At 53.8% G+C, this 54166-nt stretch carries 69 protein-coding genes and 2 tRNA genes (1 of these 71 cut by a window edge); 46 read left to right on the forward strand and 25 right to left on the reverse strand.

Going from position 1 to position 54166, the window contains the following annotated elements; all coding sequences use genetic code 11:
- Window positions 1–230 precede the first annotated feature (230 nt).
- Complete coding sequence (locus FZX09_RS08445; RefSeq protein WP_226402196.1) at window positions 231–1688, forward strand: glycoside hydrolase 100 family protein; 1458 nt, start codon at window positions 231–233, stop codon at window positions 1686–1688.
- Between the two features lie 75 nt (window positions 1689–1763).
- On the opposite strand, the gene petD is transcribed toward FZX09_RS08445, so the two are convergent.
- Together petD and petB are read right to left on the reverse strand one after the other, a co-directional pair.
- Complete coding sequence (gene petD / locus FZX09_RS08450) at window positions 1764–2246, reverse strand: cytochrome b6-f complex subunit IV (protein ID WP_006851144.1); 483 nt, start codon at window positions 2244–2246, stop codon at window positions 1764–1766.
- Window positions 2247–2285: 39 nt separating this feature from the next.
- On the reverse strand, window positions 2286–2942 hold the full coding sequence (gene petB, locus FZX09_RS08455; RefSeq protein ID WP_011363493.1) for a cytochrome b6: 657 nt from the start codon (window positions 2940–2942) through the stop codon (window positions 2286–2288).
- 67 nt (window positions 2943–3009) lie between these two features.
- On the opposite strand from petB, the gene ctpZ reads away from it, so the two are divergent.
- The 7 genes from ctpZ (at window position 3010) to FZX09_RS08490 (ending at window position 7690) form a co-directional block, all read left to right on the forward strand.
- Entirely contained in the window at window positions 3010–4287 is a 1278-nt protein-coding gene (gene ctpZ / locus FZX09_RS08460; protein ID WP_226401988.1) for a carboxyl-terminal processing protease CtpZ, read from the forward strand.
- Window positions 4284–5549: an HD domain-containing protein gene (locus tag FZX09_RS08465; protein WP_226401989.1), complete on the forward strand. Its 1266-nt coding sequence runs from the start codon at window positions 4284–4286 to the stop codon at window positions 5547–5549. Before ctpZ ends, FZX09_RS08465 begins: the two co-directional genes overlap by 4 nt.
- A 7-nt stretch (window positions 5550–5556) precedes the next feature.
- Window positions 5557–6195 (forward strand): septum site-determining protein MinC, encoded by a 639-nt coding sequence (minC, locus tag FZX09_RS08470; protein ID WP_226402198.1) that lies wholly within the window; start codon window positions 5557–5559, stop codon window positions 6193–6195.
- A gap of 56 nt (window positions 6196–6251) precedes the next feature.
- The gene (minD, locus tag FZX09_RS08475; protein ID WP_006849989.1) at window positions 6252–7064 is read left to right on the forward strand and encodes a septum site-determining protein MinD; all 813 of its coding nucleotides are present in this window, start codon (window positions 6252–6254) and stop codon (window positions 7062–7064) included.
- Between the two features lie 4 nt (window positions 7065–7068).
- The gene (gene minE / locus FZX09_RS08480) at window positions 7069–7377 is read left to right on the forward strand and encodes a cell division topological specificity factor MinE (RefSeq protein WP_226401990.1); all 309 of its coding nucleotides are present in this window, start codon (window positions 7069–7071) and stop codon (window positions 7375–7377) included.
- Window positions 7374–7628 (forward strand): helix-turn-helix transcriptional regulator, encoded by a 255-nt coding sequence (locus FZX09_RS08485; RefSeq protein WP_226401991.1) that lies wholly within the window; start codon window positions 7374–7376, stop codon window positions 7626–7628. Before minE ends, FZX09_RS08485 begins: the two co-directional genes overlap by 4 nt.
- Window positions 7619–7690: transfer RNA gene (locus FZX09_RS08490), tRNA-Thr, on the forward strand. The genes FZX09_RS08485 and FZX09_RS08490 overlap by 10 nt, the downstream gene beginning before the upstream one ends.
- A 9-nt stretch (window positions 7691–7699) precedes the next feature.
- Here the strand turns inward: FZX09_RS08490 and FZX09_RS08495 are convergent.
- The 7 genes from FZX09_RS08495 to FZX09_RS08515 all read right to left on the reverse strand — a co-directional run bounded on the left by FZX09_RS08495 (window position 7700) and on the right by FZX09_RS08515 (window position 10912).
- Window positions 7700–7840: a hypothetical protein gene (locus FZX09_RS08495; protein WP_226401992.1), complete on the reverse strand. Its 141-nt coding sequence runs from the start codon at window positions 7838–7840 to the stop codon at window positions 7700–7702.
- Between the two features lie 29 nt (window positions 7841–7869).
- Window positions 7870–8484 carry an L-threonylcarbamoyladenylate synthase gene (locus FZX09_RS08500; RefSeq protein WP_226401993.1) on the reverse strand — a complete coding sequence of 205 codons (615 nt, stop codon included), beginning with the start codon at window positions 8482–8484 and terminating at the stop codon, window positions 7870–7872.
- A 13-nt stretch (window positions 8485–8497) separates the two neighbouring features.
- Window positions 8498–9403, reverse strand: coding sequence for a peptide chain release factor N(5)-glutamine methyltransferase (prmC, locus tag FZX09_RS08505; protein ID WP_226401994.1), 906 nt, complete (start codon window positions 9401–9403; stop codon window positions 8498–8500).
- Complete coding sequence (locus tag FZX09_RS12075; RefSeq protein ID WP_370624220.1) at window positions 9382–9708, reverse strand: hypothetical protein; 327 nt, start codon at window positions 9706–9708, stop codon at window positions 9382–9384. The genes prmC and FZX09_RS12075 overlap by 22 nt, the downstream gene beginning before the upstream one ends.
- 171 nt (window positions 9709–9879) lie before the next feature.
- The gene (locus FZX09_RS12080) at window positions 9880–10218 is read right to left on the reverse strand and encodes a DNA-processing protein DprA (protein WP_370624227.1); all 339 of its coding nucleotides are present in this window, start codon (window positions 10216–10218) and stop codon (window positions 9880–9882) included.
- A 30-nt stretch (window positions 10219–10248) separates the two neighbouring features.
- A complete protein-coding gene (locus FZX09_RS12085) occupies window positions 10249–10413 on the reverse strand; it encodes a hypothetical protein (RefSeq protein ID WP_370624221.1) in 165 nt (54 codons plus the stop codon).
- A 94-nt stretch (window positions 10414–10507) separates the two neighbouring features.
- A complete protein-coding gene (locus tag FZX09_RS08515) occupies window positions 10508–10912 on the reverse strand; it encodes a thioesterase family protein (protein WP_226401995.1) in 405 nt (134 codons plus the stop codon).
- Between the two features lie 82 nt (window positions 10913–10994).
- On the opposite strand from FZX09_RS08515, the gene FZX09_RS08520 reads away from it, so the two are divergent.
- Window positions 10995–11843 (forward strand): universal stress protein, encoded by an 849-nt coding sequence (locus tag FZX09_RS08520; protein WP_226401996.1) that lies wholly within the window; start codon window positions 10995–10997, stop codon window positions 11841–11843.
- A 1-nt stretch (window position 11844) separates the two neighbouring features.
- On the opposite strand, the gene psbM is transcribed toward FZX09_RS08520, so the two are convergent.
- Together psbM and FZX09_RS08530 are read right to left on the reverse strand one after the other, a co-directional pair.
- Complete coding sequence (gene psbM, locus FZX09_RS08525; protein WP_226401997.1) at window positions 11845–11949, reverse strand: photosystem II reaction center protein PsbM; 105 nt, start codon at window positions 11947–11949, stop codon at window positions 11845–11847.
- Window positions 11950–12008: 59 nt separating this feature from the next.
- Window positions 12009–12485: a 2Fe-2S iron-sulfur cluster-binding protein gene (locus FZX09_RS08530; protein WP_226401999.1), complete on the reverse strand. Its 477-nt coding sequence runs from the start codon at window positions 12483–12485 to the stop codon at window positions 12009–12011.
- Between the two features lie 182 nt (window positions 12486–12667).
- On the opposite strand from FZX09_RS08530, the gene psbB reads away from it, so the two are divergent.
- The 10 genes from psbB to FZX09_RS08580 all read left to right on the forward strand — a co-directional run bounded on the left by psbB (window position 12668) and on the right by FZX09_RS08580 (window position 20822).
- Window positions 12668–14227, forward strand: a complete 1560-nt coding sequence (psbB, locus tag FZX09_RS08535) for a photosystem II chlorophyll-binding protein CP47 (protein ID WP_226402001.1) — start codon at window positions 12668–12670, stop codon at window positions 14225–14227.
- Window positions 14228–14248: 21 nt separating this feature from the next.
- The gene (locus FZX09_RS08540; protein WP_011128841.1) at window positions 14249–14344 is read left to right on the forward strand and encodes a photosystem II reaction center protein T; all 96 of its coding nucleotides are present in this window, start codon (window positions 14249–14251) and stop codon (window positions 14342–14344) included.
- 213 nt (window positions 14345–14557) lie between these two features.
- Complete coding sequence (gene nrdR, locus FZX09_RS08545; RefSeq protein WP_226402201.1) at window positions 14558–15040, forward strand: transcriptional regulator NrdR; 483 nt, start codon at window positions 14558–14560, stop codon at window positions 15038–15040.
- 157 nt (window positions 15041–15197) lie between these two features.
- Window positions 15198–16289, forward strand: coding sequence for a 30S ribosomal protein S1 (locus FZX09_RS08550; RefSeq protein WP_226402003.1), 1092 nt, complete (start codon window positions 15198–15200; stop codon window positions 16287–16289).
- 5 nt (window positions 16290–16294) lie between these two features.
- Complete coding sequence (locus FZX09_RS08555) at window positions 16295–17068, forward strand: HAD family hydrolase (RefSeq protein ID WP_226402005.1); 774 nt, start codon at window positions 16295–16297, stop codon at window positions 17066–17068.
- A gap of 23 nt (window positions 17069–17091) precedes the next feature.
- Window positions 17092–18327 carry a methionine adenosyltransferase gene (gene metK / locus FZX09_RS08560; RefSeq protein ID WP_226402007.1) on the forward strand — a complete coding sequence of 412 codons (1236 nt, stop codon included), beginning with the start codon at window positions 17092–17094 and terminating at the stop codon, window positions 18325–18327.
- 4 nt (window positions 18328–18331) lie between these two features.
- Entirely contained in the window at window positions 18332–19570 is a 1239-nt protein-coding gene (locus FZX09_RS08565; RefSeq protein WP_226402009.1) for an FGGY-family carbohydrate kinase, read from the forward strand.
- A gap of 180 nt (window positions 19571–19750) precedes the next feature.
- A complete protein-coding gene (locus FZX09_RS08570) occupies window positions 19751–20026 on the forward strand; it encodes a DUF2470 domain-containing protein (protein ID WP_226402011.1) in 276 nt (91 codons plus the stop codon).
- 54 nt (window positions 20027–20080) lie between these two features.
- Complete coding sequence (locus FZX09_RS08575; RefSeq protein ID WP_226402012.1) at window positions 20081–20719, forward strand: ComF family protein; 639 nt, start codon at window positions 20081–20083, stop codon at window positions 20717–20719.
- Between the two features lie 30 nt (window positions 20720–20749).
- A tRNA-Phe gene (locus FZX09_RS08580) sits at window positions 20750–20822 on the forward strand.
- A gap of 689 nt (window positions 20823–21511) precedes the next feature.
- Here FZX09_RS08580 and FZX09_RS08585 read toward each other — a convergent pair.
- On the reverse strand, window positions 21512–21757 hold the full coding sequence (locus tag FZX09_RS08585) for a hypothetical protein (protein WP_226402013.1): 246 nt from the start codon (window positions 21755–21757) through the stop codon (window positions 21512–21514).
- Between the two features lie 1386 nt (window positions 21758–23143).
- Window positions 23144–23449 (reverse strand): DUF1651 domain-containing protein, encoded by a 306-nt coding sequence (locus tag FZX09_RS08590; protein ID WP_370624222.1) that lies wholly within the window; start codon window positions 23447–23449, stop codon window positions 23144–23146.
- Between the two features lie 255 nt (window positions 23450–23704).
- On the opposite strand from FZX09_RS08590, the gene FZX09_RS08600 reads away from it, so the two are divergent.
- Window positions 23705–24541, forward strand: coding sequence for an ion transporter (locus FZX09_RS08600; RefSeq protein ID WP_370624223.1), 837 nt, complete (start codon window positions 23705–23707; stop codon window positions 24539–24541).
- A 114-nt stretch (window positions 24542–24655) separates the two neighbouring features.
- On the opposite strand, the gene FZX09_RS08605 is transcribed toward FZX09_RS08600, so the two are convergent.
- Window positions 24656–25633: a DUF4236 domain-containing protein gene (locus FZX09_RS08605; RefSeq protein WP_226402017.1), complete on the reverse strand. Its 978-nt coding sequence runs from the start codon at window positions 25631–25633 to the stop codon at window positions 24656–24658.
- A 161-nt stretch (window positions 25634–25794) separates the two neighbouring features.
- Between FZX09_RS08605 and FZX09_RS08610 the strand changes: the two genes are divergently transcribed.
- Window positions 25795–26370: a recombinase family protein gene (locus FZX09_RS08610; protein WP_226402019.1), complete on the forward strand. Its 576-nt coding sequence runs from the start codon at window positions 25795–25797 to the stop codon at window positions 26368–26370.
- Entirely contained in the window at window positions 26370–26684 is a 315-nt protein-coding gene (locus FZX09_RS08615; protein ID WP_226402020.1) for a lysozyme inhibitor LprI family protein, read from the forward strand. The genes FZX09_RS08610 and FZX09_RS08615 overlap by 1 nt, the downstream gene beginning before the upstream one ends.
- A gap of 213 nt (window positions 26685–26897) precedes the next feature.
- Here FZX09_RS08615 and FZX09_RS08620 read toward each other — a convergent pair whose 3' ends face one another.
- Window positions 26898–27077: a hypothetical protein gene (locus tag FZX09_RS08620; protein WP_226402021.1), complete on the reverse strand. Its 180-nt coding sequence runs from the start codon at window positions 27075–27077 to the stop codon at window positions 26898–26900.
- A 641-nt stretch (window positions 27078–27718) separates the two neighbouring features.
- On the opposite strand from FZX09_RS08620, the gene FZX09_RS08625 reads away from it, so the two are divergent.
- From FZX09_RS08625 to FZX09_RS08640, 4 genes are all read left to right on the forward strand, one after another.
- On the forward strand, window positions 27719–27886 hold the full coding sequence (locus tag FZX09_RS08625) for a hypothetical protein (RefSeq protein ID WP_226402022.1): 168 nt from the start codon (window positions 27719–27721) through the stop codon (window positions 27884–27886).
- 4 nt (window positions 27887–27890) lie between these two features.
- Complete coding sequence (locus FZX09_RS08630) at window positions 27891–28070, forward strand: hypothetical protein (RefSeq protein ID WP_226402023.1); 180 nt, start codon at window positions 27891–27893, stop codon at window positions 28068–28070.
- Between the two features lie 58 nt (window positions 28071–28128).
- A complete protein-coding gene (locus FZX09_RS08635; RefSeq protein WP_226402024.1) occupies window positions 28129–28560 on the forward strand; it encodes a hypothetical protein in 432 nt (143 codons plus the stop codon).
- 322 nt (window positions 28561–28882) lie between these two features.
- Window positions 28883–29137, forward strand: a complete 255-nt coding sequence (locus FZX09_RS08640) for a hypothetical protein (RefSeq protein ID WP_226402025.1) — start codon at window positions 28883–28885, stop codon at window positions 29135–29137.
- A gap of 759 nt (window positions 29138–29896) precedes the next feature.
- Here the strand turns inward: FZX09_RS08640 and FZX09_RS08645 are convergent.
- Entirely contained in the window at window positions 29897–31324 is a 1428-nt protein-coding gene (locus FZX09_RS08645) for a hypothetical protein (RefSeq protein ID WP_226402026.1), read from the reverse strand.
- Window positions 31325–31538: 214 nt separating this feature from the next.
- On the opposite strand from FZX09_RS08645, the gene FZX09_RS08650 reads away from it, so the two are divergent.
- Window positions 31539–31778, forward strand: a complete 240-nt coding sequence (locus FZX09_RS08650) for a hypothetical protein (RefSeq protein WP_226402205.1) — start codon at window positions 31539–31541, stop codon at window positions 31776–31778.
- Here FZX09_RS08650 and FZX09_RS08655 read toward each other — a convergent pair whose 3' ends face one another.
- The gene (locus FZX09_RS08655; protein WP_226402027.1) at window positions 31779–32261 is read right to left on the reverse strand and encodes a hypothetical protein; all 483 of its coding nucleotides are present in this window, start codon (window positions 32259–32261) and stop codon (window positions 31779–31781) included. It lies immediately after the preceding gene.
- 64 nt (window positions 32262–32325) lie between these two features.
- Between FZX09_RS08655 and FZX09_RS08660 the strand changes: the two genes are divergently transcribed.
- From FZX09_RS08660 to FZX09_RS08710, 11 genes are all read left to right on the forward strand, one after another.
- Window positions 32326–32982: a TVP38/TMEM64 family protein gene (locus FZX09_RS08660; RefSeq protein WP_226402028.1), complete on the forward strand. Its 657-nt coding sequence runs from the start codon at window positions 32326–32328 to the stop codon at window positions 32980–32982.
- A gap of 110 nt (window positions 32983–33092) precedes the next feature.
- Window positions 33093–33518, forward strand: coding sequence for a hypothetical protein (locus FZX09_RS08665; RefSeq protein ID WP_226402029.1), 426 nt, complete (start codon window positions 33093–33095; stop codon window positions 33516–33518).
- Window positions 33452–34090, forward strand: a complete 639-nt coding sequence (locus FZX09_RS08670; protein ID WP_226402031.1) for a phycobilisome polypeptide — start codon at window positions 33452–33454, stop codon at window positions 34088–34090. The genes FZX09_RS08665 and FZX09_RS08670 overlap by 67 nt, the downstream gene beginning before the upstream one ends.
- A 71-nt stretch (window positions 34091–34161) precedes the next feature.
- Window positions 34162–34920, forward strand: a complete 759-nt coding sequence (locus FZX09_RS08675; RefSeq protein ID WP_226402033.1) for a phycobilisome rod-core linker polypeptide — start codon at window positions 34162–34164, stop codon at window positions 34918–34920.
- A gap of 1 nt (window position 34921) precedes the next feature.
- Window positions 34922–35641, forward strand: a complete 720-nt coding sequence (locus tag FZX09_RS08680; protein WP_226402035.1) for a pentapeptide repeat-containing protein — start codon at window positions 34922–34924, stop codon at window positions 35639–35641.
- Between the two features lie 172 nt (window positions 35642–35813).
- Complete coding sequence (locus tag FZX09_RS08685) at window positions 35814–36698, forward strand: phycobilisome linker polypeptide (protein ID WP_115080295.1); 885 nt, start codon at window positions 35814–35816, stop codon at window positions 36696–36698.
- 54 nt (window positions 36699–36752) lie between these two features.
- Complete coding sequence (locus tag FZX09_RS08690; protein WP_226402037.1) at window positions 36753–38399, forward strand: phycobilisome rod-core linker polypeptide; 1647 nt, start codon at window positions 36753–36755, stop codon at window positions 38397–38399.
- 76 nt (window positions 38400–38475) lie between these two features.
- Window positions 38476–39219 carry a phycobilisome rod-core linker polypeptide gene (locus tag FZX09_RS08695; RefSeq protein ID WP_226402039.1) on the forward strand — a complete coding sequence of 248 codons (744 nt, stop codon included), beginning with the start codon at window positions 38476–38478 and terminating at the stop codon, window positions 39217–39219.
- Window positions 39220–39502: 283 nt separating this feature from the next.
- The gene (locus FZX09_RS08700) at window positions 39503–40045 is read left to right on the forward strand and encodes a phycobiliprotein lyase (protein ID WP_226402207.1); all 543 of its coding nucleotides are present in this window, start codon (window positions 39503–39505) and stop codon (window positions 40043–40045) included.
- Between the two features lie 9 nt (window positions 40046–40054).
- Entirely contained in the window at window positions 40055–40669 is a 615-nt protein-coding gene (locus FZX09_RS08705) for a chromophore lyase CpcT/CpeT (RefSeq protein WP_226402041.1), read from the forward strand.
- 1 nt (window position 40670) lies between these two features.
- Entirely contained in the window at window positions 40671–40976 is a 306-nt protein-coding gene (locus FZX09_RS08710) for a CpeR family transcriptional regulator (protein ID WP_226402043.1), read from the forward strand.
- Window positions 40977–40984: 8 nt separating this feature from the next.
- On the opposite strand, the gene FZX09_RS08715 is transcribed toward FZX09_RS08710, so the two are convergent.
- The 3 genes from FZX09_RS08715 to FZX09_RS08725 all read right to left on the reverse strand — a co-directional run bounded on the left by FZX09_RS08715 (window position 40985) and on the right by FZX09_RS08725 (window position 41884).
- Window positions 40985–41218: a Nif11-like leader peptide family natural product precursor gene (locus tag FZX09_RS08715; protein ID WP_226402045.1), complete on the reverse strand. Its 234-nt coding sequence runs from the start codon at window positions 41216–41218 to the stop codon at window positions 40985–40987.
- A 61-nt stretch (window positions 41219–41279) separates the two neighbouring features.
- A complete protein-coding gene (locus tag FZX09_RS08720; protein ID WP_226402047.1) occupies window positions 41280–41561 on the reverse strand; it encodes a Nif11-like leader peptide family natural product precursor in 282 nt (93 codons plus the stop codon).
- Window positions 41562–41563: 2 nt separating this feature from the next.
- Window positions 41564–41884 carry a hypothetical protein gene (locus FZX09_RS08725; RefSeq protein WP_226402049.1) on the reverse strand — a complete coding sequence of 107 codons (321 nt, stop codon included), beginning with the start codon at window positions 41882–41884 and terminating at the stop codon, window positions 41564–41566.
- A gap of 248 nt (window positions 41885–42132) precedes the next feature.
- On the opposite strand from FZX09_RS08725, the gene FZX09_RS08730 reads away from it, so the two are divergent.
- The 7 genes from FZX09_RS08730 (at window position 42133) to FZX09_RS08760 (ending at window position 49062) form a co-directional block, all read left to right on the forward strand.
- Window positions 42133–43329: a HEAT repeat domain-containing protein gene (locus tag FZX09_RS08730; protein ID WP_226402051.1), complete on the forward strand. Its 1197-nt coding sequence runs from the start codon at window positions 42133–42135 to the stop codon at window positions 43327–43329.
- Window positions 43330–43510: 181 nt separating this feature from the next.
- Window positions 43511–44047 (forward strand): bleomycin hydrolase, encoded by a 537-nt coding sequence (locus FZX09_RS08735; protein WP_006850273.1) that lies wholly within the window; start codon window positions 43511–43513, stop codon window positions 44045–44047.
- 46 nt (window positions 44048–44093) lie between these two features.
- A complete protein-coding gene (gene mpeA, locus FZX09_RS08740) occupies window positions 44094–44591 on the forward strand; it encodes a class 2 C-phycoerythrin subunit alpha (protein WP_006850994.1) in 498 nt (165 codons plus the stop codon).
- Window positions 44592–44916: 325 nt separating this feature from the next.
- Complete coding sequence (locus FZX09_RS08745; RefSeq protein WP_226402053.1) at window positions 44917–45786, forward strand: phycobilisome rod-core linker polypeptide; 870 nt, start codon at window positions 44917–44919, stop codon at window positions 45784–45786.
- Window positions 45787–45942: 156 nt separating this feature from the next.
- Entirely contained in the window at window positions 45943–46848 is a 906-nt protein-coding gene (locus FZX09_RS08750) for a HEAT repeat domain-containing protein (protein WP_226402055.1), read from the forward strand.
- 258 nt (window positions 46849–47106) lie between these two features.
- Window positions 47107–48090 carry an AraC family transcriptional regulator gene (locus tag FZX09_RS08755; protein ID WP_226402057.1) on the forward strand — a complete coding sequence of 328 codons (984 nt, stop codon included), beginning with the start codon at window positions 47107–47109 and terminating at the stop codon, window positions 48088–48090.
- 3 nt (window positions 48091–48093) lie between these two features.
- Window positions 48094–49062 (forward strand): helix-turn-helix transcriptional regulator, encoded by a 969-nt coding sequence (locus tag FZX09_RS08760; RefSeq protein ID WP_226402059.1) that lies wholly within the window; start codon window positions 48094–48096, stop codon window positions 49060–49062.
- Between the two features lie 20 nt (window positions 49063–49082).
- Here the strand turns inward: FZX09_RS08760 and FZX09_RS08765 are convergent, their stop codons facing one another.
- Window positions 49083–50234 carry a HEAT repeat domain-containing protein gene (locus tag FZX09_RS08765; protein ID WP_226402061.1) on the reverse strand — a complete coding sequence of 384 codons (1152 nt, stop codon included), beginning with the start codon at window positions 50232–50234 and terminating at the stop codon, window positions 49083–49085.
- Between the two features lie 396 nt (window positions 50235–50630).
- On the opposite strand from FZX09_RS08765, the gene FZX09_RS08770 reads away from it, so the two are divergent.
- Window positions 50631–50975, forward strand: coding sequence for a Nif11-like leader peptide family natural product precursor (locus FZX09_RS08770; RefSeq protein ID WP_226402063.1), 345 nt, complete (start codon window positions 50631–50633; stop codon window positions 50973–50975).
- 10 nt (window positions 50976–50985) lie between these two features.
- Here the strand turns inward: FZX09_RS08770 and FZX09_RS08775 are convergent, their stop codons facing one another.
- The 4 genes from FZX09_RS08775 to cpeA all read right to left on the reverse strand — a co-directional run.
- Window positions 50986–51624, reverse strand: a complete 639-nt coding sequence (locus tag FZX09_RS08775) for a HEAT repeat domain-containing protein (protein ID WP_226402065.1) — start codon at window positions 51622–51624, stop codon at window positions 50986–50988.
- Window positions 51625–51697: 73 nt separating this feature from the next.
- Window positions 51698–53023: a HEAT repeat domain-containing protein gene (locus FZX09_RS08780; RefSeq protein WP_226402067.1), complete on the reverse strand. Its 1326-nt coding sequence runs from the start codon at window positions 53021–53023 to the stop codon at window positions 51698–51700.
- Window positions 53024–53531: 508 nt separating this feature from the next.
- Window positions 53532–53957, reverse strand: a complete 426-nt coding sequence (locus FZX09_RS08785; RefSeq protein ID WP_226402069.1) for a DUF2656 family protein — start codon at window positions 53955–53957, stop codon at window positions 53532–53534.
- Window positions 53958–54091: 134 nt separating this feature from the next.
- Window positions 54092–54166 carry the 3' end of a class 1 C-phycoerythrin subunit alpha gene (gene cpeA, locus FZX09_RS08790; protein ID WP_006851808.1) on the reverse strand. It continues 420 nt past the right edge of the window, so the window shows 75 of its 495 coding nt (coding positions 421–495); the start codon falls outside the window, past its right edge; the stop codon is at window positions 54092–54094.

Raw genomic sequence — 54166 nt, forward strand, 5'->3', positions numbered from 1 at the left:
ACAACACCGTGGGATCGCTCCCTCTTGGTTTCGTAAGTCGCCTCAGACACATCAAGACTTTCGCCTCAAGCGCTTCGGCTTGCACGCTCGCCTCTCGGCTCCCGCGCAAGACAAAACCATAACACCACAACCTTCACCCACGCAATAGGCACGCCCCATGGAGATCTGAAGGGTTGCTTCCACTGGCGCAATCCATTGCCAGAACTACGTTTCAGTTGGAGGTCACCGCGATGCCGACGCGTTTCACCGAACAAAGCCAGCGTTTCCGCCCCAACTCAAATGAAGAGCAGGTGCTGCAAAAAGCACGGGAACACTTCGAAGCCACGCTGATTGGCGTGCAGGGGGAACTCGCCGGCAGCGTTGCCGCGATGGAACATCGCCGCTCTGACGACGCCCTGAACTACGGCGAGATCTTCCTGCGGGACAACGTTCCCGTGATGATCTACCTGATGCTGCAAGGACGCTTCGCCATCGTGAAGCAGTTTTTGAGCGTCAGCCTTCAGCTCCAAAGCACCAACGTTCAAACCCGCGGTGTCTTCCCCACCAGCTTTGTGGAGGAAGAAGGAGAGCTGGTTGCGGACTACGGCCAACGCTCGATTGGTCGCATCACCTCAGTGGATGCAAGCCTCTGGTGGCCGATTCTCTGCTGGATCTACGTCAAACGCAGTGGAGACAACGACTTCGGTCGCAGTCCTGAAGTGCAACGCGGTTTACAACTGCTGCTCGATCTGGTTCTTCACCCCAGCTTCGAAGGCACACCGGTGCTGTTCGTTCCCGACTGCGCCTTCATGATTGACCGTCCCATGGACGTATGGGGTGCGCCATTGGAGGTGGAAGTGCTGCTCTTCGCAGCGCTTCGCAGTTGTGTTGGGCTGATGGAACTCTGCCAACGCCACGAGAACAGCGTTCTTCTGGGAGAACGCCTGCGCCTGAGCCGGCAGTGGACCCATGACTTGCGGCAGTTCTTGCTGAAGCACTACTGGGTGACCAGCAAAACGATGCAAGTGCTTCGGCGACGACCAACGGAGCAATACGGCGAAAACCAGCACCACAACGAATTCAACGTTCAGCCACAGGTCATCCCCGACTGGTTGCAGGACTGGCTGGAGAACCGTGGCGGTTACATGATCGGGAACATGCGCACCGGACGACCGGATTTTCGCTTCTACTCCTTAGGAAATTCCCTGGCATCCCTTTTCGGGTTGCTGACAGCGCCACAGCAACGGGCCCTATTCCGACTGGTGCTGCACAACCGTGATCACCTCATGGCCCAGATGCCGATGCGGATCTGTCATCCCCCCATGGAGGGCGTGGAGTGGGAGAACAAAACGGGCTCCGATCCCAAAAACTGGCCCTGGAGTTATCACAACGGAGGCCACTGGCCGAGCCTGCTCTGGTTTTTTGGAGCATCCATCCTTCTGCACGAACGGCTAAATCCCCAGGCCGACGTGTTGCTGATGGGAGAGATGAAAACGCTGTTGGACGAGTGCTATTGGAGCCATCTCAACCAACTCCCACGTCAGCAATGGGCTGAATATTTCGACGGCCCCACGGGTACCTGGGTTGGACAGCAGTCACGCACGTATCAAACCTGGACCATCGTTGGTTTTCTGCTGATGCACCACTTTCTCCACGTCAACCCAGACGATGTGCTGATGCTCAACCTCGACGAATCGATGGGTCAATGACGAATCACAGGAGCCATCGCATAAAAAAACCCGGCTCAACGAGCCGGGGTATGTGAACTGAGCTCAAGCGAGCGATCAGAACAGGCCAAGGGTCAGGGACTTGTCGATCGGAAGTGCCGCACCAATACCGAGATAGATGGTGACCAGTGTTCCGGTCAGGAACACTGTCATCGCAACGGGACGTCGAAAAGGATTCTGGAACTTGTTGAAGCTCTCGATGAAAGGAACAAGCATCAAACCCAAGGGGACCAGGGTTTGCAAAGCAATGCCCAGAAGCTTGTTGGGAACAACCCGCAGGATCTGGAAGACGGGATAGAGGTACCACTCAGGAAGGATTTCCAGAGGGGTTGCGAAGGGATCAGCCTTGTCGGCGAGCATCGCTGGATCCAGTACGGCCAGACCAACCACACAGGCGATGGTGCCGAGGATCACCACCGGGAAGATATAGAGGAGATCGTTCGGCCAGGCAGGTTCACCGTAGTAGTTGTGACCCATGCCCTTAGCGAGCTTGGCCCGCATCTTGGGATCTGAGAGGTCAGGCTTCTTGAGAATGTGCATCAGTTAGTCCAGGTGTTGAGGGAACAGTAGGAACGCAAATCACAAGGGACCAGAAATGCCCTGCTTCCGGATCATCAGGAAGTGCATGAGCATGAACACCGCCAACAGCCAAGGCATCACGAAGGTGTGCAGGCTGTAGAAGCGAGTGAGGGTGGCTTGGCCAACGCTTTCGCCACCGCGAAGCAGTTCGACCATGAAGTCGCCAACCACAGGAATTGCGGCAGGCACGCCGGAAACGATTTTCACGGCCCAGTAACCAACCTGATCCCAGGGCAGGGAGTAACCGGTCACACCGAAGGACACCGTAATCACAGCCATGGTCACGCCAGTGACCCAGGTGAGCTCACGGGGACGCTTGAAGCCACCGGTGAGGTACACGCGGAACACGTGGAGGATGAGCATCAGCACCATCATTGATGCGCTCCAGCGATGGACGGAACGAATCAACCAACCAAAGCTGACGTCGGTCATCAGGTACTCGACCGACTTGTAAGCCTCAGCAACGGTGGGCTTGTAATAGAAGGTCATCGCGAACCCAGTCGCGAACTGGATCAGGAAGCACACCAACGTGATGCCCCCCAGGCAATAGAAAATGTTGACGTGGGGGGGCACGTACTTGGAACCAATGTCGTCAGCAATGTCCTGGATTTCCAGACGTTCCTGGAACCAGTCGTAAACCGGTGATGAGTTCGCCATGCACAAGCGGGCTCGAGTTGCGAAAGTCTACTGAGCACGCTTCTGCCACTGAGGCGAACCCACCGCGATGTATCCAACTGTTAACGATCTTTCAGACTGGCTGCGGCGCAAGGGGTTTCGAACGCTCCGCCAACTCATCGCAGCTGCTCTTTGCTGCTTTTTGGTGCTGGGCAGCGCCTGCACAGTCGTTGCACTTAGCGACACACAACAGCTCGTGGTGGACAGCTGGCGGCTTGTGAACCAGGGTTTTTGGAACCCAGAGCAACTCGATGCGGTGCGTTGGAAGCGTCAACGGCAGAAGGCCATGGAACGCAGCATCGAGAGCAGTGACGATGCCTATTCAGCTATCGAAGCGATGCTGGCTCAGTTGGGCGACCCCTACACCCGGCTGCTTCGTCCAGAGGACTACACGGCGCTGAAGGACAGCACCAACGGAAGCCTCAGCGGTGTGGGCTTGCAACTGGGGCCGGATGAAAGCAGCAATGGCGTTGTAGTGATTTCGGCCCTCGAGGGCTCACCCGCCGGCGAGGCGGAGATTACCAGTGGGACTCAACTGCTTTCTGTTGATGGCCGTGCCGTTGTGGATCTTGGACTTGAGGGAACCGTGGCAGCGCTGCGGGGAGACGTGGGATCGCAGGTGGTGCTGACGCTGGACAACGGCAGCGGAGAACCAAACGAGCTGACCCTGGAACGCCGCAGCGTGGATCTGAGACCGGTGCGCACACGGCGCTTACGCAGCGGCAGTCACACCCTTGGCTATCTGCGGATCACCCAGTTCAGCGAAGGAGTCCCCGAACAGGTGAAAGAGGCACTCACAGAACTCCAGAACAAGGACATCGAAGGGTTGGTGCTCGACCTTCGCAATAACTCAGGCGGTTTGGTGAGCGCTGGATTGGCGGTCGCCGACAACTTCCTTTCCGGTGGCCCCATCGTTGAAACCCGCAACCGCGAGGGGATCAATGACACCATCCAGGCCAGTCTCCAGACGATCTACGACGGACCGATGGTCACCCTCGTGAATGGAGGAACGGCCAGTGCGAGTGAAATCCTTGCTGGAGCTCTTCAGGACAACGAACGCGCCACCCTGCTCGGAGGCCAAACGTTTGGGAAAGGGCTGATCCAAACGCTGACCAACCTCAGTGACGGCAGCGGCCTCGCCGTGACCGTTGCCGGGTATGTGACACCGAGTGGACGGGACATCCAAGGGGAAGGCATCGCACCCGATCGTGGGTTGTCAGATCCGGAACCCCTGAATCCCGGTGGTGATGGTGATCGCTGGCTCTCGGAAGCCGAACAATGGATGGAGGCCCTGCTGGAACAACCCGCTGACGACACCGAGGCATGAGCCAGCGGACTTATCACGACCCTCTGCACCGAGGCATTGGTCTTGACCGCCAAGCCCCAGCCGAGGGGATGGTGATGGACCTAGTGGACACGGCGCCGTTCCAACGCCTGCGTCGCATCCGCCAGCTGGGCCCGGCCTACCTCACCTTTCACAGCGCTGAATCCAGTCGATTCACCCACTCACTTGGTGTCTTTCATCTGGCGCGTCGTGCGTTTGAGCGGATGCTGCCTTTGGCACCAGAGCTGGAGACGTACCGGGGGCTGCTCTACGGGGCCGCTTTGCTCCATGACATCGGCCATGGCCCCCTCAGCCACACCGGCGAAGAGATGTTTGGCCTGCGCCATGAAGCATGGTCAGCACGGGTGATTCGGCATCACCCACAGATCCGTGACTGTCTGGAGAGCCATGGAACCGGCACGGCTGAGGCGGTGGCGGACCTGCTGGAACATGGACGCAGCCCTCACCCGCTGATCAAACACTTGGTCAGCAGTCAGCTGGATTGCGACCGACTGGATTACCTCCTGCGCGACAGCTACAGCACCGGAACGCGCTACGGGCAGCTGGATCTCGACCGCATCCTTGGAGCACTGACCCTGGCCCCTGACGGGGACATGGCCATTCATCCCAAGGGTCTGATGGCTGTGGAGCACTACCTGGTGGTGAGGAACCTCATGTACAGGAGCGTCTACAACCACCGGCTGAATGTGGTGTGCAACTGGCTGCTGGAAAAACTGATCTTGACAGCACGACAACTGGGCCCTGAGCAGGTGTGGGCGGATGAGGTGATGGCCAGCTGGCTCTGGCAACCGAACCAGATCCGATTGGAGGACTTCCTCGCCAACGACGACCAACGCACCGGCTACCACCTCCAGCGCTGGCAAGCCGAAGCGCCAGCGGCCCTGGCTGAACTGAGTGGGCGTTTTCTGGATCGACGCCTGCTTAAAGCAACAGCCGTCGAGCATCTTTCTCCGGCTGATCAACTGCAATTGCTCGCGACAGCCAGGCGGTTGGCCGATCGTCATGGCCACGACCCTGAACTCTGCTGCGGATTGCGTCATCAACAGCTGCGCGGATACCACCCCTATCGAGGCGGCTTACGCCTCTGGGACGGGCAACAGCTCCAAGCCCTGGAGAAAGCCTCTCCTTTGGTCGCCAGTCTCGCGACCCCAGCGGCAACCTCCTGGCTGATTCACCCCCGTGACATCAGTATCGAGCTCAGGAAGGAGATGGACGTTGAATGGCCCCGAGCAGCAGCAGCGTGAAGCAGCCATGACATTGAGGCTTCCCGACCAGCGCCTTGATCACTGGAGGGATCGTTTGCCTGATCTGCTGAGCAGGTGGTCCCAACCGATCGTTGATCTCGATTGCGGGGACTGGAACCTGAATTGCAACGACCTCGCGGATTTGTGCTCCGCCGTCACCGAGGCAGGCCATCAACTCGGACGAATCACCGGCCGGATTCCCGAGACCGTTGTAAGTGCTTCAGCCTTGGGACTGGATGCGAGCCGTTCCAACACGCCTTCCAACCGTGAACTCCAGCCCAATCCTGTGAGGACGGCCCCTTCCGACCTGTTGTTTCACCACGGCACCCTGCGCTCCGGCGACCATCTCCAAAGCGAGCGCACCATCCTTCTCTACGGCGATGTGAATCCCGGAGCAAGGATCAGTTCAACTGCTGATGTCTTGGTGTGGGGTCGCCTGCGGGGCGTTGCCCACGCCGGATGCGAGGGGGCAACGACCGCGAAAATCGTTGCTCTGCAGCTGCGGCCACTGCAACTGAGGATTGCTGACGCTGTAGCCCGAGGCCCAGAGGATCTGCCCCAGGCAGGTTTGGCCGAACAAGCCGAACTCAAAGATGGCGTGATCGCCATTGAACCCGCCGTCATCCAGAGCTTTCAAAAACGCTGAACTCGTTGTCAGAGCTAAAAGCCAGATTATTCTGGCCGCACCAAAGCAGAACCCTGGTGTCGACGACCCGAACCATTCTCATCTGTTCTGGCAAGGGCGGTGTCGGAAAAACAACGACCACGGCAAACCTTGGTATCGCCCTTGCCCGCCAGGGCGCCAAGACTGTGGTTCTTGACGCGGACTTCGGTCTTAGGAACCTCGATCTGCTGCTGGGCCTGGAAAACCGCATCGTCTACACCGCCCAGGAGGTGCTTGCGGAGACCTGCCGGCTTGAGCAAGCCCTGGTGAAACACAAGCAAGAGCCCAATCTGGCCCTGCTCCCTGCAGGCAACCCTCGGATGCTCGAGTGGCTCAAGCCCAAGGACATGCAGGCCATCGTTGCTCTGCTGGAACGCCAGTTCGATTACGTGTTGATCGACTGCCCTGCAGGCATCGAAGACGGATTCAAAAATGCCGCGGCCGCAGCCCGAGAAGCTGTGGTGATCACCACCCCGGAAGTGGCCGCCGTAAGGGACGCTGATCGAGTGATCGGGCTTCTGAACACCCAGGGTGTGCAACCGGTGCAGCTTGTGCTCAACAGGGTGCGCCCAAAGATGATGTCGAACCAGGAAATGCTTTCGGTGGACGATGTCACCGACATTCTGGCGTTACCTCTTTTAGGGCTTGTTTTCGAAGACGAACAGGTAATCGTGAGCACCAACCGCGGTGAACCCTTGACCCTGAGTGATTCGTCTTCCCCAGCGGCTCAGGCCTACGGCAACATCGCTCAACGGCTTCAGGGCGAAGACATTCCTCTGATGGACCCCTCCCAGGCCCGCCGCGGCCTCCGCGCCAGGATGCGCAAGCTGATGCAAACCCGGATTTTCTGAGGCGATGACAGTCAAGGAATTCATCGACAAACTCCTGCGCCGTCAGCCCGCCAGTGCAGAAACAGCCAAAGAGCGGCTCCAGTTGGTGCTGGCCCACGACCGCAGCGACCTCAATCCGGAGCTGCTCGAACAAATGCGCCGCGAGATCCTCGAAGTGGTGGCCCGCTACGTGGAAATCGACCTCGCGGAAGGTGATGTGAGCCTCGAGACGGAAGACCGCGTCACCGCCCTGGTGGCCAACCTGCCGATCCGTCGCCCGATCGCCCAACCAGCGAAGGTGGAACCCTCTGAGCAGCAACCTGCTCAAGCTTGAAACCTCGGATCCTGAATCTCCTCACCCCCGCTGAACAGCGGGTGGTGATGTTGTTGCTCGAAGGCCTCAACAACCGAGCTATCTCCAAGCGATTGGTGATCAGTCATCGCACCCTTGAGTGTCATATCAGCAGGGCACTCCGGAAGAGCGGTTGTCGCAATCGACTCGAGCTGGTGTTTGGGCTGATCAGGGATGGAGACCCCGCATTGAATCGCCAGGCAGCCGGTAAGATGCAATCCATGCCGGCTTAGCTCAGAGGTAGAGCAGCGCTTTTGTAAAGCGAAGGTCATCGGTTCAAATCCGTTAGCCGGCTTGATCTGAATCAGGACGACGGGCTGCGGTCGGATTCGCCCGCCAGCAGCCAGAAGAAGAACAACCCCAACAGCCAGGGGAGAAGATTCAGTTGAAGCGTCCAGGTGAAGACAGCTTCCAGGGGCTCCAGCACCCAATGAAGCAAGGCCATCACAAGCAGACAGAGCCCAACAAGCGAGATCACTCGAGCACCTCAACCCCTGCCGGAATCACAGCACCACGTCGCACCATGCGCCAGCGTCCGTCCTCGACCCAGACCAACACCGTGCTGGCCTGGCCCGAGGGTTGAGGCCAGGGCTGCGGACCCAGCTGAGCGACATCAGGGAAAACCAACGACGCCTCTGCTGCGGTCATGCTCGCAGGTTCTCCGGAACGATTGGCACTGGTCGTGGCCAACGGCCCGCTGATCTGAAGCAGAGCACGGGTCTGCTCACAGGCCGGAATGCGGCAGCCCAGCGTTGTGCCACCTGGATTGAGATATCGGCCAGCTCCGCCATCACGGGCAGGCACCACCAGGGTGAGCGCTCCAGGCCAATTGCGCTCAGCCAAGGCTTCAACCTCCCGATGGCACGGAACCGCAACCTCGTGAAGCAAGTCGTTCACAGATGCCCCCATCAAGATGAGGGGCTTGTCCGCCGGTCGGCGTTTCAGGCGCCAGAGAGTCTGGGCTTGATCGGGAAGCACCGCCAGTCCCGGCAGGGTGTCGGTGGGAATGACGGCCGCTTCGCCGGCACGAAGCCGCAAGGCCAGATCGGTGGCGGCCAGAACCGGAGCGGGCATGAATCCTTCCTTCATCGCAAGGGTTGCATCAGCTTGATGCGGCAGGTTTGCGAGCAAGCGCAAAGCGAAGGGTCCCCTCAAGATCTGCGGCCGTGCTGACCTCCACCAAGCCGGCATCCCGCAGCAGCTGGATCACCTGAGCGCTCTGGTCGTGATGGTGTTCGAGCAGAAGCCAGCCACCAGGCGACAGCCCTGTTGGTGCTCCATTCACCACGGCCCGGATGGCATCCAAGCCATCCGGGCCCCCACGTAACGCCATATGAGGTTCATGGTCACGAACCACAGCCTCAAGACCGTCAACCACAGCACCGGGGATGTACGGAGGATTGCTGACCACAAGATCCAGGCTCCCCCACCAAACCTTTAGAGGAGTCCACCACGAACCGAGGTGCAGCGAACAGTTGTGATGCGGGGCGCAACGCGCAAGGTTGCGTTCTGCCAGACGCAAGGCATCGGGACTGAGGTCGACGCCATGCCCCGGTGACGTCGGCCAGGCGCGGGCTAAACCCACAGCGATGGCCCCTGAGCCGGTGCCGAGGTCAGCCCAACAGGTGGGGGGAGTGGCGTTGAACTGGCCCAGGGCCAGATCCACCAGCAGTTCCGTTTCCTGCCGGGGAATCAATGCGGCAGGCGACGACTCAAGCAGCAAATCCCTCCAGGGACAGAGCCCCACCAAGTGCTGCAGGGGAACATCCCCGTAAAGATGCCGCTCCCACAGATCAGAAAGCGCCTCAAGGGACTGCTCTAGGGCGACGGTGCGCGTGGGGTCCAGCAACAGTCGTTGCAGGCTGGCCCAACGAACGCCACCGGCCAGATCAAGCAACCAATCGAGATCAGCTGCGGTGCCACCCCGGGCGAGTTGTTGACGCCTCCACTGCAACACGTCAGTGCCGGGCACGGTTTTGCAGTCTGTCAAGGCCGAGGCTTGCGCCAATGCAATCCAGACTCACACAGCAGTTCGCCCTGACACTCAAGGGCCAAAAGCTGGGGGGCCAGCTCAGCAGGGGAGCACTGCAAACGAAGCAACAGCTGATCAAAGGTCGCCCCCGAGCCGATGGCCTCCATCACGCGTTGATGTTTACCGCGTGAATCCTCTGGCTTCAGGGGGCCATCACCAAGAGAGGCAAACAACTCCTCGGGGTGGATCAAGGCAGTCGCACCATCCCGAAGCAGGGCATTGCTGCCGCGACAGGACCAACGGCGGGCATCACCAGGAACCACCCACACCGGGCACTGCATCCGGCTCGCCCAGCGGGCCGAAATCAGTGCTCCGCTGCGTTACGGACACTCCACCACCACAAGCGCTTGGGCAAAGGCCACCAACCAACGATTCCGCGCCGCGAAGTGCCCTGGATGCACGCGGCAACCGGACCGGTTTGGGCTCACCAACAGCCCTTGCCTGCCGACCTGCTACTGCAAAGATTGGTGGTGGGCTGGATAGACACGATCCAAGGGTGTCCCCAACACCGCGATGGGTGCACCGTTTCTGGCCAAACAGCAGCGATGGGCTGCAGCATCAATCCCTTCCGCAAGACCACTAAGGACGGGCCAACCTGCCTCGGCCAAAGCGCGGCCCAGTTCTTCAACCATCGCAAGGCCATGGTCCGAGGCGGAGCGGGTGCCCACCACCGCGATGGCGGTTCGGGCATTCAAATAACCAAGCAGCGCTCGATCCCCTTCGACGTACAACCCGGAAGGGGGTGAGTTCACACCGTCCAAGCTGCATGGCCAGGCAGAGTCACCCGGCAGAAGAGCACAGGCAGGAACATCAAAGACGGGCTAAGGCCCCCGCTCCCGCCGGTAACGATCCACGGCGTCCAGACAATGCGCCGGCCAAGCCAGCGCCTGGCCAAGGCGTTCCATCGGCCACCCCCAAAGCTGATCAGGGCCGATGGCTTGATCGCGGCAAAGTCTGCGCAGATCGGCCATGCGTGCGTTGCCCAAGCCAGGGCAACAGGTCCAGAGCCACCACCATCCCCGCACCAGCACCAAGCAAGCACATTTGTACTAAAACAGCGTCGGTGTCTCGGGGGTTGACTCAAAGCGCTTGGCGCACCAGCTGATCCATTACCTCCTTCAGCTGCGCCGGCACGCGCCTGAGCACACGCCCCCCACGCACCATCACCAGATTCACCGACGCCTCCGCAACCACCGCGTCTCCGCAGACAAAGCGAGAAACCCATGGCCAGCGCACCCCCTGCTGACCAGGGCATCGGCTTTCAACACACACCTTGTCGCCGTGCCGGAGCGGCTGGCGGTAATCCAAGTGAAGGGACACCACCGGCATATCGACACCCATCGCATTCATGGCGGCATAGCCCAGGCCAGCAGCCTGGAGGGCCTCCACCCTGGCTTCCTCCAGCCACTGCACATAGGCCCCATGCCACATCACACCGGCGTAATCGGTGTGCTGCGGAAGCACACGCTTGGTCAGGGTGTACATGATCCTCGTAACGCTGTGACATCAGCTTGTCTCCACGGAGGAAACCACCCATAGGCTTTCGCAAAGGCTGCTTCATCTCCCTGTGTTCAGGAACCTTCTGATTGCCGACTCGGGCAAGGGTCACGTCGAAGAAATGATCCGGATGCTCCAGGACATTCCCAGCCTGAAAGCAGCAAAGATCAATTTGCTACACGTGGTCTCGGAACAGAGCAAGTCGCAATCCGACGGCCATCGCGACGAAGCAGAAAACCTCTTGAACAGCGCAATCACGCGCATGGGACTCAGCACATCAAGTGTGAGCACCTTGATTCGTGAGGGTGACACCAAGCAGACAGTTCTCAAGGTTGCCGATGAGGTTCAGGCAGACCTGATCGTGATGGGATCCCGCGGGCTGGGACGTCTTCAATCGATTCTGGCCAACAGCACCAGCCAATACGTCTTTCAATTGTCCACCCGGCCCATGCTGCTGGTGCGGGACGACCTCTACGTCAAGCATGTCAACCGCGTGATGGTGACGATCGACGGAACAGGCGTGGGGGACGACGCCCTTCGCACAGCCTGCGAACTGGTGCGTGAAATCCCCGGCGGAACCCTCACCGGTGTCCATGTTGTTCGCCAAGAATCAGCACCCTCACGAGGAGGCCGGACAAAAGCGGACGAGGTTCTCGACGCTGCTGTTCAGCGAGCAAGAGGCTTCGGCGTTGAGATGAAAGCCATTCATACCGAAGGGAAGGACATCGGTCGAAGTGTTTGCCTGGCTGCATCGGAGTGCAACGCCGACTTGGTGGTCATCGCCTCCCAAGACCGACGACCTCTCGTTGCCAGAGGGCTGGTGGATTTGGACAAGCTGCTGGGAGGATCAGTCAGCGACTACATCCGTGTGCACGCACCAGCGCCTGTGCTGCTGGTGCGTGAGCCTGAACAAGGCTGAATCAAGCCTCGCTGTTCTGCGTGCCGATGTAGAGCACGATCAGGAAGATCGCCGGAACCAGAATGAACAGGAGACTGGCGACGAATCCGAGATCGTTGGTTTCCATGGCCGTTAGAGGGATCCAAGCGAAGGTATCACCGACAAGAGGTCTGAGGAGTGCCCCCCCTAGGCCTCGTCACCGGCGGTAGCAGCCTTGCCACCCGGGACATCCCCATCAGCCACATCCTGATCCTCCTCATCAAGCTCACTCACCGGAGGGGCTGGCCATGCCGTAGGCCCCGCCGGCAGCGGCGCCTGCCTGGCCGCAGCCAATCTCGAATCAGCATTGGCAAGCCTCACCTGAGGCCGGGTAAGGACCAACACGGACTTCTCCACCAGGGCCTGACATGCCAAACGCCACTCCTCGGGTCGGCGGCGCAATTTGCTGTCTTCGACAGCGGTGCGTGCTGTCAACGCATCGGCGTTGTCTTGATCAACTACGGAAACAAAGCAGGTGATGCATTGGCCACAGCCACCACAGTTGCCCAGCTGCCCCTTCAAGCCGTAGAGCTCGATGCCCTCGCGCCTGGCCACCTCACGCAAATTTTCGCCGGGATAACACTCCACATCACGCCCTTCGCGAACAAACCGGATAACGGGCATTAGCTCACAAGCAACCAATCCCCATAATGAGCCGAAGCATTGCGTTTTGTGAACAGCACAGCCCTGACTTTCTTGTCACTGACCGTTGCGGGCAAGTCACTTTTTCCCCGCCCTATGGACTGAAGCCCTTACGATCATCCATGTCTGACTGCTTATGCAGTCTTGTCCCCCGAACCTGACCCATGGGATTGCCCTGGTATCGGGTGCACACCGTTGTCATTAATGACCCGGGCCGCCTTTTGGCTGTGCACCTCATGCATACAGCCCTAGTAGCCGGCTGGGCCGGCTCCATGGCTCTCTACGAGCTGGCCATTTTTGATCCGTCCGACCCTGTCCTGAACCCCATGTGGCGTCAGGGCATGTTTGTGATGCCCTTCATGTCCCGCCTTGGCGTGACCGGCAGCTGGGGTGGATGGAGCATCACAGGCGAAACGGGTGTTGACCCAGGTTTCTGGAGTTTCGAGGGCGTCGCTGCCGCTCACATTGTTTTCTCCGGCCTGATGATGCTGGCCGCCATCTGGCATTGGACTTATTGGGACCTTGAAATCTGGCAGGACCCCCGCACGGGAGAACCCGCGCTCGACTTGCCGAAGATCTTCGGTATTCATTTGCTGCTTGCTGGTCTCGGCTGCTTCGGCTTCGGCGCTTTCCACCTGACTGGCGTCTTCGGGCCTGGCATGTGGATTTCTGACCCCTATGCGCTGACTGGTCACCTAGAGGCCGTTCAACCGTCTTGGGGACCTGAAGGCTTCAACCCCTTCAACCCAGGTGGCATCGTTGCCCACCACATCGCTGCTGGCATCGTCGGCATCATTGCCGGGATTTTCCACATCACCACACGTCCACCCGAGCGTCTCTACAAAGCGCTTCGGATGGGCAACATCGAAACGGTTCTTGCCAGCGCAATCGCAGCCGTATTCTTCGCCGCCTTCATCGTGGCCGGAACTATGTGGTACGGCTCTGCCGCAACCCCCGTCGAGCTGTTTGGCCCCACCCGTTATCAGTGGGATCAGAGCTATTTCAAAACTGAAATCAACCGTCGTGTGCAAACCGCGATGGATGATGGAGCAACTCAGGAAGAAGCCTTTGAGACCATCCCTGAGAAGCTCGCCTTCTACGACTACGTGGGCAATAGCCCTGCCAAGGGCGGCCTGTTCCGCGTGGGTCCGATGGTGAATGGCGATGGTTTGGCAACCGCTTGGGTTGGCCACATCGCATTCAGCGATAAGGATGGTCGCAATCTTGAAGTTCGTCGCCTACCGAACTTCTTCGAGAACTTCCCCGTCGTTCTGCAAGATGAACAAGGCATTGTTCGCGCAGACATTCCCTACCGTCGTGCGGAAGCCAAATTCTCCTTCGAACAACAGGGCGTGACCGCCAAGGTGTTTGGTGGTGCGCTGGACGGCCAAACCTTCACCGACCCTGCCGACGTAAAGCGCCTCGCACGCAAAGCTCAGCTGGGTGAAGCCTTCGACTTCGACCGTGAGACCTACAACTCTGACGGTACGTTCCGCAGCTCGCCGCGTGGCTGGTTCACCTTCGGCCATGCCACCTTCGCGCTGCTGTTCTTCTTCGGCCACATCTGGCACGGTGCCCGCACCTTGTACCGCGACGTGTTCGCTGGCATTGATCCCGACCTCGGAGATCAAGTTGAGTTTGGCCTCTTCGCCAAGCTCGGTGACAAAACCACCCGTCGCCTGCCCGAGGGCTACGTTCCCCCTGCTGGAACACCCCTCAACTGATCGCCTTATAGGAACAACACGATGGAAAGCTTCGCTTACGTCCTCATCCTTACCCTCGCGATTGCCACTCTCTTTTTCGCAATCGCCTTCCGCGATCCGCCGAAAATCGGTAAGTGATTTGATCCCCCATAACCCCGCCTTGGCGGGGTTTTTTCATGCTTTCGATCACCCACCGTCGCAAGCCGGTCTCGCCCGCACGAGCAGATCACAGCAGTCTCAAGTCAGCAGCAGCCGTCGGCGGAATCCTCAAATGAGACTGATGTCTACGAGGCCCTTCTCAAGTCTCAAATCACTGTCTACAGTTGGTGCACCTTATTCATGCCCTCGGGGATGCAGTGCCCCTCCTGCCAAAACACAGATAGTCGCGTTCTCGAATCCAGGGCAGCGGACGGTGGACGCAGCGTTAGACGACGGCGTGAATGCCTCAACTGTGAATTCCGCTTCACCACCTACGAACGGGTGGAAACCGTTCCAATCACGGTGATCAAACGCAACGGAAACCGAGAAATCTTCAGTCGCAGCAAGTTGCTGCATGGCTTGAATCGAGCTTGCGAAAAAACGGGCTTAGACAGCTCTCGGCTCGAATCCCTCGTGGAAGACCTCGAACTGCAACTCCAGCAACGCACCGGCAAGGAAGTGAGCAGCACTGAGATCGGTGAGTTCGTGCTGCATGATCTCAAGCAAATCAGCGAAGTGGCTTACATCCGATTCGCATCCGTCTATCGCCAGTTCCGAGGCATTGATGACTTCGTGTCGACTCTGGAAATACTGAATGCCGATCAGGAACAGAACCATTTGGCCACTGTGCGTTGAATCGGTGAGGTGAATCAGTGCTTTGAACCATCGCGCTGAATCGCTGCGCTGAAGGCGTCGGTCCGGTCTGTAAAGTCGGTAATTCTCCGTGAAACGTCGGCGGGCGTTCCATGCGATTTTCTCGAACTACCCACCTGAGGTAGACCGCCAGCCCCCCATGTCTGCGACTCCGACAGAAGAACAGATCCAGGATCAAGTTCAGGACACGAACACCACAGAAGCCTCTGCAGAAACCTCCGCCGCCGAACAGGCGTTTGAGGTTGAGGACCTGAGCATTCCTGAAGACATCCCCACCGCGGATGATCCGAGCAGCCGCGCTGCCAGCCGCAACCTAGACGACGCCGGATTCACCGTGGATGAGTTCGCGGCTCTCCTCAGCAAGTACGACTACAACTTCAAGCCTGGCGACATCGTTAACGGAACGGTCTTCGCCCTGGAATCGAAGGGCGCCATGATCGACATCGGCGCCAAGACGGCTGCCTTCATGCCTCTGCAAGAGGTGTCGATCAACAGGGTCGAGGGCCTAAGCGACGTACTGGCCCCCGGCGAGATCCGTGAGTTCTTCATCATGAGTGAGGAGAACGAGGATGGTCAGCTGGCGCTGTCGATCCGTCGGATCGAATACCAGCGGGCATGGGAGCGTGTGCGCCAGCTCCAGAAGGAAGATGCCACCATCTACTCCGAGGTGTTTGCCACCAACCGTGGTGGTGCCCTGGTGCGCGTAGAAGGTCTGCGGGGCTTCATCCCCGGATCCCATATCAGCACCCGCAAGCCGAAGGAAGAACTGGTTGCCGACTTCCTGCCTCTGAAATTCCTCGAGGTGGACGAAGAGCGCAACCGCCTGGTGCTCAGCCACCGCCGCGCCCTGGTGGAGCGGAAGATGAATCGCCTGGAAGTTGGCGAAGTTGTGGTGGGTACCGTCCGCGGCATCAAGCCCTACGGAGCCTTCATCGACATCGGTGGTGTCAGCGGTCTGCTGCACATTTCCGAGATCAGCCATGAGCACATCGAGACCCCCCACTCGGTGCTGAACGTGAATGATCAGATGAAAGTGATGATTATCGATCTGGATGCCGAGCGCGGCCGGATTTCTCTGTCCACGAAGGCTCTTGAGCCCGAACCCGGCGACATGCTCACCGACCCCCAAAAGGTGTTCGAGAAGGCCGAGGAAATGGCAGCTCGCTACAAGCAGATGCTGATGGAGCAGGCCGAAGAGGGCGAGGATCCGATCAACTCCATGATGATCTGAGCTTGATGGCCCAACTGCTGCTGAAGGGACATCCCATCGGCAATTTCCAAGGGGTGCTGTTCGATAAGGACGGCACCCTTTCCCATAGCGAGCCGCATCTGCTGGCCTTGGCAGACGCACGCATCAACAAAGCTATCGAGATTGCGCTGGAACACGCCCCGGCGCTGCAGGCCTTTGAACTAAGAGAAACCCTTTACAGAGCAACCGGGGTTGATAAAGGCATGCTCGATCCCGGCGGAACCCTGGCGGTTGCCTCACGGCAAGACAACATCGCCTCGACCGCAACGGTGTTGTGTCTGTTGGGCTGCTCATGGCCCCAGGCTCTAGCCCTCGCCCATTCCTGCTTCGACGCAGTTGACCAGGACGGCCTGATCGACACAACTCCAAGCCCGTTGATCAACGGTTCAGGACAACTGCTGCGGGATCTGCACGAGCAGGGCGTGACCGCTGCTGTGATCAGCAACGACACCCGATCCGGCATTGAAGACTTCCTGGCTCACCATCAGCTCAGCGCAGGCTTTGCCGGCATCTGGAGTGCTGACGACCATCCGCGCAAACCCGATCCACAAGCCGTCCTGGAGCTGTGCGACAGGATTGGCCTGCCACCCCAAAGATGTGCCTTGGTTGGTGATGCGGAAACCGACCTTCAGATGGCCCTGGAGGCCGGCATCGGCGGCGTGATCGGATTCACCGGTGGCTGGAGTCGTCCGCCGGAACTGCCATCAGCACAGCATCTGCTCCACGGCTGGGACGACCTCGCCCTCAGCACAGCCACGTAAAGTCGCGCCATCTGGAGCCCCGAATGAGCCGATACGTCTTTACATCCGAATCCGTCACGGAAGGGCATCCCGACAAGATCTGCGACCAGGTGAGCGACGCCGTTCTCGATGCTCTGCTTGCCCAGGATCCCGCCAGCCGCGTGGCCTGCGAGACCGTAGTGAATACCGGCCTCTGCATGATTACCGGTGAGGTGACCTCCAAAGCGCAGGTGGATTTCATCCACTTGGTGCGCAATGTGATCAAGGAGATCGGTTACAGCGGAGCCAGGGCCGGTGGCTTCGATGCCAACAGCTGTGCGGTGCTGGTGGCTCTCGACCAGCAGTCCCCCGACATCGCCCAGGGCGTTAACGAAGCGGACGACCACGCCGGTGATCCTCTGGATCTGGTGGGTGCCGGCGACCAGGGGATCATGTTCGGCTACGCCTGCAATGAGACTCCCGAGCTGATGCCGTTGCCGATCAGCCTGGCCCACCGGCTGTCGCGCCGCCTTGCTGAAGTGCGCCATAACGGAACCCTGGGCTACCTGCTTCCCGATGGCAAAACCCAGGTGAGCGTCGTCTATCAAAACGACAAGCCCGTCTCGATCGACACAATCCTGATCTCCACCCAGCACACCGCGGAAGTGGATGGGATGGGTGATGAGCAGGGCATCCGCGAGCGCATCACCAAAGACCTCTGGACCCATGTAGTGGAGCCAGCGACTGCCGACCTGACCCTCAAGCCCTCCCGCGAGGCCACCAAGTATCTGGTGAACCCAACCGGCAAGTTCGTGGTGGGCGGCCCTCAGGGCGATGCCGGCCTCACCGGCCGCAAGATCATCGTGGACACCTATGGCGGCTATGCCCGCCATGGCGGTGGTGCCTTCTCCGGCAAGGACCCCACCAAAGTGGACCGTTCGGCCGCCTATGCCGCGCGCTATGTGGCCAAGTGCCTCGTGGCCGCAGGGCTCGCCGAAAGGGCCGAAGTGCAGCTGAGCTACGCCATTGGCGTGGCCCAGCCCGTGTCGATCCTGGTGGAATCCTTCGGCACGAGTGCTCTGGCCAACGATGCCCTCACCGCCCTGGTGCAGGAGCACTTCGATCTGCGCCCCGGCGCCATCATCGAGACCTTCGATCTGCGCAACCTTCCCCAGCAACGGGGCGGTCGTTTCTATCAGGACACGGCCGCTTACGGCCATTTCGGACGCAACGACCTCAACGCCCCCTGGGAAAACGTGACAGCAAAAAGCCAGGAGTTGAAGCAGGTCGCCGCGGCCTGATGACATGACGGATTCGCCGCTGGTGCTCGGAATCGACCTGGGCACCAGCGGAATCCGCACAGCCGTTGTGACCGGCAATGGCGTGCTGCTCGACAGCAGATCCCAGGCCTACGCCGGAGACTTCTCCAACCCCAACAGCTGGCGCGAAGGCTGTGGGGACCTGATCAGGGCAATCCCAGCACAACTGCGATCCCAGCTGAGGGCGCTCGCCGTGGATGGCACATCCGGCACGCTGCTGGCCTGTGATCGCGATGGTCGCCCATTGGGGGAGGCACTTCCCTACTCCCAGAGCTGCCTTGAGCTGCAATCAGCACTGCAGCCGTTGGTGGATCCAGGCAGCCCTGCCGCCAGCTGCAGCGGCAGCCTGGCCCGGGCCTTGCGGCTTCTCAGCTGCCATGGAGAGGCGATTCTGCTGCGGCATCAGGCCGACTGGATAAGCGGATGGCTGCTGAACGATTGGCGCTGGGGGGAAGAAGGCAACAACCTGCGACTGGGTTGGGATCTGATCAGCAACAGCTGGCCAGACCGCTTTGCCGAACAGACATGGCGGCAGGCATTACCCGAAATCCGTCGGAGCGGCAGCATTCTCGGGACGATCGCACCGGATCAGGCCAAGGCCTTGGGCCTGGCGGACGATCTGATCATCGTGGCGGGAACTACCGATTCCAATGCCGCCGTGCTCGCCGCCAATCCCGGTCCTGGAGATGGGATCACCGTGCTGGGGACCACGCTAGTGATGAAGTGCTTCACCAAAACGCCCCTGCACGCCCCGGGGGTGACCAGCCATCGCGTGGGTGGACGCTGGCTCTGTGGAGGCGCCTCCAATGCAGGGGCCGGGGTGCTGCGGCGTTTCTACAGCGATGAGCAGCTCAGCGAACTGAGCCGCCAGATCAACCCCGACACCGACAGCGGACTCCGCCTGCGGCCATTCCCCTGCCCGGGGGAACGGTTCCCTGTAGATGATCCAGAGCTGCTACCGGTACTTGAACCACGGCCGGTGAGTGATGCCCTCTACCTGCATGGACTGCTCGAAGGTCTTGCCGAAATCGAAGCGCAGGGTTGGCAACGCCTGAACGAGCTGGGTGCTTCCGCACCCCGGCGGATCATCAGCATCGGCGGTGGAGCGCGCAATCCCCAATGGAGACGGCTGCGAGAACGGCGTCTTGGCTGCGCTGTAACGAGTTGCCAAACACCCCCCGCTGCAGGGGTGGCGCGACTGGCCCAAAAGGCCCTGGTCGGGTAAGAATTCCAGCATCACGCCCAGCCCCCATGCCCACCAATCTCCGCGATGTTCTGGCCATCGGCCTCTTCGTCGTGCTGGCCGGGTATGTGGGCTTCAGTGGCATCCGCCTCGGCCTTTTGTTGATCGAACGCTTCGCTTGAGCCGATCACTGCAAAGATTGCATTCACCCGTTTGATCCCGATGCCTGCAGACCCCCTCACTGATGCCGTCAGCACACGGATCTGCAAACACATGAACGACGACCATGCCGAGGCGGTGCTTGCCTACGCCAAGCACTACGGCGGCGTCAGCAAACCCGCTGTAGCTCGCATGGTGTCTGTGAAAGCGGAAACCATGGAACTGGAGGTGGATGGCGCGAGCGTCAGCATCGCCTTCGATCACACCCTCACCGACAGCGAAGACGCCCACCGCACCTTGGTGGCGATGCTGCGGGCGATGCCCAAAGAAGGCGCCTGATCTCGGACCGATTCGGCCCAGCAGTGGAACCCTCGTCGCAACGATCGATCTGCTGTGCATCGCGCGCTCCTGGCCTTTGCCCAAACACTGCTGATCGAGCCCCGCTGCCCGATCTGTGATGGCCCCTGGGACAGCCCACTGCGGCCGACGGCTACCTGCAGCAAGTGCCTCAACGCACTGGCTCTCCCTCTGAAAGGGCTCAAGCTGCCATTGCCTTGGTGCGCCCTCGGGCCTTACGCAGGCACTCTGCGTCAACTGCTGCTCCAGGTGCGTCAGCCGCGCCAAGGGAAAGCGCTTGCGGCCTTGGTTCAGCTGCTATCGGACCGTTGGCCACTGCCCGCAACAGCAGTGCTGGTACCGATTCCAAGCTGGAAAAAGCAACGATCCAACCCCCTGCCACAGCAGATCGCCATGGGCTTGGGCCGACCGACGGCAGCCCTGCTGCACCGCACCCATGCAGGGCTAAGCCAACACCATCTGAACAAAACCCAACGCCAGACCAACCTGATCGGGGCGTTCCAGGCCATCCCCTTGGACACACAAGGAACACTCGGCTCGGTCTGGCTCGGGGACGACATCCTCACAACCGGATCCACCGCTTTAGCTGGCCATGAGGCCCTTGAAAATGCTGGCCACCACGTGGCTGGATTGATCTGCCTGGGACGAACCCCCGCAAAAGAGCGCAGGCGGTGATTTAAGATTCAAGTGTCGCTTCGGCGGCGCGCCGGGATAGCTCAGTTGGTAGAGCAGGCGACTGAAAATCGCCGTGTCCCCAGTTCAAATCTGGGTCCTGGCATTTCTCGAAAACGCCTAAAAAGGCACGTGAAAGCACCATATCTGGTGTTATTACGTGCCTTTTTAGCGCTTCAAGCACCTAATTGAATTTTGTCAAAACGGTAGGGGAGCAGTAGGGGAGCACGCCCTTTCGCTCAGTCGGGGAAAGGTCCCCAGATTCCCCCTACCCACGAGAAAAAAAGACTCCTGAGGTATTCCCACCCTCAGGGGTCAGTCCCCTCGATTACTCGACCCATTCACCTTCCTCCAGGCGTGCTCCTGCGAGGAGTAGGGGATCCGACACTTTTGGTAGTGCGTGCCGATCAGGTTCGGATGCCCGCAGGCAATAAAAAAGGCGGCAGGGAGTGCCGCCAGAAACAAGGGGACGAACGCGTCGAAAGCACTGGGGTTACCAGCGGCACCATCCTCTTCAGGCAGTCAGTGGTGTGGTGGGTGCCGTTTACGAACTGCCAAAAAAAAGGAGCGGTCCCACCCGCTCCCCTCATGACGCATCCATCCCCCCCTTACGAGGGATGAACAGATATTCGCGACGCAACAGACGCGCCGCCATCCGTAGAAGCGCCCATTGAGAAGGGGGGCAAGCGGCACCCCCCTAAAGGTCATTGAGACCTGGTTACTGCTTCAGCGGTCTCTGACCTCATTCCCGTTCTAAGGCGCTTCAGAGCACCAGGGCATGAGCGGAACTACTGCTTAGTTTCCGCCGTTGCAGAAGCGAACTGCTGCAGCGTTGGTCTTGCCCTCAGCGATGACCTCTTGAACGCAACCGTTAAATGCTTTGCTCTCCTGCTTCAAAGCGCAGAGACCAAGCGCGATTGCTGCCAAGGAGATGGCGGAAACGACGGTGGCGGAGATTTGGATGACTCCATAGGCGAGCATCGCTTTGTTCTTGCCGCCGCACTTGCTGGAGTTTTCCTTGCTGGCGTTCTCTTCTGTCATGGATAAGAAATGACTTGGAAAACGCTATGGACTCTGAATGTGCCTTGAAGACACATTGCTGATGGGATAACCGCCCTACTGGGGTCCTCAATAAAAACCCCTGGAGTGCCCACACCCCAGGGGTCCCGTCCTCTCGTTCTGACGCCCCATCACCTTCCTCCTGGCGTTCTCCCGTGTGGAGTAGGAGAACCGTCAAAACAGGTAGTGGCGACCGTTCCGTGTTCGGTTGCCCACAGGCAATAAAAAAGGCGGCAGGGAATGCCGCCAACGAAGGGAGGTAATGCGTCGAACCAAGGGAGTAGGTCTGTAGACAGCATCACCGCTCCAAAGGCAAAGGCGAGAGCACTCTTTACGAAACGGCAAAAAAAAGAGGGGTCCCACCCCCTCCCAGTTCGACGCATTGCCCCTTCATCGAAGAAGCAACTGAAGGATCACTCAGGGTTCACCTACTGGTCGTCGCCATTACGACCAAACGAATACTGGGGTCAACAACCCAAGAAAAAGCAGAGGTCCCACCCTCTGCCTGTGTTCGACGCATTGCACCCTCTTACGGAGGGTTGACCTAATACTCGCTATCCAAGCCTTTGCCGCCATCCGTAGAAGCGCCCATTGAGAAGGGGGGCGTTGCGCCCCCCCTGAAGATCCTTGAGACCTGGTTGTGTAGTTCCTATCGGTCTCTGACCTCATTCCCGTTCTAAGGCGCCTCAGAGCACCAGGGCATGAGCGGAACTGCTCACCCGTTTGTATCCCAAAGGCACAAAAAAAGGAGCGGTATCCCTATCGCTCCTTCGGAAACTGAAAGTGCCGCTGGGCGGGACGACGCCCAGCGATGACCACCATCACCGATGAGGAGGGACTGCCGTGGGTGCCGTGAGCGTTTTCCAAGAAAAGACCCAGGAGTGTTTGACCTCCTGGATTCCTCGCTCTCATGCGATACGACAGTTCTAACGCCACCTAATAAGCATTTGTGCTTACGGGTTACCGAACCGCTGAGGCGTCCAGTGCTCGCATCTGAAGAAATGAGAGCGCCAGGCAGGAACTATGTGCTGCCACACACGACAAATCCCATTGAAACCAGGTTCTCCCTGGAAGTTCTTGCAGTTGACGCACCTAGAAGGCATTCAAAGAGGGTGACGATCTTCCAACTGTCTAATTCCAGAGAAAGCAACTCGTCAGACGCTGCTTCAAGGTTCTTCAGCAGAAATGCCCCAGTCAGGCGTCTTCAGAGGTTTCCAACCCTGCCTCTAAAGATGCCTACCCATGAAGAAGGGCGGGAGTTACCCGCCCCTTGGCACCTAACCCCGTCCTAATGAAGTGCGATTCCGTAGGTGTCGTGTTCTCTTTTTAGGGATTCAGGGAAGGCACGCCATCCGCAGAAAGACCTGATCAGGGTTCGGCAGTTGCGCCCCAAAGCGGTCTCGTCTTCTTCCACCCCTGCGTCTGAAGAGACCTCCACAACTGCTCTGCGGCGTCTTTCCTCAGATATCGACGCTCCTTGAGCAGCGGCGGACCTACGGGCATCTGACGCCCTCGATCGATAAAGACCTTCGGATCTTTTACCCAGGCGGAGTTGTCCCGGTGAAACCGCCAGACCCAATGGTCATTGGCATCGATCAACCATCCCTCTTGCATCACGCCACCTCCGGGCACCAACCCATTTCCGTCTCCCTGCGGACCATCCAGTTGCGGCACCTCTTCGTCAGGTGCTCGCCATGGGGAACCTGACGACGCTGAAGACCACAGGTCAGCAACGTGTGGCAGTGCTGGTCACAGACATAGGAGAAGTGCTGGCACGTCATGCAGACACATGAGGACCTGGTCTGCTTCAGACCATCCACAAAGTCCCATTCCTCTTCCGACATCGAACCCTCCTTGCGAGTAGTTCATACGTTCTACTCCTGGTTCGCAGGGATTGGTCAAGGGCGAAAACGGAAGAAAGTGCCGCGGGTGGCGCTGAACGATGAGCACGAACAAGATGAGTGCGGGCAAAGTCCAGTCGTCGTGCGAACTTTCCGAGAAACACTCTTCCACTCGCTGAACTCTGAGGGCGAGCAAGGGAGGGCGACGAACGCCGTCAAGGCGATAGGTCTGCTGATCGCCTTGTCAATCGGTTTGGCGGTCATCGCGACAGAACCTGTTGTCAGATCATCACTGGGAGATTTACTCGTAAAACTTGATATTGCGGTCGCAATCGTCTTCCTGATCGAATACATCTTGCGACTCTGGGTTGCTCCACTTAGGGACGGAGCAAGAAGAGGCATTCGAGGTGCCTGGGACTACGCCATTACGCCTCTGGCAATCCTGGATCTAATAGCAATCGCTCCAACCATCCTTGGTTTTATTACTCCGGAACTCTATTTGCTTAGGATTATTCGGTTGGCACGAATAGGAAGAGTCGGTCGCTCAAAGCGCTTTCGTCACAGCATCAGGTATTTCAATAAAGCAATCACCGCCAAGAAAGAAGCGCTTCAGATTTCCGCTATTTACTCGGGAGTTGTCATCACTATCAGCAGCATATTGATGTTCTTGGTTGAAGGAGGAGTCCAGAAGGAGCAGTTCGGTTCAATACCCAGATGCCTTTGGTGGTCTGTTGTTACGGTGACAACAGTTGGATATGGCGACACTTATCCCATAACAGCACTGGGGAAACTTGTGGCAGCATTGACTGCCATATGCGGGATCGCAGTTATCGCAATCCCAATCGGTATTATCTCGGCAGGTTTCACTGAGTCCCTTGGATCGGAGAACTCTAGAGAAGATCTTGAAGCGCCTGCAAAGCGTTAAAAAAACCTTCGATACCTTGGCATTGCTGAACATATATTTTTCGTAGATTCCCGACGCTGATTTGAAGGTGATCTCGCCATATTCCATCACAGGGAACTGTCGATTTTCTGCAAATCACTTATCTCTACTTCCGTCCTTATTCGATTTCTCCCAGACCTCTCCAACTCGCTTGCTATCAGGAGGCGTTGTGTCCGTCTCGATAAATCTGGTTACCTCGTAATCGACTTCCAGTTCTGAAATATCGAGAATGCCCATCCGGGATGGAGATTCAAACATCACGAAGAATCCCGGATACACATATATGTCTGCTCCGTTCCGATTGATGAAGCCCAGGGGAGTTTCAGGGGAAGTGATAGCTGGAAGGTCCTGACGCAGGCACTTTGCGATCGACCGCTCGACGCTCATCGAGGCGGCGGAGCGAGATTGCACTCGATCGACATCACTGCCTGAGGTGACATCCCAGATGCAGGCGCAACGGGTGAGTACATCGAAGGCGCCTTGAACCTTTTGATAGGCAGAACTGCAATCAGCGTCCATCTCCACCGCGAGCGAAACAGCAGATGCCGCAATGGATTCAGTCAACTCTTTCAAAGCATCCTGTCGCCCCCTGATTCCTGCCTGGATGCTCCTTTTGAGGGAGGGCACAAAGAAGTAGATCAGGCAGACCTTGGACAGGACCTCCCCAAGACGCAGGAGAGACAGAGACCCCTTGATGGACTCAGCATCTCTAATCAGTTCTTGCTTTTGGCGATTGGCATCGATGACTGCCTGCTGGAGTCCTTGAAGTCCTTCGCTGGTGACCTCCAGAGGGTCGGCGCTGATGAAGGAGTAATCAGGTGCCGCAACCTCAAATGCTTCATCAGGAGCGAACTCTTGATCCGTGCCCTTATCTCGCGCACTACCGCCATAGTCACCAACCTTTTGCCTGCTGTAGACACCTGTTCCAGGCAGACCAAGATTCCGATAAATGCCATCTGACCTGAATGTCAGGGAAGCACCCCTGACGCCTGTATTGGCGCTGATCCCGCTCTTACTGAGATTGATGTAGACGCCAGGAATGACCTTGATGCGCTTACGGAACGCCAACGCCATTGATCAGAGGTTCAACCTTGATCAAGTGTGGCGTCATTTCAGGGATGTCGAAACTAACAAGTTCCGACAGGTCAAAAAAATGATCACAACTGCGTTCTTATCCTGTCGAAACACACTGTCGGATTGTGCTATGATTTCAGAAGAGTTTCGGCAGGTCTCTTATGGCGATCTGGGGTTACTGGAGGACCAGCACCACCGAGCAGGACAGCGAACGGCAGCAGAAGTCGCTGAAGGAAGCAGGGTGCGATCGGATTTACGGGGACCAGATCACTGGGACCTCCGCTTATGGAGATCGACCTGAACTGAGCAAGTGCCTGGATGGTCTCCGTGATGGCGACACCCTTGTGATCCACGAACTGGATCGTCTTGGGCGCTCAATGGTCGAAATGCTTGTTCAGGTCAATGGTCTGATCGAACGGGGAATTGCGATCAAGACCTTGGACGGACGCCTGGACACCGCCTCCATGCCTGAGGAGTTAGTCAAGTTGGTGGTGGGCGTGATGGGTTACGCCGCCGAGATGGAACTGAAGGGCATCAAGAAGCGCACTGCTGAAGGCAGAGAGGTCGCCAAGAACAGAGGAGTGAAGTTCGGCAGGAAGAGGAACTACACGCCACAACAGGCGGCAGCAGTGATGGAGATGCGGCAGCGGGGCGATGGATACGGAACCATCGCTTCGGCAATGGGGATGACTGCCTCGATGGTTCGTCGGATCCTTCAGCAGCAGGAGGTGGCGTGATGAGGACACTTCTCCTGTTGCTGCTTCTGCCTCTCATGCCTGCGAAGGCAGAGGAACGAGAGATCCAGTGCCCTGGTCTGACGACCTACGAAATGAGGTTCTGTGCCTTACAGAGTTGGGAACGGTCGAACCAAGCACTGAAGGATCAACTACCCCAAGCGACCTTGGAGAAGTGGAAAGCAGCAACACAGGAGGTCTGTGCCGCTGCCTATGCCCCATACCGACAAGGGACGATCTATCCCCAGATGGTTGTCGGATGCGATGACCGCCTGAACCGAGTTCTATTGGAAGAACTCAAGGGTCTTGGCGGATGAAAGCAGTGCTCCTTGCACTTCTACTAATCGGAGGACCAGCAATGTCATGCACCTGGAAATGGGAAATCACTCTCTATTCAGGCGGCAAGACCTGGAAGGAGGAGATCATCGCCAGCAATAGGCAAGACGCTGAAAGAGCAGCGATAGCTAGGAACCCTCACACCAAGATCATTAGTCGGAATCCTGTTTGCCGTTAGTCCTTCGGTGGAGCAATCACTCTTCCTCATCAAGGATTCCTTGTAGAGCAAACAACTTGTCCTGCTCCTCCTCCCCAACAATCACATGGACTGCTGTGCCACCCGGAAGGGAGTAGTCCTGAGTAAGAACAGCATCAGGATGGACTCCCAAAGAGACCTTCTGACCTTCCAAAAGCATGTAGCAATAAAGGGTCATGCCTGGAAGGGAAGTTGCTTCACATGCTTGAGGGGAGTGGGGGAAGGAGCACTAAAAGCACAAACAACTTTACAGATTTTGGTTCAACTCGGCACACACAATCTCCTGCAGTCAAAATTTCTGAGCGGATATTTTTCAGAAAGTGGATCGGAATATCACTTTTGCCAAGCACTTCCTGTGCAGTTCAAAAGGATCTAACGATTAAGTACAAAGGAATTATCATATCTATCTCAAGGATCAGATCCATAGGTAAAACTCCCTTTATCCTGATTTACTTGCGTTCCTGTTCTCAGCAGATACTCTCCCGTGAAATCAGAAAGGCGTTTATGTCTGGAGGATCAGGGTTCAACCCCTCGCCTGAACAACTCCAAGCAATTATCGACACTGGAATCTGGTGGAATCACAAGGTCCAAGAACTCAGAGATGCTGAGCGGTTCGAAGATGCGTACGCTCTACTTCAAGAGTTTGATGTAATTACATCTCGATCACTGGAAGGCGGTCATTAAAAAGGCACCACCGGAAAGGGAAGTAGCAGTTATGGAGATACGCAAGAGAGGAGGTGGATACGGAAAAATCGCATCGGCGATGGGGATGACAACATCGATGGTTCGTCGGATCATTTAGCAACAGGTGAAGGTGCCGTGCTGAGAGTTCTGCTGGGTATTGCCATTGGCGTCTTCATCTACGCCAACCCAGAGGCAAGACAGATCACTGCTGATCTACTCAGAGCAACAGGAGACGCGCTTGCCCCCGCCTTGGAGGAGAAAACGCTCGAAGATCGAATCAACGAAGTCTTGGTAGGCGACTGAGGGGATGGCAGGAGATCAGTTCCGAGTGGAAGAACTGAACCCCTTTTTGGAATGGCACTTCCACACGACAGCAACGTCTTTGGAGGTCGCCTCTGAAGAAGCAAAGAGGATCGCCAAGATGATCGGAAGGAAAACCCGAGTGCTGAGCGAAGACGGAGAAGTCCTAACTGAGGTGAATCCATGAGAATGCCGTCATTGAGGAGGGACTCATGAGGGCATTAGTCCTTCTGCTGCTGTCAGCAATGCCTGCAAGCGCAGTCCCACTTCCCTTGGTCTGCGAAGTAACCAGTGAAGAGGTCCCCACCATCTCCATTCGCCTGGAAGAGCGAACGCCCACAGCACTCCGAGGAGTGCTAATCCAGGACGACAAACGACTTGGAATCTTTTTGTCCAGCAAACCCAAGCAATACCGCCAAACCACTTGGTCCTTCTTCACCCAGGACGCCGCTAATTCAGGAACTGCTCTGCTGTTTGAGAACGACCTCGTATGGAACCCGCACAAGCGAGTCCCCAAACCTCAGGACGTCAATCGAGTGATTTTTGTTGGGTTGGATAATGCGCTCTTTTTTTGGCGAACAGAGGAGTTCGCTGCCAACCGAGAACTCCTTAGAGCAGCGGCGGGGTTCTGGACCATCTCTGCACAATGCCTCGGTGGTCGGATCGTGCGTAGTTGAAACCACTCCCAATCAATTCGGTATCGCAGGAGCACTCAATTCAGCATTTCTTCCATGAATCTTCGGGGAGCATTGGCACAACTGGGATCTCAACGTCCGTAGGTTGCCCAGATATTGCCTTATCCCTCATGTGCCCGCCTGACCTTTCCAGTCTCAAGTGGGGCGATGACGGTGATTTGTCCCCTCACGACACCCTGAACCTGGTGGAGAGATTGACCAGAGCAGAACAGGAGTCAAAAGGGTCAGACGGAACGACTCTGAACTCGAGTCCCCTGCCGCAGGATTCAGACTCCGCTGATATTCCCTGACACCCGAGGGACCAATGGACACAGCACAAACCGAAGAAACCATCCGCTCTCTCCTAACCGACTTGAAGGAGGACAAGGTTGAGTCACTCCTAGTTCAGTGCGCTGACTGGGGGATCAACGTGCGGATGTTCCTGAACGGAGACATCGTCGAACTGGATTTAATGAAGAACTACGAGGGATATGAAGTGACCTTTGTTGATGACAGAGACAAACAACCTGCTCAGATCGACGAATTACCGGATCTAATCCAACTCCTTCAGGTCTCTTAAATTCAATAGTTTCAGCAAAACAAAACCTCTCACCTCTTATTTTTAAAGACGATATTATAATTAACGCGAATGCATTCCTCCACCAAGTCGTGCTGGGTTATCCGAAATTTCTTGGAGAGTTCCTTCAGCATCGTTTAATGAACGCTATCTATTAATACTTTTGTGGACATATCTGCCTCAAATCAACGACAAGATGGATTGCGGACGGCGATTCCAGAACTCTTTAATTGCCGTCTTATGGAGCTCAGAGCGATCAAGTCCCAGTTCAGAACAAAGTTTGCGCTCAATGGGGACCAAGATTGGTGCCTCTCTCTTAGTTAAGGTCATGCTAAATCTTTGAGTATTTGCTTTCCTTAGCATGTTTGACTGGGGGTTGTAAGGGGTTTAGTTGGCGGTTGATTTATTGGTACTTCCTAGTGGTGGTCTTGCTTTCTCGTCCTCTTGCGGCCTTAAGCGAAGAAGACACCTATATTTTTTGGAACGATTAAATGCGATCCACTTTATGGATTGATCCCTTCGGGATCTGATTCTGTTGTTTTTCATCTTTTTAGAACCTAATTAGACACACCCTTGCGATCAAAGGTCATAAACTTAGTTATGCATTTTAGGAGCTTGACTGACGTCTTGCGTAACAATTGAGATACAAAGAATGAAAGAACATAGAAATTCTTTATCAACCTCCACAAAGGCAATTTTACAGTTTAATTAACATCTAGTCAAGTTTTTATTGACGTCAGAGTTTAATAAAATTAATTGCACTTAATTCTTCGCTCTGCTTATTAGTGACCACTTCCCTGGAGTGATTGCTGCCCGCGCCTTTGCTGCTGTCTTCTCACGCTGGATAAAGCGCAAATAACGCTCCTCCAGCATCTTTGGCGAAGTATGACCGTTGTCCGCAAAATCCCGGATGTATTGCGTGGTCCAGAGTTCTGGGTAGTCCTCCAAGGTCAAGCGGAACGCGGTATGGCGACAGGTGGTCCAATCGATCCCTTTGGTCGAGATTCCTGCCTTCTCACACGCCTTCTTGAGAAGGAAGTTGATTGTCTCTCCAACGTTGCTCTCGTTTTCGCTGCCTTCCGTTCTCTTGATGTGGGGAAAGTTCAACCACCCCTGTGGTTTCCTCTTGAGAATGCGGCGGACGTTCTCCAACGCATCTGGTCGGTAGGCATAGGTGTCGTGCTTATCCCTGTCGCCCTTCGTTTTCTCAAGGAAACAGATGACTTGTGGTTCTCCCGCATCGGTCAGTTGCTCGCTAAACCATTCACTTCTCAACCGAGGAGCATCCTCACTTCGGAGGTAATAGAACCACTCCATGTGGAGCGCGTCATACAAATCAACCCAGTTGCGTGAGTTCTGACGGTTCGTCGGGGTCCAAGGCAGTTCCCGGTATTCCTCCGCCGTCAGGGACTGGCGAGCAGAACCACCAGATAGTTCGGAGGCAATGCGAACCAATTGCTCCCACTCCTGATGGGTGAAGTGCCTCTTCTGACGCACGCTCTTTTTTATCGCCGGAAACTCAGGGCAGGACAGAGCGGGGAAATCTGCCTTCGCCTCTTTGAACAGGTTGCGGATAAGGGTCTTGTATTGCCTTCTGGTCTCTTCTCCTGAATTGCCCTTCGCTTCACAGTTCTCCCTGATGAGACGGAAGAACTCCAAAAAGTCGTTGCTCGTGATCGCCTGAATGCTTTTGACAGTCGCCCAGGGTTGAACGCCGATGCCTGTGGTCCCGTTCCAAAGATTCCGCTTGTCGCTCAACCAACGACTTCGGTTGTTCCGTAGTTCCAGTTCCGCCTTGGCATACCAACGCTCCCAATAGACCGAAAGAGCGTGTTGCTTCTCCACTTCCCGCACTTGGGACTGTGAGAGGAGGTCCTGCCACTTCTTTTGAGAGGCAGCAACCGCGACCTTTGCTGCTTCCCAGGGGTCGGTGGTCCCGCAAGTCCCTTCTATATAGATGCGCTTTCCCCGCCCCCGATTGGTTTTGCCAGCAAACGGACGAGGGTCATCTGCTTTCTCCGGCAGGAAGCGCCACTGGAGGTTCTTGGTCTTTCTGCTGTTCGCGCTGGGGTTCTGACGGACGACCGATAGAGAGGTGTGGGGGATGTTCCCTTTGCCCCCCAAGTCGCGCACCACGTTGAGGGTGTGAAGGGTGCCGTCTATCCATCCCTGTGGCAGCGACCGTCCCATAGAGTTCCCCTACCGAAACACCTTCCAGGAGTGGTTCGGACCTACCGCAAATCATCCCGATGGTATGGGAGCGGTATGGGAGCGGCCCGCAAAACTGTCCAAATAGGGCATTTTTGTATCGTCGCTATACAGATTGAGCGCTTGAAGGGGCAAATTGTCGCAACGCCCCCAGTTCAAATCTGGGTCCTGGCATCACATCGATGCCAAAACTGCCGTGTCATTCATCTCTCCAGATGCAGGCACCGATCGTGTTTTCGACAACGCCGACAGTTTTGCCATGGTGTTCGACCGCACCTGGAAGCGCCTAAGGGGCAGCAACAACCCTGAGCTCAGCCAGGAAGAGCATCTCGAAGCAGTGCTCGAGGCGATGGCCGATCACCCCTTTCTGATCAGTTCCCCCGACATGGCACGCCAGGTGGCGGCCTTCCGGATTCGACTGCTGGAGCTGGCTTGATCAGGCGGAGAGCAGATCGATCTGAGGATCATCCACATATTCCGTGTCATCGCTGAGGGCCTCGTCAGTGAAGGTCTCGTCCTCGACTCGGTCGTCGTCCATCTCCATCTCAGGGGTTTCTGAGAACTCCTGATCGTCCGCTGCTGAATCCCCCTCGGCATGGGAATCAGCATGGAGCGCTACGACCTCGCCTGGGGTCAGACGGTCCCGAAGCATCCGCACCTTCTCTTCGCTGGCCAGGAGCAGTTCACCGGCGTCATCACTGACCGCCGCGATCTCCGCTTCCACCAGCTGCTGGCCCTCAATGTCGGCCAACCGCGTTTCTAGTTCCATCAAACGATCCGCCAGGGTTTCCACCACTTCACTGAGGCTGAGCAGGTGGGTGCACAGCTGTTGCTCGAACGCGGTGCGCGGGGAGGTGATGGTCACCGGGCTGGCCTCGTGTTGAGAAATTTCGCTGATGGTATCGATGCTGAGCTTCATGTCCACGGCCCTGGGAAAAGCCACGACTGGCCTACATTCCCCAGGGCTTTGAGCGATTGAAGAGATGTCCAGGCTGAAGACAGGGCTGAAGGTCAGCGCCTGGGTCGCCGTCTTCATTGTTGCCGTCGTTTATTTGCAGAGATACGGCATTGCTCCGCTGCAAAGCGCCGTGAACGACATGGGCATCTGGGCCCCACTCGGCCTGTTCCTGCTGCGAGGGGGCAGCATCATCCTGCCGGCGCTGCCGAGTTCGGTGTATTCCCTGCTGGCCGGCTCGCTGCTGGGCTTCAAGGCGGGCTATCTCACAATCATTCTGTCGGACCTGGTGTTCTGCAGTGCGGCCTTCTTCATCGCCCGCCGCTGGGGACGCGGACCGGTGAGCCGTCTGGTGGGGGCCAGCGCAATGAAACGCATCGATGGCTTCAGCAAAAACCAGCTGGAAGGCAACTTCTTTTTGATGACCGGCCTGCTGATGACCGGACTGTTTGATTTTCTCAGCTATGCCATCGGGATCAGCCGCACCCACTGGCGTCTTTTTGCTCCAGCCCTGCTGATCAGCGTGCTGATCAGCGATTCGATCCTCGTGGCTGTCGGCGCAGGTGCCGCTCAAGGCGCCAGCCTCACCCTGGGATTGGCACTGCTTGCCATGTTTGCTCTTGCCACCATCACAGGTCTGCTGAAAAAAAAATCCTCAGAAGTGTCCTCCGACAACCACTCCTGACAGGGTCCTTCGGAGGATGACATCCGATCCATGTCGATTCCCACGAACCGCTGTCGGGGTCGAGGAAATTCCTGGACACTGGTTACATTCGAGTTGATCGGCGTTTCTTGATGAGCGCACTGGCAGATCCGAGAATTGCTGTCCTGCAGAACCAGGCCGGCAGCAGCGGTGAGCTGGATCTACCGGTGGGAGAGGGCTGTTTTCGGATCAACCTCCGTGATGAAAACATCGCGCTCTGGCAGGAAACATTGGACCAACACACCACGGCGGACAACCTTCTACTGGCTTGCGAAGAAAGCAATGGGGATCTCAAGGACACCCGCCTGACCTGGGTGGTGGGATCTGCCATCCGTACAGCGACAGCCTCAAGCCCAGACGCCGTCGGCTGGCTTTTGTCGCAGTTGGGGGTACCAACAGATCTCACGGAAGCAGCCATCACCCGTTGCCCTGGGTTGGGGGACGACCTGGTGTGGGCCTTCTACCTGGAACGCCACGGCTGGCTGATCGCCACACCGGTGGCCAGCGTCAACCCTTGAACTTCCAGAACATCGACTTCAAGACCCTGGTGCAGACCGCACAGGTTCAAGGGCTGAGCATCAACCAAGATTTGCCGCAGGCGACGCGCAACATTCTTGAGCGTGCGGATCAAGCCCAACGCCAGCTCACGACCGATGAGCTGGCCACGATCTGCCAGCTCTCCGGCATGGATGACTCGCTCCCCGGCAGCCTGATCCATCGGTCGGATCAACTGGTAAACCAAGCACGGGGACATCTGCTTGAAACCCAGCCGCATCTGGTGCAACCGGGCGGGGCTCTCTACCCGCAGGACAGAGCAGATGCCTGCTGGCGCGACTGCTGGAATTTTCTACGCGTAATCAGCTACGCGGTGGCCTGCGACCAGAGCTGCTTTACAAACCCGAGCGGCATGGCCGCCCTTAGGGAGCTGTACAGACGAATGAACGTTCCCATCGAGGGGATGAACATCGCCCTCGGTCAGCTCAAAGAGAAGGCCCTAGAAGGGGTCTCGCGATCGAACGACCGTCAGTTGATCCGCGACTGCTTCCAGCACCTACACGCCGAGCTCAACAAATCTGCAGTTAAGAGCTGATAAGCGCCACCACCAAAATTTTTTGATCAAGAGAGGATTACGCCCAAGTATTTCTACTCACGGAGCACCCCATGGCCATCCCGCTTCTTGGGTACCCGCTCAACACCCAAAACGGTCGCGTTAGCAACCTGGCCGGCGACAACAGCACCATCAAGCCCCAAACGTATGCCTCCTCTGCAGCGGGCGATGACAGCGCCAGAACAGAGATGGACAGCTTGATTGAACAGGCCTATCGCCAAGTTTTCTTCCATGCGATGCGCAGTGATCGCGAACCGTTCCTGGAATCACAGCTCCGGAGCGGCAACATCACGGTTCGGGATTTCATCCGAGGTCTGCTGCTGTCGGAACGCTTCCAGCAGGGCTACTACCAGTGCAACTCGAATTACCGGATGGTGGATCAGGTGGTGGGACGCGTGCTTGGGCGCCCGACCCATGGCGACGCCGAACGCCGGGCCTGGTCGATCGTGATCGGAGAGAAGGGCTTTACCGCCTTCGTCGACGCCCTGCTCGACAGCCCTGAATACATGAACTGCTTCGGGTACGACCTGGTCCCTCAGCAACGTTCACGCGTTCTGCCCGGGCGGCCCCTTGGGGAAATCCCGATCTACCAACAATTCCCGCGCTACGGAACCGACTGGCGCGACGCCCTTCAAGATCGGGCGCCTATCCATCAAGGTGCGCAGTTAGAGCGACTGGAGGTTGCTGCCACTTGGGTCAACGAGGAACCCCCTGCTTTGGCTCTCAAGCTCTGGCTCGGCCTTTTTGCCATCGGTGGATTCGAAATCGTGCGGGTGCTCCTTACCATCGTTGTCGCGATGCTGCGCAACTGAGATGTCGATGCCCAAATCTGGGGCTCTAAATCTGCGTGAGTGGACAGCACCCGAAACGTGCGGAGCAACAAGCTCAGCCACAAATCCAGTCGATGCTCGAGGGGCTGACTGGAGCGGTCAGGACTTGGGAGAACTCGACCTAAGAAACGCCAAGCTTTGTCGCTGTGATCTGCGCGGCACAAACCTCAGCCAGTGCCAACTCGAAGGCGCTGATCTACGCCTGGCCCGTTACGACCAGACCACCCTGGTGCCTGAGGGCTTCGCGCTGAACACAAGCGGTGCCGTCGGCCCCGGGGCGAAGCTGAATGGGGCTTTTCTCAACAGCACAGATCTGCGCGGGATGGACCTCAGGGGGAGCATGTTGATGGGCGCCTATCTGAGTGGCTCAGACCTGAGTGGAGCTTTGCTCGATGGCGTTTCCTTAGCAGGCGCAGACCTGCGATCAGCCACGTTTCGCGGAGCCATGTGCCGGGGGACCCGATTCGGAACCTGCGAGATGGACATGGCCGATCTTCGCGGCGCCAACCTTGAGGGGGCAGCTCTGGAAACCGTGACTTCGATTCGCGGGGCGGACTTTTCGCTCTGCACCGGGCTGGAGGATCAAATTGGTGCTCTTCTCAGTCGATCCGTCCAAGAACTCGACTGCTGGAATCCGATGACACGCTCCACGACAAGGGCGAGCCTTGAGTCCCTGATCAAGGGGCAAGGGCAGGGCGCCTAAAGCGAGCCATTTGCATCCAAACTTTTCCTACAGAACCCGCCGAGATCCCCGTCACGGCAGAGGAATCAGTCCGTGACGCAACAGTCGGACACAATTGATTGAGGTTTATAAAGAATGCTCTTCGGGCGTGAGCTTCTGAAGGACTATTAGTCGAACCACTGCGTGTGAATTCATGCCTTTCGGTCCAGCCTCGCTTCTAGGGGTCGAACGCTTCTCTGAAGAGAGTGAAGCCCCTCTCGAGCTGATCCCAGGCGATGAGGACGCCAGGAAAGAACAGATCATCCGAGCCGTTTACAAGCAAGTGCTTGGTAACGCTTATGTGATGGACAGCGAGCGGCAGATCGTCGAAGAGTCGCAGTTCAAGCTCGGTGAAATCAGCGTCCGTGAACTTGTGGGTCGCATTGCCAAAAGCGACCTGTACCGCAGCCGCTTCTTTGATAATTGCGCGCGATACCGCTACATCGAGCTGGCCTTCCGCCATCTTCTCGGTCGCGCACCTGCTGACTACGCGGAAATGCGTGAGCACGCCGATCGCCTAGATAGCCAAGGTTATGAGGCTGATATCGACAGCTTCCTGAACAGCGCGGAATACCAAAACACCTTCGGCGAATGGACGGTCCCCTATCAGCGGGGCTGGAAGACCGAAAGCTGTGCCACCTTGCAGGAATTCACCTGGAGCTTCCAGTTGCTGCGAGGCAACAGCAGCAGCAGCCTCAAGGGTGATCTGGCAGGCAATAGGAGCAAGCTGGGTGGTTCGGCATATCTGAACCGAGCCATCGCAGTGGTTCCCCCATCCTCCAAAGAGACCGCTGGCTGGAGTTTCCGTCCCTCAACCAACCTTCAGGATGCACCCACACGTCTTGGGGTTGGTGCAGGCGATCAAGGCATCACGTATCGGGTCGAAGTCACGGCTTACAAAGCCAACAATGTGAGGCGGATTTCCCGCTACACCCGAAGCAATCGCATCTTCTACGTGCCGTTCGACAAGCTCTCAGAGCAGTTCAAACGCATCCATAACGAAGGCGGCAAAATCGCCAGCATTACGCCGGTGACTTAAGCCACATCCGAATTCCTCTCGACGCTCACGACCACCTCTCCCCTCACCACAACAATGGCCAGCACGCAATCTTCCCTTGGTTTCGGCGCAACAAACAAGTGGAATGATCCCGTTCGCTTCCAGCGCAAGGGAGTAGACCAAACCGCTGCCCTCACCATTGGTGAGTTCCTGAAGCAATCGTGTGATCAGATGGCGATTGGGGTTGGTCCCCGGAGTCACGCTGACTGCCCCCATCGCGTCACAAGCGAGTGCTACAGCCCAGAAGATGTGGCGTCACTGGAAACGGTGATCAGTGCTTCATATCGACAGGTTTTTGGCAACGCCCATGTGATGGATTTCGAGCGTTGCTCGGAATTGGAAGCTCAGCTTCGGGACGGTCGTTTGACCGTGCGCGAATTCGTTCGTGGTCTGGCCAAGTCCAGCTTCTACAAAGACCGTTTCTTCAGAAGCGTTGCCCCACAGCGGGGTGTCGAGCTGACGTTCAAGCACCTATTGGGCCGAGCACCTGAAACACAGGCCGAGATCTCAGCGAAAATCGCCCTGCAGGCAGAACACGGTCACGACGGCCTTGTCGACAGCATTGTCGACTCTGCGGAGTACCTCGAGGTCTTCGGAAGCGACGTGGTGCCCTATGCCCGTTCATGGTCTTCACCCGCTGACCTATCGACAGCTGCCTTCCCGATGCTGGCCGCACTTCAAAAAAGTTTTGCTGGCAGTGATAGTGCCCGCGGTGCAGGTCCGGCGCTAACGCGCAGCCTTGCCAATGGCGTGGCTCCCCGGATCAGCCTGCCAAGTCAGCCGGTTGGCTTGCGTCCATCGTCTGGAAGTTACACCTCCACGCAATTCAGCTCCAAGACACCTGGAATCACTTCAGGCAAAGACTCTGGACCCATGCGTGGGGATGTGTATGTCACCTTCGGTCTTGGCCAGCGGGAGCAAGAGACCTACCAACGTTGTCCTGGTGATGGCCCCGATCAACTCGCAGCACTCATTCGTTCCACTTACAAGCAAGTGATGGGCAACCCCCATCTGATGGAGTTCGAACGGGTGGGTTCCGCGGAGAGCAAATTCATCGACGGCTACCTGAGCACACGTGAATTCGTTCGTGCCGTTGGCCTGTCAGCCGAATACAAGCGCCGCTTCTTCGAAACGAGTGCGCCCTATCGATTCATCGAGCTGAACTTTAAACATTTCCTGGGAAGAGCTCCACAGTCCCAAGCCGAAATCAGCGAGCACACCAAGATCCTCGCCGAAGGTGGCTACGAGGCTGAAATCTCCAGCTACGTCGATAGCGCCGAATACCAGAACACCTTTGGTGAAGACACAGTTCCATACGCACGAATCCTCACCGAAAGCGGCCGTTCTCAGGTTGACTTCAACCGTCAACTGAGCCTGGCCGAAGGTTTTGCGGCGAGCGATACGGTCCTCGGCAGCTCCGCTTTGGTGAGTTCGGTGGCCACAGGCCTGGCTCCCAGCGGCTGGAGCAAAACCACCAGCCGGGCAAACCGCACCGGCACCCAATCAGGCGCACCCGATCCGACCAAGAAGCGTTTCCGCATTGTTGTTGCTTCTCAGGCAGCTCGTTCACGTCAACGGACAGCTGGTAACAGCTACGTCGTGTCCGGAAAGGACATGAGCAGCCAAATGAAGTACATCCATGCACGCGGAGGCAAGATCGTTTCCATCACTGAGGTGATGTAAAAGCATTCCATTGCTGCAACTGAGAGCTGCTTCATAAAGAAACAGCTCTCTCACATCACCTTTTAATCAGATCCCCATGACTGAGCCAACAACTCTTTCCTCAGCTGCCAATGTCGACACAGCACATGCGGCAGATGTGATTCGCCAAGCCTACCGCCAGGTTTTTGGAAATCGACACTTGATGGAACTCGACGTGAACCCCTCCATTGAGGCGTTGTTCATCAATGGGGATTTGACAGTTCAAGGACTGGTAACGGCTCTCGCACAATCGGAAACCTATAAAAAGCTTTTTCTAGAAAGCAATAGCCCCTACCGGTTTGTTGAGCTGAACTTCAAACATCTTTTAGGCCGTCCTCCCCGTGACCAAGCTGAATTGATGAGCCACGTTCGGCTTTTGCAGGAAGAAGGGTATGAAACAGAAATGGCGAGTTACACCTACAGCGATGAATACCTATCTGCTTTTGGCATCGACCAAGTGCCATACAATCGTTCCACTCAGACCGTAGTTGGAGGAAGCCCGCTCTTCTTCACACGGGCAAAAGCTTTGAATTCCGGTTATGCCGGATACGACAACGCAGAAACAGATTCCAAACTCTTGAATAGTCTGTGTACTAACAGTTCACCAAAGGCACAAGATCTTAGAGGTGTTGGTAATGCAAGCTCCTTGGCCATCAACTGGACATCCCGCCGCCAAGTAGGCGCCAATCGCCGCGCTGTGCAGAAATCGGTGGTGACCCAAACATCCATGTCAGCCACGATCAAATCAATTCTTGCGCAGGGAGGTCAGATCCTTTCTATTGCGAAGGCTAACTCCTTTTGATCATTCCGAAATTATCGATGGCTCATCAGTGATGATGGGTAGATAATCGAAATCCCAGTCATGGTGGCCATTAGGTCACCAAAGGTACGTCAAACAAACTCTCTAAACATGCCTATCCTGCGCCCACCCTCCAGCGAGCACCCAAACAGCAACACCACATTCCTCCAGTCAGTTGCGTCAACACCCATGGCAATGTCCATGATGGTCGACTCGATGGTTAACATGATGCACATCAACCGTCCTTCACTGGATGAGCTCAACGCAGGAAACAGCACAAGTTCGCATGACGATTGAGCAATTTGTTGCTCAAAGTTTAGGCAAATGGCGCTCAATGAGATCGGGGCATTCTCTAGCCTTCCAGCAGTTTGAAGAAGTTCTTAGCGAAGTTGTCATTGAAGAACTCAGCAAAGAGGATCCAGGAGTCAAACAACTGCTTGAGTCGTCTTTAGCGAAGGAACAAGATAAATGCTCAATTTCGTCACCCTTCAAAATGAAATGGTGCGCTGAAAGTGACTGGGAACCCGACGACCCTTCAGAAGTATCATCAGGATCTTGCATTATTGTTCCACTCGCCAAAGATAAATCTTCGGGAACATTAATAAGAAGTGTTGGCTATGCAGAATCTGAGTCCGCAATCTCTGAATATAGTTTTCTAGACGATGGTACATTTACCCTCACGACAGAGTATGAGCAATCAATTGCGGAAGAAAGAATTTGGTTTGTGTCGGAAAACGTCCGCTGCAGGTCATCAGTCTTGAGAACATCAGCAGGATCAGGCATACTTCAAACTTCATTTGCCTCAGAAGTCCGGCGCATTAATGCATAGATCAAAAAGATGAGCAAGAATTCAGCCTTTGCCGAGTTCGCCAAAACTCTCGCGGGCGTGTACGACAACATCGAACAGTCGCAAGAAAATCCCAAGGATTTTGCACGCATCAATATCTTCTTTCGACCATTGCCTTGGCATATTTTCAAAGGGCCTGGATTTTATTCTGAGCAGTGCTATGACTATGCCCCATGGGATCCCTATCGACAGGGAATTCATCGGGTAACAGCAAATAGAGATACATTTATAGTAGAGAACTATGGCTTCACAAACCCAAGAAGATTAGCGGGAGCTGGTCGGGATCCAGAAATCATGAATGCAATCGATACTGCAAGCCTAAAAGAACGGTGTGGATGTGCGATGCACTTTCAAAGCCAAGGAGAAGGAAAGTACATTGGCAAAGTTGAACCAGGGAAAAAATGTTTGGTTCCAAGAGATGGGAAGATCACATATCTTGTCAGTGAAGTCGAAGTGGATCAAGACAATTGGATTAGTCGGGATCGTGGGTATGACCCCAAAACAGACGAACAGATTTGGGGCTCAGAACACGGTCTCCTAAAATTCAAGAGGATCAAGAGCTTCTCCAAAGAAATTAATGATGAGTGGCTAGATTCGAAAGCCTGAAATGGAAGATATTAAAAAACAAATGAAATCCTGGATACGCTCACAGCATCTAATATGCGTTGGCACAGACTTTATCTTCGAAACAGTTGATCAAACTCAACTTGATAAGTTTGAAGCCTCTATGCAAGCAATTGGGGGAAGAATTAGAACAGTCAAAGCAATTGGAAATTGGCCGATGGGACCAAGACGATCATTCAAAATACTGCAAGCAACAGCAAGCGTGCCCAGGCCAGGAGGAGAAGATCTTGTCACTTATTGGGCGAAAAAAGGCAGTAAAACGACAAGATACTCAGAAATCAATTCTTGAATAGAAATTTATTCTTCAAACCAGCCCATCCAGGTGTCTTGACTAAAATCAGTATGTTTACTCCATTTTCTCAAAATAGCAGAGGAATCAATATCAAAACCATTGGCAGCAGCGATCTCAATGACTTGATCTTGATTAAGGGCAGCCTTAATTTGAGCTTTTAGATCTGGATTTTGACGAACTAAAGCAATAAAAGCCTCTAGGACTTGGTCTTGATTTGCACTAAGAGCGGAACCGGTCATTAAAGGCCATCAAAATCACAAGAATAATTCTAAACGAAACTTCCATCAGCAGACCGTAAAACTAGGCACCATCCATCAACATGGCTCTCCATGGGGCGATTTTACGAAATGCCCATGACCAGTGATCGTTTGCGATGGCTTGGATCGCCAAGGCTTCAGATTCAGATAAACCAGCTGAATCTGATTCAACATACAGAAGCCAAGCTGTGATTGAAAAAACATAATCACAAGAAGCCGCAAAATCGACGATATCTTGATCTGTCTTGCAAGACTTCAATCCAGTTGCGACAGAATGGTCATAGATAACCGTCTGCACAAAATCATCAATGACAGAAACAGACATCGTCAGCAGCTTTCAATCCAAAGTGCAAAATTTACCTTCGCACAAATCATCTGCAGCACCAAAGGCCCACCAGGACACCGTAATAACCGCCATGGAATATTTTTTTCTAAAGTACCTGAATCAATAGTAATTTTGGGGGGGCTCGTCGCCTGCTCATAAGGAATCAGTGCCGATCCAGTCAATAAAGGCTCAACGCGATTGACAATTAATTTTAATTGGTCCAAATCAACAACAAGGTTCAATTGATCTTGGACATCTGCTGACTTCTGGACAGCTTCAACAAATCTAGGAAGAGCCTGTTCGAGCTCGGGAGAGACTGGCATGATACAAAATTCCCTCTACTTACGATAACAGAGGATGAGAACGTATTCATAAAAGGGCAGGCAAATTAAAGAAGACAATCAACTAGTCATAAATCATCACTGATATTAAGACGTTGATGCTATGGTCAAAGAGATAAAGGAATTTCAACGTCACTGCAGATTCAACAGAATCAGGTCAGCTGCTCTAAAACTGCAGCTCAACACCAGCTGACAGAAAATCCAGGTTTTTCATTGATGACGCTTTAAACATGGCCGAGCGATTCGACAACTTGGTTGAAGGCTTGACAGAGGAGCAGGCCATGGCAGTGATTTTGACTGATCCAGACTCACTCGAGAGGCCCGTTGATAAATACATGGCAGCCACAAGGCTTGGAGCGAGTAACAGCGAAGAATCACTCGATGTGCTGATTAAGGCTGCAGAGCTGGATCCAGAGCATCTTTTTAATCGAATCACGCGACGCAAAGCGATTGACGCCCTTGGCAGACGAAAAAGTCCAAAGGCCCTTCCCTCATTGTTTCGAGCCCTAAAATGCAGTGATGAAGCTGCAGTGATTAATTCTGTAGAAGCGATAACAAAAATCGGGGCACCATTAACAGAAGCAGATCATGAAAAATTATTGGAAGCCCTTGAGGGCGAGGATATTCAAAAGCGAGCTGTCATACAGGCATTTTGTCGTTTAGGGGTCCCCGGAGTCATCAACAGCATCAGCCCCCTCCAGGATGATTCCAATCCCTTGGTGGCTGGTGCGGCAAGGGCATACATGTCGAAAGTTGCTCAACAACCAAAGGGCCTTGATGTCCTCATCCCGCAACTTGTTGATCCAATCGCCGGACGAAGGCGATCTGCCGTAATTGATTTGGGCGATGCAGGTGACGTAACAAGGCTAGAAGCTCTTGTCACAGCTCCTGTGTCGATGTCGTTGCGGGCTAGAAGTGCATTTCAGTTGGTAGATCCTGATAAGAAATGCCTAATACCGGAAGAATATGCAGAACTCATAACACAACTCTTACAAGACAACCCTCAACAACTCAAACTTAGGAAAGAGTGGATTTGTGATATTGAGCCTACGGAGATCGAAAACAACCTTCAACATCGCGATGAAGCACGGCAATACGGTGGTGCTTCAAGCTTGATGTCCATGCCGAGGGCAGAGAGGATGATTTTAATTAACGAAATTAAAGAAAAATTATGGAGTGATTACGTTACGCACTATTACCTAACCGCCGTCGTCAGCCTTCAAGGTTTGGAAGAACGAAGCGATCTAATCAGGCTTGCCTTAGCCGAAACAATCCCTCAGTACACCAAGTCCCGCATTGCTGCTGCATGGGGGTGCCTCCGCTTGGGCCTTGTGGACCAAAAACCTCTCCTAGAGGAGCTTTCAGCCAGTGCCTTCTGGCTACCACTGAAATGGACTTGCCAACGCGTCCTTAAACAGTTGTCATAAAAAGACGACCAGTAAATAAGATGAACTGTCGGACATTGGTTGACGACACGGCCTTACTGATTTCGCCTTTGTCAACTTGTGTGTCCTGACGTCCTCCTTCAGGAAGTCGACCTAGGAAGCAGGGGTAGTGTCATTCGTGATGCGGAATGCATCTCCCCAAACAACGTATTCCACAACCCCCATGCTCGACGCATTCTCCCGGGCTGCTGTCTCGGCCGATTCCAGCGGCTCCTTCATTGGTGGCGGCGAACTGGCTTCTCTGAAGTCCTTCATTGCTGATGGCAACAAGCGCCTGGACGCTGTGAACGCCATCACCTCCAACGCCAGCTGCATCGTGTCTGACGCCGTCGCCGGCATCTGCTGCGAGAACACCGGCCTGACCGCTCCCAACGGTGGTGTGTACACCAACCGCAAAATGGCTGCTTGCCTGCGTGATGGCGAGATCGTTCTGCGCTACGTCTCCTACGCGCTGCTCGCCGGTGACGCTTCCGTGCTGCAGGACCGCTGCCTGAACGGTCTCCGCGAGACCTATGCCGCTCTGGGCGTTCCCACCGGATCCGCCGCACGTGCTGTTGCCATCATGAAGGCCGCTGCTAGCGCCCTGATCACCAACACCAACAGCCAGCCCAAGAAGATGGCTCTGACCTCTGGTGATTGCGCCAGCCTGTCTGGTGAAGCTGCTAGCTACTTCGACATGGTGATCAGCGCCATCAGCTGAGCCAGGTATCGATTTTCTGCACACCTGAAAACCCTTCTTCTTAATCATGAAGTCAGTAATCACCACCGTCGTCGGCGCAGCCGACAGCGCATCCCGCTTCCCCACCGCCTCCGACATGGAGTCCGTCCAGGGCTCCATCCAACGCGCCTCTGCTCGTTTGGAAGCTGCTGAAAAGCTGGCCAGCAACTACGACCAAGTTGCACAGGAAGCTGTTGATGCTGTCTACGCCCAGTACCCCAATGGTGCCACCGGCCGTCAGCCCCGTAAGTGCGCCACCGAAGGCAAAGAGAAGTGCAAGCGTGACTTCGTTCACTACCTGCGTCTGATCAACTACTGCCTGGTCACCGGCGGCACCGGCCCTCTGGATGAGCTGGCCATCAACGGTCAGAAAGAGGTCTACAAGGCCCTCAGCATCGACGCTGGCACCTATGTGGCTGGTTTCTCCCACCTGCGTTCCCGCGGTTGTGCCCCTCGCGACATGAGTGCTCAGGCTCTGACCGCTTACAACCAGCTGCTCGACTACGTGATCAACTCCCTCGGCTGATCATCAGTCAAGCTGAGTGATTTTTTGATCTAAGCAAGGGGTGGGCCAAAAGCCCACCCCTTTTTGTTTTCAAAATCAAAAAACAAGTTCTTGACTTTGAGAGTAAACAATTCTGGAATAACCCAGGAAAATTGGGGCCAGCCAACAAACGATTTAGCCACAATTACAGACGCAACGTTTACTCAAAGTGACATTGAGTGAAATACGAGAGTCAAATTAATGCTCACATTTCACTAAAAATCTCTATAACGCCTACGAGTAACAAAATCTGTTGCTTTAAGCATGTAGGGAATAGTCACCACAATTCACCTCCCCTCACTAAACCATGCTCAGTACACAAACCAGCCCGGCTGGAATGGCTGCTGCTAGCCGCACCAAACCAGCGTCATACGCCATGCCAAGCAAAGCTGGCAAAAACACAGTCCATCGGACTGTTGCTGGTGCCATCGCTGAATTCAAGCGCAACACCTGTTCCCAGATGGGACTTGGTATTGGCCCAAGGCTTCACAGCGAATGTCCCTTTGCAGTGACATTCGACGAGTATCACCCATGCAGCAGTGAAGCACTCGAGCGCACGATCATTGCCGCCTACAGGCAGGTCTACGGAAACCTGCCTCCTACTGAAAACGAGCGTTGCACCTCCCTTGAGGTGCGCTTGATGAACGGAGAAATTACAGTCCGGGACTTTGTTAACGGCCTGGCAAAGTCTCCTTTCTACAAGGAAAATTATTTCCATAGTGTCGCCCCCCAACGTGGGATTGAACTGAACTTCAAACACCTGCTTGGACGGGCACCACTCACTCAAGAGGAAGTTCAAAACAGCATCAAACTTCAAGCAGAAGAGGGATTTGATGCTCTGATCGACAGTCTCACAGATTGCGCAGAATATGCCGAGGTGTTTGGATCGGACATCGTTCCTTACATGCGATCAGGCGATTCCTACGCAGGAATGATGACTAGCTCCTTCAACATGATGCGCGAGCTAGCCGGCACAAAAGTTGCCGTTAGTGACAACGCACAAGGACATCGGAGTCGCACCACGACGCAACTGGCTGCGGCAGCGATCAGCATGACGAAGCCGATCTTTAAGGGTGCACCAACACTGCCTCAACAAAAGTACGGCGGACATCAGCCTCCGAGGAGAACCGGCGCTGCTCCCTTCCGTCCCTTCGGCGTTAAGCCATTGCCATTTTGATGAAGATGAATTAGGCACCAAAATGCCATCACATCTGCCCCCTTTCCAGTAAGGGGGTATTTTTGTGTCCGGCAGCGACACTGAAAAGCCCCACAAGCTGGTAGGTGCCTGATCAGAGTCGCTTAGATTGCGACTCAACGAAGTTGGACGTCCACCGTGCTCCAGGATTTCACCGATATCTCATCAATCAGCGAAAACCAACTCACGGAAGAAGAAGCTCTCCAACTCGCTGATGAGCTCAGTGCAAAATTGAGCGAAGGTGAGCTCCCAAGATCAGATGCAGAATCACTCGAGCGTATGGTCGCCGGACTCGGAGATGCGAGGGGAGCTTTAAGACTCACCTTTGCAAAAAGTCTTGGCGCAGTAGGTGACGAAGCGCTACCCATTCTTTGTAAAGCACTTCGCCAGCACCAAAATGTAATCGTAAGACGAGCATCAGCCAAAACACTCAATTTGATTGGCAACAAGGACGCGTTGCCATATCTGCTTGAAGCCTTTTTAGAAGATGATGACCCAGTTGTTCTCGGTTCATCTGCTGGAGCGATGGCAACCATTGGACCGGATGCCATGGATTCACTGCTTGGAATCCTTAAAAATCCTGACTGCACACCATTTCAGGTTGGCTTGATCAACCTTGCGCTAAGTTTCATCGGTGCCAAAGCACCGGAGGCATTGCTCGAGGCTGCGGATTCAGACGTAGCTGAAGTTCGTGTTGCTGCAATTTCAGCATTGGGAGATCAAATACAGAAGAGTGATGATCTGCGGGCACGAAACAGATTATTTCAAGCGCTCGACGACAGCTCAGCAGAGGTCAGAGCCGAAGCTGTAACCCTAATCGGAAAATCATGTGATGCCGAAGATGTTGAAAATATGCTAAGCAGAAAGCTGGTCGATCAAGACACTCAGGTACGCAAAAACACAGCAATGGCACTAATGAAACTCGAAGCATTTAATGCCATAGAAAGCATAGAAGCAGCAAAGTCAACAGAAAAAGACGAGTCGGTTCAAGCAGTATTTAAAGTTGCTATCAACATACTAAGTAGAGATTTGCAGGAGAAATAGGAAAGCGAATAGAGTATTTAGGGAAACAGCCTTAGAAGAATGCTCAGGCGAGCAAATCATACCTTCGCACTAACACAAAGACAAGAAAGAGCAGGAATTTTGATAGGAAGTGGACACCAAAAAGATAAAAAATAATGATTCAGAAAAACATTAAGCTTCTTACGCGCAATCAAGGAAAAACAATAGAGTATATAGATACGCATCAGAATTTTGCGAAAAAAACGATCGAGCAATTATATTTTTTCCGACACGCTCGAGATGGAAGAGTTTTGCAAGGCACATTTTGAAGAATATCACTCAACATCCAGCTTCGGATGCAATGTCACTCAGTTAAGCACCGGCCTTCTCGAAACGAAGACCACTTGCTCACCAATTCAAGATGTGCATCTTGAAATTTTTAAATCGAACCAAACTCTGCTCTACGAGGAAGAAGCCAACACAAAATCAGTGTCATTCTGCTGGCTAGACACATCACCGACAAACGATACGGAGACACAGTCAATCATTAGCGGCCACCAAATGACAAGAAATAGCATTGCTGGCTTCAATCGGATAAACAAAACAGGAGGAAATATCTGGGACATTGTGGGAGCAAACGAAGAGCTTTGCTGCATGAGCCTGAAATGGAATAAATTACAAGAAAGAATCAACAAGTTGAATGCATTTAATGCCTATGCGAGGCTTGAAGAATGCATTGGAATTGACTCGCATGATCATGCAAGTGCTCAGCTCAAAAAACTATTTGATCGGCATTTTAATGGCAAGCCATCAACGAAACCAAATTCGTTTTACGATCTAGCAATCATATTCCTAGACAACGAAAACAATGAATCAACCTATCATGCACATCGATGCGATTCAACGGATCTAATAGAAGACATGGTTAAACTAATTCACGAAGATAGGGCTGGCATGCCACCAATAACACTTGACGAAATTACTGAATACTTGAATTCAAAAACAGAGCCTCTCAATACTATATGCCAAAAAATCTTTAATATGGATGTAATTGAGCTTGTAAGAAGAGTACGACTGGAACAGACCCGCAAGGCTTTTTTAACTCCATATTCCTCAACAGGCCTCAAAGAGTTTACAAAGAAGAGAACAGCACTTTACTACGGTTTTAAAAACTGGAAAAAATTTGAAGCCTCCTACTCCACATATTTTGGAGAATCACCCAGCCAAACAATAGATCGATCCAATAAGAATTTATATTCATTTAGTGCATGGCAGGGAGAGTAATACATGAAAACATCTATTGAATATCGTGATCCACTGGAGCTCTCTGAAGAGCTTGCAAAACTCGGTCAGCTTACAAAAATAACGCAACTAGAGGGTGGCAGTGGTTTCTATACTATGCAAGCAGCAAATACTAATAAAGTCGCACTTGCAGAAATATCTGCCAACAAAACATTATTGTACGAGGGGTGGGGCAATGGTATAACTATTGATTTCAATTGGATTACGCCAAAAACGAATACTCAAGGGGCCTTTGGCTATTGTGATGGATTTAAGATGACAAGAAATAGCCTGGCTGGATTTGGCACGATTAATTCAGTACCAGGAAATGCATGGGGAAAATACAACAATGAATGCACTAGCACTGGTTGCATGCTTGAAAAGCAGCTGCTATTTGAATTACTCGAAAATTGCAAAGCATATGATGGACTTGAACGACTCACGGGTGATCAGGGGATTTATTGCAATAATAAAGCTCTAAACCAACTTAAGAGATTAGCTGCCAGAGAAGTATCTGCTGGAATTCAGTACCCAGAAAAATATTTTGATCTTGTAATCGCATGTCTAGAAGAACCAATGACTGAGGAAAATAGTCAAAATCCAAAGCATATCGATCAATTAAGAGAAATCATTAATCTTGCACATAGTGAGAAGACCATGGGATCCCCTCTGTCATTGCTTGAAGTATGCAAGTATATAAATACAAGCCAAGCATCATTATATCGTATATGCCAGGAATACTTTGGAATGGGAATCATTGAATTAATGACACAAATTAGACTTGAGGAATCCAGGAGAATTATGCTTAATCAAGACGCTCGTCAGAAATTAAATCTATATTCAATTCGAGATATTGCAATTAAATATGGGTTTAAACATCAAGGGAGATATGCACGGCGCTATTACACTGCCTTCGGAGAACTTCCAAGTCAGACCATAGAAAAGTCGAGAAGGTATAAATTACCCATAAAGTAAATGGCAAAGAGGAATGGTATCTACAACTTACGTAAAACCTCTGCACATGTCCATCGAAGGGGCTCCCAAGTAGATGTCATCAATAAATTCTCAATGTCAGCACGACATTCCAACAAACCCAAGTTTAAACATCCCCAAGTCGCTGCGATTTTTGATTTTGCATACTGCGGAGCTGGCTCCAATAATGATTCCTTCGTTATGAATGATAATTCTTTTACATCAAGCTGAGATACCAAACAATTTACTTGATAGTGAACACCGTAATCGGAGCCATGATTCTCCCAGATGGATTTAATAGACTCTATAAGCCTGGATGCTGGCCAACTAAATAAAGATTTTGCAGCAAAATACTGATGCTCTTCATCTCTATGTCTCAGCAAGTTACAAACTTCTTGAAGATCACTTGGTGTATTAAGATCCTGGGTAAGAAATAAATTACGAGAATCATCCTGCAACATTTGGTTAATCACAATTCTCTGAGATTCTGTTTTAATTTTAGGCGTAATCTTAAATGCACTTTTAGCTCTTAATGGCATTGAAACTGCTACTTTTGAAATAATCGGCAAAAGAGACGGATCACCAGCATCACCAATATCAATAACCGACGAACGTCGATAAATTACGTTGGTATCTTTGAGCTGATTTGCAAGGTGATGCAATTTACTCTTGTCACCTTCAACTCTTATTGAATAAGCTATTGATGCTCCTTTAACCAATAGGTTTTGATTGTTCTGTTGCTGGTGAATCATGCCATCACAGTCGTCCATCTCCAAGCGTGTAAAGCATTGAATTGCAACACGCTTAAGTATATCTGAGCCATCTTTAATGATCTTCAAAAGAGAAGATTTAAACTGTGTATCAAGTGGAATACCAAAATTAATTAGCGTGTCAACAGCATTAACAATAGTCTGCTCATCACGACTACGCATGGCATCATAAATGGTTGGCAGAGTACTAAGATCGCGGCGACGTCCTAGTGCTTCAATAGATTTACGGCGTGTAATAGCATCAAAGATATTGTCTCTATCCCCAGTAGCCGCTACGACTAAGGCATTCAGAGAATCTCGCGAAGAACAGGCTCCCAACCTTGTCGCCGCTATATACTTAACCCCAGGATTATTAAGGGTTCTAACATTTTTAGAAAGCAATTCAATTGCCTGCTGTTCATCCATCCACGAGAATAGATTATCAAATCTCTGCGAACTCGGCACCATGCAACATGCGTATATTCATTTTTAACAGAAGAATTGATTGATCTGCCTAGCTTGGTAAGAAGTGACCTATCTACCCCAAAAATTGATAATTGGTGGATATCTAGCTTAAGAACAATAAACCACTGTAATAAATCAAGAATAGACAAGTAGTCATTGACTTAATTCAAATCAATGACGATTTATCCAATCATCGAATCGCGCCAGGTTCAATTCTTTGTCCACATAGGATCAGCACAAGAGAAGCACGGTGCCATACAAAGTTCTTGATGGCGTGATGAACCCTAAATAAGTCAAACAACTCTGATAAGAAGCGGATAGTTGCTGATAAAATATGGATATGATGCTGATTCCTTCATGTCACGCGCTGAATTCATACGCTTTCTTCAGGTTCTAGAAAAAGACTTAACATTTAGATCGCTTTTCCAAGAAGCGGAGCCCGAGGAAATCCTCAGACTTGCAAATGAACATGGATTTGTCTTTTCGGATGAAATAAAGGGTCGTTTCCTGAATCGGTGGGCAGGAGTTTACTTCTGCCCATTTGCTAATGATGTTGGGAGACTATGCCCCAAGATGGTGCCAGAAGGATTCAGCACACTGCTTCATTATTCACAGACGACTTGCACTAAAGAGGACCAGGTAGAACGTTTTGATTTTCGTGCTGGAGGCTATTACGAAGGGGTAAAAACAGTAAATCGATAGAGAAAATAGGCTATCTCTTTGTGTTTAATAGATTCTGAAGTCGTGCCAACGCAGATTGAGCTGCCTCCTGAATCAAAGGATCGGTATTATTGTTCTGCAGTGACCGTAAAGCATCTTCTGCTAAAGGATTGGGAATATCGGCAAGAGCCTGAGATGCACTAAAAATTAAAGCAACATTTTCACTGCTAAGAGAACTTGCCAGAATCATTATTGCCTCTTCAGACTTAAATTGTTGCTTACCGATCTGACCAAGACACATCAGTGCACCCTGCACGACAACCATATCGGAATCATCTATCCCTTGTTCCAGCATTTCCATGACTGAATCAGGAAACGGCTGATCTGGGAAGTTTTTGAACACCTGCACAAAGGCCTTAGGGCAGCAACGCCTTGCAGTTTGATTCTCTGTTGTTGCATAAAGTTCGATCAAGGGATCAAACGCAGAGCTCCCAAAAAAACCAACACCTTTAACAGCCGCTCTGTAGACCTTAGGATCATGATGACAGAAGAGATCCAATAATCTTGGCAACGCCTCTTCCCGATAGTTCTCAGAAAGAATCAAGCAAGCTTCTTCTTGAATCCTAGGGTTGGGATGCATTAGATCTTCAAACAATGCATCAACTGAAGGAATGTTTGAATCGGCGCTCATTTAAAAGCCTAAATCATTATTGCTCAATATTAGCATTTCAAGTCATGGGGCATGAAGAATTACCACTTAGTTCTCAACCACAATCCTGAATGCTCTGTGCTTTTAGTTGAAGCAAACTGTCGCCATCAGATTCGACAAGCTGTTGTAGTTGACATTGATATCGAAGTTGAAGATACTCGGTTTGATCAGATTGGATCAAGAGGAGGCCTGCATAACGCATATCCCAACTAAGGTTATTCTCTAAAGACAAACAATTATCAAGAAACCAATCGTATTGGCCAGGAAATAGCTTGGCGAATGACAGCAAAGCAGCTGGGGGTGATTTTCTAAATTGAGGCCGCTTATCTGTAATCGCATCTGAGAGAATATTGCGAATATGATGCAATGCCTCGTCTGTCCAACCTTCAACAAGGCCAAATAATCTCATCAAAAAATAGTGTGCACCATAGTCATTGTGAGCTTTATCGTGCCAGCAATTCTCAATAGCATTCCAAATCTCTTGGGAATCACATTTTATTAGTGCCTGCATGGCAAGATAGCAACGACTAAAATCGGGATGGAATAAGCCGTCAATCAGTAGCTCCGTAGGCAAAGGTTCGCCGTAATGATGGAGGACAGTGATCAAACGAGGATCGTCAAACAAAATTTGATCCACCGCTGATAGTGCATCATTATTGGAGAGTTTGTTTGACGGGTTATTCAAAAGAGATCTCACAGCTCGCATGCGAAATGCAGGCGATATTGGTGCTTGCATCAAATCAGACAAAAGCTCAACAGCATTCGCATCGATCACATCCTGCACAGCCGATTGGCGATCCATTTGATTGGAGCCATACAAATGATCTGAAAGATCAGCCAGATGGGATTGATCTCCAGATAGATGAATCATGGCAGCGATGGCGGCACCGCGGACCGAAATCTTCTCATGGGCTATGTGAACAGAAATAGTCGAAATTGCTGATTTAACAGAAAGCTTTGAAAGACTTTGAATTAAGACTCTTTGATTCTGGCTAGCATCATCCAACAAATTAATCATATGTTGGTGCACTTCAGGATCTTGACAATTCAAACGAGACAATGCCCAAGCAGCATTCTCAACCATATACACATCAGAGCTGCCTAAAAAGCTAGCAATTTTGGGCGTAGCCTCTGCAACCCCTAATCGCGCAAGAACTTCTACAGCTTTTCGTTGGGCAAGACCTACTGGTACATCTTCGGAGCACTTATCTAGAAAAGCTAATAACGCTTGGCTTGTTATCGGGCCAGGAAAATTAATCAAATGAGAAACAGCCATATAATAATCACTCTCACTCTCAAGAATATCAACTTCTTTAGACAAGATATCAACTGCTCTCTGTTGATCCAAACCAGCATGAATATTATCGAAAAGACCAGTCATCAGTAATGGTCAACATTCGAATGATTCTACTTGAGGTGCGTAATTCAATGGGGCTTGTCGGGATAAGAAAGTAATAGCAAGCTTGCCATCAGTCGACACCGGAGGCAAAATTCCTCTAAGCCACTACAAAAAATATGGGACCTTTCCCAGGACGATTGATCCATGTTTCCACTGGTGTGATGGACGGGTGCAGGCCCTCAACTTCCCACACAGTGTCCGTTGACACCCGGTTCATGGCGCAATGGATGAAATCTTTTAGAAGTTGCAATACACCGATAACATCTGTTGGCTGGAGCGCAGCAGATCAGCCTTCGATACAAGCACCTAAAAAGCGACCTTCTACATCCAAGGTTCAGAAACTAGTAGAGAAATTAACACCCCAAAAAGACAATATTCCTAACAAGAAAGAAAAAGCTGATTCCGAAAAGCCAGAGGCAAACAAGCGTAAAAGCACCTCTAGCCGCCGTAGGAATCGACGGAAACAAGCCTGATAAAAATCTATGAGGCTCTACGATGAGACTTCAAAAATCGCATCTTCGGATCGCCCAGCTTTAAGAGCCTGCCAGTTGATCGCTTGAAGAAACATGGTTTTATCAGGCGTTTCAACCAAATCAACACCCCAATATCCCTCCTGGAGTGGAGCTCCAGGAGAAGCTTGGGAGTCTTTCCTTCCACCCAATGCCAGGACAAAGTGGTTCATTTCGTGTCCGAGTTGACGACGGTACTCAGACCAAGTTTGCACTAAATTAACAGCCATATCTTGCGGCGACAAATCAGATGATATTGAGAGCTTCCAATGGGGGTGATTAAGAACTTCTGTTGAAGAAATATTTTTTGAAAGAGATTTGAGCTCTTGAGCAAGCAGTTCAAAATCTAATGCAGGGACGAAATCTGATTGAACCTGTAAGTTATGAGATAGAACAAACGTCGTCATTGAAAAACTGCACCTCTACATAATCTAATGGAATTTCAGCTTGTCTGTGATGGGGGAGCATTGGTCTTCCATCTCGCTGACACAAAAAAAGGGGGGAGCAACTGCTCCCCCCTTTCTCTAAAATCTTAAAAAGATCAAGAAAGAGCGTTGATCGCGTAGTCGAGATAGCTCTTGAACTCGTTAAGAGCCTGAGGGCTCATATCGCGAGG

It is taken from the genome of Synechococcus sp. MU1643 (assembly GCF_020514095.1).
Taxonomy (GTDB): Bacteria; Cyanobacteriota; Cyanobacteriia; order PCC-6307; family Cyanobiaceae; genus Parasynechococcus.

Coding starts and splice junctions, on each gene's coding strand:
- FZX09_RS08775 (WP_226402065.1), bottom strand. CDS start 51,624: ATGAGCGCCGATTCAAACATTCCTTCAGTTGATGCATTGTTTGAAGAT.
- FZX09_RS08570 (WP_226402011.1), top strand. CDS start 19,751: ATGCCTGCAGACCCCCTCACTGATGCCGTCAGCACACGGATCTGCAAA.
- FZX09_RS08605 (WP_226402017.1), bottom strand. CDS start 25,633: ATGGCGTTGGCGTTCCGTAAGCGCATCAAGGTCATTCCTGGCGTCTAC.
- FZX09_RS08765 (WP_226402061.1), bottom strand. CDS start 50,234: ATGGATGAACAGCAGGCAATTGAATTGCTTTCTAAAAATGTTAGAACC.
- FZX09_RS08585 (WP_226402013.1), bottom strand. CDS start 21,757: ATGACAGAAGAGAACGCCAGCAAGGAAAACTCCAGCAAGTGCGGCGGC.
- nrdR (WP_226402201.1), top strand. CDS start 14,558: ATGCAGTGCCCCTCCTGCCAAAACACAGATAGTCGCGTTCTCGAATCC.
- FZX09_RS08500 (WP_226401993.1), bottom strand. CDS start 8,484: ATGAAGGAAGGATTCATGCCCGCTCCGGTTCTGGCCGCCACCGATCTG.
- FZX09_RS08780 (WP_226402067.1), bottom strand. CDS start 53,023: ATGACTGGTCTTTTCGATAATATTCATGCTGGTTTGGATCAACAGAGA.
- FZX09_RS08655 (WP_226402027.1), bottom strand. CDS start 32,261: ATGAAGCTCAGCATCGATACCATCAGCGAAATTTCTCAACACGAGGCC.
- FZX09_RS08720 (WP_226402047.1), bottom strand. CDS start 41,561: ATGTCTGTTTCTGTCATTGATGATTTTGTGCAGACGGTTATCTATGAC.
- FZX09_RS08705 (WP_226402041.1), top strand. CDS start 40,055: ATGAGCAAGAATTCAGCCTTTGCCGAGTTCGCCAAAACTCTCGCGGGC.
- FZX09_RS08735 (WP_006850273.1), top strand. CDS start 43,511: ATGCTCGACGCATTCTCCCGGGCTGCTGTCTCGGCCGATTCCAGCGGC.
- FZX09_RS08770 (WP_226402063.1), top strand. CDS start 50,631: ATGTCACGCGCTGAATTCATACGCTTTCTTCAGGTTCTAGAAAAAGAC.
- FZX09_RS08690 (WP_226402037.1), top strand. CDS start 36,753: ATGGCCAGCACGCAATCTTCCCTTGGTTTCGGCGCAACAAACAAGTGG.
- FZX09_RS08615 (WP_226402020.1), top strand. CDS start 26,370: ATGAGGACACTTCTCCTGTTGCTGCTTCTGCCTCTCATGCCTGCGAAG.
- FZX09_RS08495 (WP_226401992.1), bottom strand. CDS start 7,840: ATGGCCTTGCTTCATTGGGTGCTGGAGCCCCTGGAAGCTGTCTTCACC.
- petD (WP_006851144.1), bottom strand. CDS start 2,246: ATGCACATTCTCAAGAAGCCTGACCTCTCAGATCCCAAGATGCGGGCC.
- FZX09_RS08710 (WP_226402043.1), top strand. CDS start 40,671: ATGGAAGATATTAAAAAACAAATGAAATCCTGGATACGCTCACAGCAT.
- FZX09_RS08555 (WP_226402005.1), top strand. CDS start 16,295: ATGGCCCAACTGCTGCTGAAGGGACATCCCATCGGCAATTTCCAAGGG.
- FZX09_RS08565 (WP_226402009.1), top strand. CDS start 18,332: ATGACGGATTCGCCGCTGGTGCTCGGAATCGACCTGGGCACCAGCGGA.
- metK (WP_226402007.1), top strand. CDS start 17,092: ATGAGCCGATACGTCTTTACATCCGAATCCGTCACGGAAGGGCATCCC.
- FZX09_RS08755 (WP_226402057.1), top strand. CDS start 47,107: ATGGAAGAGTTTTGCAAGGCACATTTTGAAGAATATCACTCAACATCC.
- FZX09_RS08465 (WP_226401989.1), top strand. CDS start 4,284: ATGAGCCAGCGGACTTATCACGACCCTCTGCACCGAGGCATTGGTCTT.
- mpeA (WP_006850994.1), top strand. CDS start 44,094: ATGAAGTCAGTAATCACCACCGTCGTCGGCGCAGCCGACAGCGCATCC.
- FZX09_RS12075 (WP_370624220.1), bottom strand. CDS start 9,708: ATGCAGTGCCCGGTGTGGGTGGTTCCTGGTGATGCCCGCCGTTGGTCC.
- FZX09_RS08540 (WP_011128841.1), top strand. CDS start 14,249: ATGGAAAGCTTCGCTTACGTCCTCATCCTTACCCTCGCGATTGCCACT.
- FZX09_RS08635 (WP_226402024.1), top strand. CDS start 28,129: ATGCCTGCAAGCGCAGTCCCACTTCCCTTGGTCTGCGAAGTAACCAGT.
- FZX09_RS08530 (WP_226401999.1), bottom strand. CDS start 12,485: ATGCCCGTTATCCGGTTTGTTCGCGAAGGGCGTGATGTGGAGTGTTAT.
- FZX09_RS08620 (WP_226402021.1), bottom strand. CDS start 27,077: ATGACCCTTTATTGCTACATGCTTTTGGAAGGTCAGAAGGTCTCTTTG.
- FZX09_RS08680 (WP_226402035.1), top strand. CDS start 34,922: ATGTCGATGCCCAAATCTGGGGCTCTAAATCTGCGTGAGTGGACAGCA.
- FZX09_RS08445 (WP_226402196.1), top strand. CDS start 231: ATGCCGACGCGTTTCACCGAACAAAGCCAGCGTTTCCGCCCCAACTCA.
- FZX09_RS08640 (WP_226402025.1), top strand. CDS start 28,883: ATGGACACAGCACAAACCGAAGAAACCATCCGCTCTCTCCTAACCGAC.
- petB (WP_011363493.1), bottom strand. CDS start 2,942: ATGGCGAACTCATCACCGGTTTACGACTGGTTCCAGGAACGTCTGGAA.
- minE (WP_226401990.1), top strand. CDS start 7,069: ATGACAGTCAAGGAATTCATCGACAAACTCCTGCGCCGTCAGCCCGCC.
- FZX09_RS08645 (WP_226402026.1), bottom strand. CDS start 31,324: ATGGGACGGTCGCTGCCACAGGGATGGATAGACGGCACCCTTCACACC.
- FZX09_RS08785 (WP_226402069.1), bottom strand. CDS start 53,957: ATGACGACGTTTGTTCTATCTCATAACTTACAGGTTCAATCAGATTTC.
- FZX09_RS08730 (WP_226402051.1), top strand. CDS start 42,133: ATGGCCGAGCGATTCGACAACTTGGTTGAAGGCTTGACAGAGGAGCAG.
- FZX09_RS08515 (WP_226401995.1), bottom strand. CDS start 10,912: ATGTACACCCTGACCAAGCGTGTGCTTCCGCAGCACACCGATTACGCC.
- psbB (WP_226402001.1), top strand. CDS start 12,668: ATGGGATTGCCCTGGTATCGGGTGCACACCGTTGTCATTAATGACCCG.
- FZX09_RS08675 (WP_226402033.1), top strand. CDS start 34,162: ATGGCCATCCCGCTTCTTGGGTACCCGCTCAACACCCAAAACGGTCGC.
- FZX09_RS08760 (WP_226402059.1), top strand. CDS start 48,094: ATGAAAACATCTATTGAATATCGTGATCCACTGGAGCTCTCTGAAGAG.
- FZX09_RS08610 (WP_226402019.1), top strand. CDS start 25,795: ATGGCGATCTGGGGTTACTGGAGGACCAGCACCACCGAGCAGGACAGC.
- FZX09_RS08550 (WP_226402003.1), top strand. CDS start 15,198: ATGTCTGCGACTCCGACAGAAGAACAGATCCAGGATCAAGTTCAGGAC.
- FZX09_RS08725 (WP_226402049.1), bottom strand. CDS start 41,884: ATGCCAGTCTCTCCCGAGCTCGAACAGGCTCTTCCTAGATTTGTTGAA.
- FZX09_RS08665 (WP_226402029.1), top strand. CDS start 33,093: ATGAGCGCACTGGCAGATCCGAGAATTGCTGTCCTGCAGAACCAGGCC.
- ctpZ (WP_226401988.1), top strand. CDS start 3,010: ATGTATCCAACTGTTAACGATCTTTCAGACTGGCTGCGGCGCAAGGGG.
- FZX09_RS08660 (WP_226402028.1), top strand. CDS start 32,326: ATGTCCAGGCTGAAGACAGGGCTGAAGGTCAGCGCCTGGGTCGCCGTC.
- FZX09_RS08745 (WP_226402053.1), top strand. CDS start 44,917: ATGCTCAGTACACAAACCAGCCCGGCTGGAATGGCTGCTGCTAGCCGC.
- FZX09_RS08685 (WP_115080295.1), top strand. CDS start 35,814: ATGCCTTTCGGTCCAGCCTCGCTTCTAGGGGTCGAACGCTTCTCTGAA.
- FZX09_RS08700 (WP_226402207.1), top strand. CDS start 39,503: ATGACGATTGAGCAATTTGTTGCTCAAAGTTTAGGCAAATGGCGCTCA.
- FZX09_RS08715 (WP_226402045.1), bottom strand. CDS start 41,218: ATGACCGGTTCCGCTCTTAGTGCAAATCAAGACCAAGTCCTAGAGGCT.
- FZX09_RS08695 (WP_226402039.1), top strand. CDS start 38,476: ATGACTGAGCCAACAACTCTTTCCTCAGCTGCCAATGTCGACACAGCA.
- FZX09_RS08630 (WP_226402023.1), top strand. CDS start 27,891: ATGGCAGGAGATCAGTTCCGAGTGGAAGAACTGAACCCCTTTTTGGAA.
- minC (WP_226402198.1), top strand. CDS start 5,557: ATGACATTGAGGCTTCCCGACCAGCGCCTTGATCACTGGAGGGATCGT.
- psbM (WP_226401997.1), bottom strand. CDS start 11,949: ATGGAAACCAACGATCTCGGATTCGTCGCCAGTCTCCTGTTCATTCTG.